This window comes from Reinekea sp. G2M2-21, assembly GCF_015687175.1.
Lineage (GTDB): Bacteria > Pseudomonadota > Gammaproteobacteria > Pseudomonadales > Natronospirillaceae > Reinekea.
In genome coordinates, this window is the sequence record NZ_JADPQG010000011.1 from 57,672 (window position 1) to 115,342 (window position 57,671).

Below are 57,671 nucleotides of genomic sequence, written 5' to 3' on the forward strand. Positions count from 1 at the left end.
GCTACGAAACAGAATCTGGCATTACTGCATTCGGATCCGCTGAACTGGGTTTCGAACAGGCTGCTGAATCTGCTCTGGCACCTTTGAACCTGAAGTCTGCCTTTGTTGGCTTGGGTTATATGGGTACTGAGCTGACTGTTGGTAAGCAAAGCTACGCAAGCGATGAGTTTGGCATCGGCAAAGACAAAGCTTTTGGTGCAGGCAATCAACTGGCGTCAACCAGTGGCGATGAAGTCGTCAAAGTGGCTTACTCCATCGAAGATTCCGTCAAAGTAGTCGCTTCTGTTGATTTGTCTGAAAGCGAAGATGAGTCTGCGATTGATGTGTATGGCGAATACACGGTAATGGATAACATCACAGTTGCCGGTACTGTGCAGTCGCACAAAGCTAACGCTGATGCTGACGCGTTAATGAATGTGGGTGTCAGCGGCCAGTATAAAACCGATGCATACGCAGCCGGTGCTGAGTTCACTTATAACCTGGACTCTGAAGATATGGCTTATGAAGTTGCTGCGAGTTACAACGTGTTAGACAACGTCACGGTTGCAGCGGGTTTAGGTCAAACTATTTATAAGGCCGAAGGCATGGATACACTGACTGCGTACTACGCGAATGCCGAGTACAAAGTTCACGAAAACGCCAGTGCTTACGCAGAAGTTGGCAGCACGTCTGCAGACAATGCAGAGCTGGGTTACACCGTCGGTATGAAAGTTAGTTTTTAAGGTAGTAAGGGCGCTCGAATGAGCGCCTGTTTTTTCCAGATTCTATTGGGGTAGAGCGAACTGTTTCTGCGCCAACCTAAATTCGACAGCATTATGGTGATGTTGTTGAATGTCGGTTTCTGTTTTTGTCAACAGAAGTAGTATGACATTAATCAGATGCCGGCCGTCGTTCCAGTGGCATATGGAATGACATAAGAAGATTATCTTCTTAGATTCCCAAATCCTTTAGCGGCACCAAACGTTACATTAAATTACGCCACAGATTTATTTGTGATGGCCGCTCTTTTTCAGTCGAGTTGACGAAACCCTTCATAGACGTTTTTGAAATGTCCTCGATGCTTTTCTTTGAAATTGTCGAGATGCCAATCGTCTTCGGACAATAGACACTCATGCTCGGGTCGGATTACATAAGCGTACGCTTCTACGATCCTTTGATCGTCAATCACCACGTGCACCGGAGTACGTTGATACAATTCTCCCTCGAAAAGATCCAGACGGGTCATCGCATCTCGGTGGACATTCGAATACATTCTCCCTTCCACAAGAAAGCCCGCTCTTGGTGCAATGGCTGGAAACACTCGCTGATCGACGCGCTTGCGGATATGGTCATGGAGAACGCCAGTGACAGATGCGAAACGGTCGCCCGCGACCTGATCCATAATGACATGGTCCATCAATGTGCCATAGGTGAATAGAAACATGATTTACTCCCAGGTACGGGTGTGGTTAATGGCTTCTTTTTCCCGGAATGCTGTTTCCAGGTCGATATCGTAGCGGTTAGCAATAGAGCAGAGGAAAATGAAGACATCCGCCAATTCACCCGACAGTTGACCGGTCTGCGAGTTAGGGTCCATTTTCAACCCTTGTTGTTTGCGCACTGCTTTAAACAACTCTCCAACTTCCTCTCCCAGCATTAGGCATTTGTCCAGAACGGTTTGCTCATCGAAACCGCGTTCAGCTTCCAGCTCCGTGACGTATTGTTGAAAGTCAGATAGGGTCGGGCGGGTTGTTAAGGTGGGCATCGGCTGGTTCCATTAGTGGTTGCGCTGAATAACATAGTCGGCCAGTTGCCACAGCACGGATTCTTCAGTCAGGTTTAGCGATTGCAACGCCTGAGTCGCCCGTTGATGTTGCTCGTTGGCTTGCTGACGGGCGCCCTCTAGGCCTAACAGACTGACGTAGGTCGATTTTTCCGCGGCGAGATCGCTGCCTTGTGGTTTTCCCAGTACTTCTGTGCTGGACGTGACATCCAGAATATCGTCGGTAATCTGGAAAGCCAGACCAATAGCGTCACCATAGTCATTCAGACCGGTGAAAAGGGCAGCGTCCAAAGTTGCATTACATTGCGCACCTAGCTGCAAAGCGGCTTTGATCAACGCTCCGGTCTTTAGTCGGTGCAGATCGGCGAGCTGCGTCAGTGTGAGGGTTTGATGCTCGGACTCAAGATCAATCATCTGGCCCGCTACCATACCACTGGCGCCAGCAGCGGAGCTGAGAGCAAGGGTCATGGCCCGCGCCTGAGCGTCATTGAGGCCCTGTTCACGGGCAATCAGGTAAAAAGCTTCCGATTGCAGGGCATCCCCGGCGAGAATCGCGGTGGCCTCATTAAACTGTTTGTGGTTTGTCGGCTTCCCGCGACGTAAGTCGTCGTTGTCCATAGCGGGCAGATCATCATGAATCAAGCTATACACATGGATCATTTCCAGCGCCTGAGCCGGGACCAGCCATAACGGCGTGTCATTGCCCGCTACCTGTGCTGCTGCTTTGACGAGTGCCGGGCGCAGCCGCTTGCCGCCATCGAGCAGTGAGTAATGTATAGCATGGCGTAATGTCGCACTGGCCGCCTTGTTAAAGGTTTGCTGAAGGGCGGATTCGAGTTCGGACCGAGTTGTGTTTAAAAAAGAATCAAGTTTCATTCAGTGGCCTGATCAGGCAGGGTTTCCAGGGTAGGCTCCCCGTGTTTATTCAATAAGATCTGCACTTTTTGCTCGGCGGCGGCCAATGATTCCTGGCATTCCCGAGTCAGCTTAATACCTTGTTCAAAGGCTTTCAGCGCGTCATCGAGGCTTAGTTGCCCGGACTCCAGTTGTTCTACGATGCTTTCCAGTGCGCTCAGATTTTCTTCAAACGCCGGTGCTTTCTTAGTCGCCATGTTGGTTCCTCAATTAATGCAGACGCAAAGGTAACGATTTGAAAAATTCTGGTCAATAAATCCTTTTGCTGGCCGATAGTGGATAAAGAGAACGAGTCTCAGTGCTTGGTCAATTAGTGAGCGGAAGAGTAAAGCCACGTTGTCCTCGACATTTGCTGCTAGACTCAAACGAAATAGACCAGTGTTAAAACCTGTGAAGTGAGGTCATTTGTGGATATTGCTACCCTGGTGGGGATTGCCGGCGCCGTAGGCATGATCGTGATGTCGATGCTGTTAGGCGGCAGTCTCGGGATATTTATCAATATTCCATCCGTTTTGATTGTATTTGCCGGCAGTACGTTTGTAGCGTTGTCAAAATTCACGCTGGAACAGTTTTTGGGCGTTGGCAAGGTCGTTGGCAAAGCCTTTTCGTTCTCTATTGTAAGACCCGAAGACTTGATTTCAGAAATCGTTGAATTGGCCGATGGCGCTCGCAAAGGCGGTTTGCTTTCCCTGGAAGGCAAGGAGACCAGCAGTGACTTCTTATCAAAAGGCATCCAGTTGCTAGTGGATGGACATGATCCGGATGTGGTGAAATCGCTGCTCAATAAAGACATGAGAATGACCAGCGACCGACATACAGAAGGGTCGGCATTCTTTAGGGCGCTGGCGGATGTTGCACCGGCGATGGGGATGATTGGTACACTGATTGGATTGGTGGGTATGTTGGCCAATATGGACGACCCGAAAACCATCGGTCCGGCAATGGCTGTTGCCCTATTGACGACTCTCTATGGATCGTTTTTGGCGACAGTGATTGCGATTCCCATTTCAGACAAGCTGGGCGTTCGTGCCAAGCAAGAAGAAATTATCCAGAAGATGTGCATAGATGGGCTGCTCGCCATTCAGGCCGGCCAGAACCCGCGCATTATTGAATCCATGTTAAAGAGCTATTTGCCTTCCAATATGCGAGAAGGTGGCTGAGCGTATGGAAGAAGACGATTGCCCCAAATGTAAACCCGGTCTACCGGCGTGGATGGCAACATTTTCGGATTTAATGGCACTGCTGATGTGCTTTTTCGTGTTGTTGCTGTCTTTCTCGGAAATGGATGCGTTGAAATTCAAACGTCTGGCGGGCTCCATGCGTAATGCCTTTGGCGTGCAAACGGAAATCAATGTGAATGATGTGCCAAAAGGCACCAGCATCATTACCCAAGAATTCAGCCCGTCACGACCAGAACCCACTCCGTTAAATGTGGTCCGGCAGGATACGGTGGACGATTTAAAAGACTCCCTGGAAATCTTGTGTCAGGACACCTTCACTATGCAGGAAGACGCTCAAGGCGACACCGGCCAGTTAACCCGGCAGATCGTTGTGCCCGATGACGCCCTGCAGAAAGAGGTTCAGGAAGAAGCCGAACGCATTGCACAAGCGCTGGCTGATGAAATCGCGGAAGGTATGCTACAGATCGAAACCGTTAATGAAACCATCATTATTCGCGTGAAAGAGCAGAGTTTCGGCGCCGGGACCGACTATGTCGCAGACGACTTTCTACCCGTGTTGGATAAGGTACGCAATTTACTGGTATCGACTCCTGGTGATATCTTTGTGGAAGGCCATACCGATGACCTGCCCATATCAACCCCCCGGTTCCGCAATAACTGGTTGCTCAGTGCTTCCCGTGCTTTGGCCGTGGCTGAATACCTGTTTATTGCACCAGAAATGGATGAAAACCGCTTTACCATTGTCGGCCATGGCTCCAGTAAGCCCATTGCCAGCAACGATACTCCCGAAGGCCGCGCCCAAAACCGACGAGTCGAGATCATCATTAAGAAAGATAATCCGGACTTCGAGGGTATTCCCTCTGACGAAAGACCAGTAGAAACAGTCGACCCTGGCGATCCGAGCCTGTTTGGGTTGGATCCAGAGGAAATTTTTTAACAACGGCCATCTTGAGCGACAAGGTGTCCAGACAGCCGCGATGCCGTCGCTTGACGGCATCGTTCTATCAGCAAAAATTTCCGATGAAAGCAGGCAATAAGCGGATAGCAACTGCTTAAGCATCGCTTAGGCATTGAATGTAGGTTTCAAAATGATCTCGACTTGGCTTAACCGTGCGTTATTAGTCGTTATGGACCAAACCCGCCCGATGATTCGGTCTTGGTTTTAGAAGTATTGACCGTTAATCCAGAGTCACCGACTAAAACGAATGAATTCGCATTTTCCGCTGATTACACTAAGCAGTAGTTGAGAGGCAATAGGAGTTATTCTTATTAATCTGATAGCAGACGTTTTTCAGTCTTCGGATATAGGCCGAAACTTCAGATCAGTGAATGCAATGGGTTCATCACAGTATTGTTCGATCACTAATCATTGGAAACTGATGCGTAGTTCGGCATTTATGCTGAAATTATCCGAAAGTAGTGATCCATATTTCAGATAACGCATTAGTTAGGGCGCGATTTTCGCTGTTTCATACTTATCAAGTTCTCCTTCGACTTTCACTCTAAATATGGCATAGTTTTAAGCTGCTTTAATTAGTTGGTTTACTCAAAGATCATTAACTCTTCTTATTTAATGAAGGAATCGCATGTCATTAATTCAATCGAAAGTTAACGTTGTATTTGATAGCGAAGAGGTGGCTGGGACTGAAGTAACCAGCGGTGATTCCTAAATTTCAACTACATGTCCAGATGTTTATGCGAACCAAAATACTTTTACTTAAATACTTAGTTCTTTCAATGAAACACAACGGAGTAGTGACTTTCATGAGGTCCTTAACTGCAGTCTTGCTGATTTCTATTTCAGTCGCTTATGCCGACATGTCTGCCTGGGTTGTTGATGGTACCCTGAACTCAGTCGTCGCAGATGAAAAACACGGTATTTTTTACGGGGGCAGCTTTACAAGCATAGGGCCAGTATCGGGTCCAATGGCGACAACGAAGGATGGCCAGAGAAGAAGGGTCTTCCCTGAGATTATTGGAACAGTGCTGGATGCGGTATATGACGGTGACCAATATTTGTATATTGGTGGAGATTTCACCTTATCTTACACAAGTGCCGATATATATAACCTTGTCCGCTACGACTGGCTCAAAGGTGATTTCGATTACAATTGGCAGCCAAATCCAAACAAACACGTGACTTCATTAGCAGTCAGTGAGCATGGCCTTTTTGTCGGCGGGTACTACGATCACATTGCCGGTTTAAAAGCCAAGGGCTTTGTTAAGTTTGATACGCACGGCAAGATCGACCGTGTAGTTTATGGTGGGCTTGATCGAGTAAATAAAGTGCTTCTACATAAAGATGACATCTTGGTTGGTAGTTATGGCACTGATAACAACTCAGATGCACTTTTAGCCTATAAGCAGGATACGTTAGGGAGGTCATGGAGCTCTAATATCGAAAGAGCAATTGTTTTTGATATGGCCTTCGTCGAAAACTCACTTTTTTTAATCGGCCCCTCAGAATCACACTATTCATTTCACTTCGCACTTTTTGACCTGGATACAAAAGTACTCAAAGACATTGATTTTAAAATTGAGGATCATAAGAATCTCTATTCAGTCGCGGCCAGTGATTCTCACGTTTACGTAACTGGTTCCTTCAACTCTGTTAATGGCAGGGAACGAAAAGGTGTGGTCCAGCTCGATCTTTCCGGTAAAGTTACCGATTGGACCCCACCTACACTGTCCAAGTTCGATCGCTTATCGGCTACCGTTCTCAATGGTCAACTGTTCCTTACTGGAAACTTTAAAACTAATTACTCAATTCCCGTTGGACCTCTACAACGATGGGATATTAATTCAACCACTAGCTTGCCGATTCCAAAGTTAGAAGGTGACGTCAATTCAATTATTAAGTCCAGTGACCACATCCTTATTGGTGGTAATTTCAGAATTAATGGGTCCACATCTCTTAGTCAAATAGCTTGGATAGATAGCTACGGCGAAGTTGTTAATCGTGGACCGAGCTTTCATGGCAATGTGAGTAGTATCGTCAAAGCAGGCGATCAACTTTGGGTAAGAGGTAGCTTCCTTGGTTTAGAACGATATTGGTGCCCCGGCCTTGTGGTTTTATCTGATGAAGGCAACCCTTTACACTGTCCTACTTTCGATGGCGAAGTCTATGACGTCAGTTCAGAAAATGGGGAAGTTTATGTGGCCGGCAGCTTTACCGAATTCAACGGAATACCGGCGGATGGTTTTGTAAAACTAAATAGTGATTTTGAGGTGGTACAAGCAAGAAAAGCATCTGAGATAAAGAGCGATTGGATAGTTCGAAAAAGTGTTCATCTGAATGGGAACACATACATTGATTCAATCCACTTAACTGGTGAGTCTACTTATTCCCGCTATATCGAATTAGTGCAGTCCGATTTTAGTATACAAACTATTCTCACTCATAATTCGAGCTTAGCGGGCGCATCATTGGACAACAAAAACCTTCTCTTACATTCACCAAATGCCATGTTGGTGTTTGATCCAAACACAAAAGTCAGTAAACAATTGACCATGTCAGAAATGTCAGAGTATTCCAACAATTCTTTAGTACTCCCTTTCGAGGATGGTTATCTGGTAGCAGGGCAAAGAAGAAATAAGTTAAATGACTTATATGGTACATATGCGACAGACTCTGACGAGCGTTCATCAATCGACTCAATAGTTGGGCTTCTAACAGGTAAGGTTAAAGGACTACTAATATCCCATGACGAACTTTGGATTGCAGGATCCGAGTTCAAGAGTAAAACAAGGCCTGTCAATAAAATTATCATGGTTGATATCGTTACAAATACCATTTCGGGTGGCTTTGGTTTAGCGCCTTCAGGGTCCGTTTTGGGAGCCATAATGGTCGAAGATCATCTACTGGTCTTTGGCGATAGCCAGACCTATATTTCACACGCGATATCAGCTCTGGTCCGCACAGATGCCAATGGCATCCCTGATCAAGATTGGGCGCTTAATCGAGACTTATCCGATATTGTTTCAATGATACTTTACGAAGATAGTTTGTTTGTTTGTTCTAAGAAAGAACTCGCCAGAGTCGATCTAGAAATCAAGGAAGTTGTTTGGTCAAAGCCGGTCAGATTTCAGCCCAATGATAAGTGCAAACTTGCTGTTCATAACAATAGTTTGTATTTAGCAAGTAGCAGCGAAGTGCAAGGTTCCAGATCCTATTTGCGAAGACTCAGTTTAGATGGTGAGGTAATTGAGGAAGGCCTTTCAACTGGAAAAGTTGAGGTTCTGTCATTGGATGCAGAGAATAACGAACTTATATTGGCGGGTGAATTCGAGGAGATCATGTCTCAGCCTAGGTTGCATGCTGCAATCATAGATGCTGAAGGGAAATTAACAGACTGGAATTCTAAAAACTTGGATCTTACCCATAAGTCCTTTTATGGTGCCCATAAGTTCGCAGGTTCATATCACTTTACCGGTAGTCTTAATTTTAGGAATAGAGACTTAAGAGAGCACTCTAATCTATTTGCTTTGGATGACTTTGGTGAAATTGTGTCCCGTGGCAATGTCAAACGGTTGGATTCGTCCTTTACTGCGACTGCAGTACATAAAGGCTACCTTTTATTGAGCGGCTATTTTGATGCATTTTCCAAAGAGCATAAGAGCGAGGAATCTGAACAGCCTATGTATGGTTTGGCTGCTTATAGTAATGGACAGTTCATAGAAAACTGGAATCCTGGAGTTCCTTTCCGCTATGCGAACCAGTTAGCTGTTTTGGGCGATAAGCTCTATCTCGCTTGGTCTTCTTTGGGTTATTACCCAAGGTCTTCATATAAAAATCTACAACCACGTAAGAAGTATGCATCATTATCTCCAATTCAACTCGATGGTCCATTCGATAGCAATCCTAACTCAAAGCAGTCTACAGGGAACGAGCTCAAATGAAATCAGTTAAACGAGTAACAAGTGCTTTGCTTATACTGGCTAATATTGCTTTTGCAGAGACGGAGTTTAAAGCTGTGGAGTATCTGCAGTCGGCTATTTATCAAGGGCGGCCTAATTTATTGCACGGTACAATAGGAGATTTGGAAATTTATGCCTCTCTAACCGGAAGCGAGCAGTCGACCTTAGAGGGTATCTATTTTTATCAGAAGTATTACCAGTATAACTCAGCGGAGGATAGGTACTCCAAAAGGCCAATTCGTTTAGAGGGTACTTTAGATGGCGTAACCCTTGAAATGACTGAGTCAGTCAACGGTGAAATTACCGGCATGATGACTGCCAATTATGACCCTTACCTAGATGCTTTTGTTGGGAGTTGGTTCACACCTAACAAGAGTAAAACACTTGAGTTCAAATTAATACCCGGGGGAGTTCTACCGATTCAAAAGAATCCGCTAGTTGAAATCCTTGCGACAGCCGATAGCTATAGCCTTCTAATCGATAAGGAATTTGAAATCCCTTACACTTCGAATGCTCTTTCACCAATGCAAGACTATGGAGACGGAGGAATTTCGTTCGGAAAGCTAAATAAGCTCGTTGGTGCTACGGCCGTTTACCAGTTAAATGAAAATGAGTTTTCAGGAAGGTCAGAGTATCACCAGTCATCTTACTACGTAAAAGGAATCAAACAGCCGATAGTAACAATCGAAGATGGCTACGGTAGCTATTGTGCAGGTAGCACGGGATCAAACTATGATCATACTGCTAGTATTATTGACGATAAGTTAGTGATTAGACGCACAATTACGGATTGGCAAAACTGTGAGCCAGAAGACGGCTACTATCAAGACTCTCATTCAGTGACAGAAACTACATACGTGCTCAATGATGCTTCAAATGTATCGAAAGCGAGTGAACTGAGTCATAGAAACATTTACCGCTCGTTGGCACTACAACCACGGAATAAACCCGAGTTCTATCTTGAGCGACGTGATGATAATATCTTTTGGGGGGGGACCTCAGGCTTGGGAGAAGCTTATGATGTCTTTAGATTTTTTGGGAATGCGGACTCATTTAAGTTTAACTGTTGGCTTAATGGAATCGGCAATGAGATTAATGGTACTCCTTTGAAAGAAAGAATTGACCCTGTTTGGAGGAATCTTTCTCTAACAGAGTCTTGGTCAAAATTTGGGTCTGGTAAGTATCAAGATATATTCGATGTTAAAAAATATAAGTGGATCGCTAGCGTGAATAATTCTGTCACTACCTTGTCATTAAATGGAGAGAACTTAGCAGCTTACGATGCGTCAACCAATAAGTGCTCAAGCCTCTATTTAAAACAGGACGATGCTGAAAAAGGTGTTTATAGACTTCAATAAGTTAGGCTTATTGCAGTTGGTACAGAGACTCTACCAAGCAGCAATTAATTTGCTTCAGATTGGGGACTTAACTTTTGAATTGATAATTGGTGTAACTTAATAGCTAACTTGTTGTTGGCCTCTTATCTTGTGAGTGAAGTTGGTAGTACTACGCAAATGAATGACTGTTAATTTGTTAGTGGAGGTATTGAAGAAATTTCTGCTCCTTCCTGTAACAGTTTTCGTAATTCAGCGGTCCTTAAGACTGCTATCGTGCAGAAGCTGACGGAATCAAAAAATCTGACTAAATTTGGCGTCGTCGTGATAGTAGGCATCGCCCTTATGTCCGCTTTTGAGTTCAATCAAAATTATTCCGTTAGTTCTGAAACAGCCGTTCAGTGTTTTTCGCTGCCATCCATTAAGATTCAGTCAACGATAACTGCATCGTGAAGTCGGACTGACTATGGTCGGTATACCGACCGAATTAAGGTATTGTGTCTATGTCATGATCTGAAATAGAGCGACTGGAGCTGCTATTTCGTCTGTTTATCGACCTCGCGAAATCATTCATGTCGCAAAGGTTGGTCAATCAGGGCGCTTGCGTAAGAGTGCAGGCCATGAAGGCGACCGCGAGTAATCTTTCGCTTAGGGTTGTATATGGCTGATCGGTCGGTTGCGGCGACCGCTAAACTTGTTAAGGGTCGAGCCCGAATCTTTGGCCCGGTATGGTCTTTGAAAGCGAATATTTCCTAGTAGAGCCATGCCACCGCAGGATGCGAATACCACAGAGACAAAGCAACTAAGCTTGTGTAAGTACCATTCGGGGAATGCCCTAAAGAAGTCATTGGATAGCTCGTCTGTTACAGGCTTTCAAATTGACACATATAGCTAGAGCGCGCATTATATCGGGACGACGCGCCATAGCATTCTGATGTAGTATCCCCAAATTGGGTGCGGGAATTATTGGTGAAGAACGCTCTGTAAATTTTTTAACTCATATGGCGACGAATAGGGCCATATCTGGGGTAACGGGAATATGCAGGTTTACAGTACCGTAAATATAGATTCCAATGCAGACAAACTTGCACTGAAAATCAAGTAGTTGGCTTTTAATGGTTATGTTGTAGGCTTTTCGAAGTGATTTTCAGGTTAATTCTGCAACCGAAAACAATAGACCCATTTTTAAGGAGACAATATGGATTTAAGCAGCATTCTCACATTTATCGCCGTGGCAACATTGCTGGTCATATCACCGGGCCCTAATGGCTTTCTTATTGCGAAAACAGTCCCGCTTTCAGGAAAAAAAGCCGGGTTCGCGAATGTAAGTGGGTTTGTTGCTGCCTTTTACCTGCACGGAACACTCTCTATTTTTGGTATTTCTATTTTTCTGGTTCAATCTGCCGTTGCTTTCACCGTTTTGAAAATACTGGGTGCCGCCTATTTAATTTGGATAGGCATCAAATCCATTCGAAGTGCCCTAAACCAGAAAGCGACTGCTACCATTGACGTACCAGAAAATGTTCAGAAAAAGGTTTCAATTCGTAACGCTTTTCTGGAAGGGTTTGCAACGAATGCTCTTAACCCAAAGGTTTCTATGTTTTACCTGGCTGCCTTTCCTCAATTCATATCACTAGACGGAAGTGCTTTAAGTGCCTACGCATTGGTAACGGCACATGCACTGGTGAATTTCCTGTGGTTTTCAGTCATGGTGTTGGCATTAACCCGGGTAAAAAGTGCCGCTAATAACGTGAAGTTTAAAACCTGGCTAAATTCAGTTACGGGTGTCGTGTTCGTTGGTTTTGGGGCTAAGTTGGCTCTGATGAAAAGCAGCTTATAAGCGAACCTACATGCTGCGTAACGTTGGTTGCGCCGCATTACGCCAGGTGTCGACGCGAAGTGCCATTTAAACGGATGATAATACACGCGTAGATCCGCTTATCTAAATTCTGCTAAGCGATCATTTGATTCATACCGTTCAGCACGCACTAGGGGGGCGAATTTTCCAGCCCTGATTCTTCTGTTATCCGCTATCCGATCGTCTGTGACCCCTGACGGCCGAATATATTAATCTTTCTTAGCGTCTCTAACGTTTATTTAAATAGAGCCAATGATTCTGTGCGCAGTTGTTTCAACGTATTGGCAACCCGGGCGACGACTAAGTCGATCTTTTCATTGGCCTGCTTAGAGGTATTGATGCGCTTGAAATCTTTAACCTCACTGGCGTAAAACTTTTTAATGGCTCGTGAATGGCTGGTGATGTGTTCGTCGATTCGGGTTTTAACTTTATCCTGTATGTCTTTTTGTGCCTGTGTTTTGCTTGTGTCGTCTTTTGGTGTGGACACAGCATAGTCGGTGACTTTTTCGCGTGCACTGCTTAAGTCAATACCTTGCAATATACTGCCCTGAATGTTTGCCTGTGCTGCGGTCACTTCCCGGTGAACGGGCCGGTAAAGAGCCACGGTACCCGCCTGATCACGGTTATAGTTCATCACGCTTTTGCCTGCAAACACGGGTTCTTTCAACTTTGTCAGGCGACCTTTTGCGGTGGTTAAAATGCGTTTGGCGGTGGGGGCGTCTTCTGCCTGGTTTGCGTCAGCCGTGGTTTGTGCTTTGGCTTCTAACGCAGCATCCATACCACCGGCAATGGCCTCGTCATTCAGGTTTAAATCTCGTGATTTTTCCGCGAGCGTTGCTTCGACAACGTGGTCGTATTCCAGATAGTTCCCGACGCCTTCCGGCTTCGCGCCATAAATACTATGAGCACCTTCGAGATCGAAAAAGTTGGGGATGCCCTGCTCAGCATTACCCATCATCGGCAGGTTGGAACCTTCACCTTTGGCAGGGCCCTTTTTGACCTTGGGTGGCTTACCGGGTTCAAAACCATAAAGCGCCTTATTCATGGTTCCGATATGCTGCATACCCTTGCGAACTTTTGCGCGAATTTTCTCGGTAGCGGCCTTGTCGCTGTTATAAATGCCGGAGATATTTTTCAGTTCTTCTTGCATTTCAGCGTCTATGCCGGTTCGCAGTTTGGCCACCATGGCTTGTGGTGTGGTTTCGGCTGCGGCGTCTGTGGTGATCTGATCGTGATTGCGGCGTTTGGCATCCTTCGCCGTTTTTTGTCGGTGCGTCGGTCGGTAAATGGTTAACGCAGGGAGTTTTTCACCTTTGGTACCGAGCGCCCGGGTATCAATATCACCGACATACGGTTCGGTCACGGCCTGACCATCACGTTGGCCTTGCTCGATAGTCGGCTTAAGTGTTTTCTGAACATAGGTCTGTACCAGAAATGCCATGCTTTTTTCCGGGATATGGTCATTTTCGTAGTAATTGGAGAGCCGTTGCTTGCCTTTATCGCCTAAGCCTGCGTTGGTAGCCACCTCGTCTATTTTCTTGCTAGTGATTTTCCCGCGCTCACTGTATAGATCGGCATCGCCTTCAATCGCTTCGATACGAGGTTCCTTCGCTCGCAGAATCGCACCATCTTCCGGGTCGTCTTCATAGAATGGGTTTTGCGCGATGGCCGGACCCAGTTTCGCAAGCTTCGCACCGGCATCTTTGGTTTCCTTGTCTGCTTTGTCTCCGGTTTTTTTGGTGCTGGTTTTCTGCTGTTCGGGTTTGACTTTCGCGAGAGCTGTCTCGGCTTGGTCAACTTCCGTCGTCATGACGTTTTTGAGTTCATCGACGCTTTTAGCGTCGTCACCAAACTCTTTCGCTTTTTTCGTTTCGGTTTGCATTTCCTGTTGTACAACATCGGCTTCACGTGGTTTGGTGGCAATGGTGAGACTGAATTTGTTGCCGGTTTTCTTTGGAATCAGTTTGTGTGATGCATTACCAATTTTGAAACCAGCCGCGGGTACTTTGCGCTTTTTGTTGAGCTTGCCCAGTATTTTAGAAAACAGTTTTTTGGCTTTTTTTACCAGGAAGGTCACCATCTTATTCATGGCTTTTTTAACCGGTGCCTGCAGTTTCTTGATGATGGTGCGAATGGTTTTAGTGATACCAGTCACAGGGATGAGCGCAGCGACGAAAGCCAGAAACAGGGGGATCGTTGCCGCAATGGTTTTTTCAATGAAGTCCGCTGCTTGTTTCAGTTGGCCCTTTGCTATTGCGCCGATGGATGAAAAGATGGAGTTTGCCAGGGCAACAATCTGATCCAGCCGTTCCAGAAATGCTTTGATCATGTTGTATATCGCCAGCGCGACTTTAACGATACCGCCAATGGGGTTGGATAAACCGGCGATCCACGATATCGCGCCCATGACGATGGTATTGATCACAAAGTCGCGGATGCCGTCGATCACCGTGGTCTTGAACCCTTCGATCATTTCCAGCACACGCTGCCAAATGCCAACGAAACCTTCTTTGACCAGAATTTTCACCACCTCGACTGACCGTTCGATGAAAGCGACTTTTTTCTCGCCACCTTGCCCCAGTTTTTTTACCAAGGTTTGCCGGAAGTTCGCGTAAGTCAGACCGACGATCTGCAAAGCGATTGAGATAATACCTTTGAAATCCAGTTTGGCGGGCATCTCCAGGTTCATGCCCTGCATAGTGCCGAACAGCCAGGCCATAAGCCCGGCTTTCAAATGTTTCCAGATGTTCGAGCTGAACTGCTTAAAACCTTTGACGACCGCACTGATTAGGTTTTTAGCAAAGGCCAGTGGGTTGTTGAGAATAATGGAGATCGTCTCTTTGGCTTTTTCGATAACGCCCCAAATTTTTTCACCGTAGGGACCCGCCAATGCCAGCGCGCCACGCACGATAAATTCCAAAATTTTGTCTTTGATGTCTTTAATAAAGGTAATGACGTCCTGTACCAACGGTTTGAAAATGCGCTTGGCGGTTTTAATAGGCGAGAATATCGGTTTTTCATCGATGAATTTACCGACCAACCGTTTGACTCGGGTCCAGGTGATGTCCAATGTCGACAGGCGTTTTTTCACCCAGTCGAACGCGCGTTCGAGGACGCGTGTTTCTTGTAGTTTTTGGAACAGAGCGTCGCCGCCGGGCAGTAACCCCAGAAAACCACCGATTAAATTCGTGGCGTTGCGGGTGACGGTTTTATTGGTTATCGGGCTTTTTCCCAGAATCACACAGAGCAAGGTATAGCCGGGCACATTACGGGCGATTTTTTCAGCTTTGTTCGCCACCCAGCCACGTTGAACGGTGGGTTCGGCGAGGCGATCGACCGCATTCTCAGGCTGTTCTTGCTTACGACGTGTCTGTTGCACCACGTGGGTCAGTTCGTGTGCCATCAGCCGTCGGTTATCTACCGATTCGCCTTTTCCCAGCCAAATGTGGTGTTTATAGGTAAACGCACGCGCGCCAATACGTTCCGCAGTTATGCGGTCCTCTGGTGTGTCGTGAATGCGAACATCGGAAAAGGGGACGTTAAAACGAGGCTCCATGAATTGCCGAACGCCATCGGGTAACGCGCGACCGGCACCGGGTTGATTCACCGCCTGTGTCACATCCGTTGGCGCCTGTCCACCTTCCGCTCCAACGGCGACGCCTTCTTGTGACGCTCGTGCAACTTCTTCTTTCGGGTTATCGGGGCGGCCGTTTTCAATTTCTGAAAATTCATCGTTTGCAAGGCCCGCAGTATCAACGTCCTCACCTGCAGAGACTGTTGGTTCCTGTTGTTCTGCAGGTATGGCCGGGTCAGCGTCAAAGGTATCGGTATTGGGTTGGCTGCTTTGGTCAGCGCTCGCAGTGCGATTCGCTTGTGGATCTTCGCTGTTTACGGACACATCCAGACTGGGCGCTGACATGGTGACAACGCGATCGGCGTTACTTTCGGCTTCGTGCTCCAGCGGATCGTTAGCGGCGCCGACCCGCAGTGCCGGTTGAATCAGTTTACGATCCAGTAAGGTTGCGTGCGTTGCGGAGGCTCGGCGCACCGGAACCCGAACCTTGCTGGTTTTAGCGGTTTGCTTACTGGCAACGGCTTTAGATTTCATGACCGGCAGCCCCGGCTAATACTGCGTACATTCGGCATTGGATGCGTTGGTTTCTTCATTTGCCTCATTAGGATTACCCTGCAAGAAGGCTTCAGCGTCTGCCCGCAGCGTGGTTTCCAGCGCGCTTTTCCAGGTTTGAATGTCGGCGGCGTTGTAGGGACAGATTTCGTGAATGTCGTTCCTGGCTTGAATGCGTTGTCGCAGCAATCGCTCTGAAACGCCGACATGGTAGCGTTCGTGGTGAAGAACACCTGCCTCGGTTTTTTGCTTTGGTGTCGTGAAACCGGTGCCTGCTTCGGTGTTAAAGCGATCCGCGCCCGGGTTCGGACCGCACTCTGTCCACCAGTCTCGACCGGTGGCTGGGTCTGAACGGGTAATTTCCGCTCTGTCGATCACCAGCGGAACGGTGGCCAGCACATTGATTTTCCGGGGGCAAAGTTGGTACTTCGCCTGGCTGCCGTTGGCGGTGTTACAGGTATCACAGGTTCGGCGTTCACGATGCCAAACGGACAACTGTCGCATTCGCGCAGAACCCCAGTTCGTCGACCCAAAGGGTGACCCACTGGGTGTGCCGTTTTGAATGAGCGGGGTGATGGTGACGGTCACCTCGGGATTGACCGGATTCGGACAGGTTTCGCAGTTCGCCGCGGGAGCCGCTTGCCGGTGGGCCGTGTGGCCGGAATCCTGTTGTGCAACATGTGCCAGTTCGTGGGCCATGATCTGTGTTCCGCCGCGTTGTTTTTCACCGTTGGCAAAGGCGATATTGTTTCCGTAGGTAAATGCACTGGCGTCAATGTGCTGCGCGGCTTGGTGGGCGCGTTCGCCTTCATGCAAGCGAACAGACGAAAAATCGCGGTCGAAGCGTGGTTCAAAAAAAGCCCGTTCGCTGTGCGATAGTGGTCGGCCAGCCCCGAGTGATTTGATCGACTGCGCGGCAGTTGTGGTGGCCGGTGAGGCTTTGCTGCCGGGTGCAACGGAAGGAGTCCCTTGGGCACTTCGTTGTGCGGTTTCTTCTTTCTTTTCATCATTGCATTGCGCGCACATGCGATGCACCTTGGGTTGACCCAGTGCCTGTGCTGCCATGGCATCGGCGGCTTTTTCGGCTGGGTCATGCGCGCCCCCAATCTGCACGGAACCATCTAATGCGTTCTGTTGTTTGGCGTCCTGTTTCACTGTTGTGGCCGAACGGGAGGCAGAGCGTCGGATGTTGGCACGCCGTTTTACATTCAATCGACGGCGTATTCGGGTTTTAGTGCTCATAGGGACCTCCCGTTTTGGGTTTATTTCACGCCACTGGCGATATGTTCCGCGGCGTCGCGTTTCAGCTGTCTGGCGGTGGCAATACTCAGTTTAGATGTCCGAGCCAGAACACGCAGGTCGGTATCCGAAACGTTCGCCAGAGCCCCCAAATTGGTGATGCCTTTTTTCGCCAGATTGGTGGCGAACAGCTCATTGTCTTTGGTGACGGCCGTCACCGGTACTTCTTTGCGCAGGGATTCAATGAAGCCTGCACGTTCTTTCGCGGTTTCCGTCAAAATAGCTTTCTGTTGCTCTGCCAACGCGGCCAGTTCTTTTTGCGAGCTGCTGAGATCTTTTTGAATCTGTTCGCGCTCCTTGCGTATTTGGTCCAATGAAGCATTCAGCGTGTTGACATCCTGACTGAGTAACTCTTTTTCTTCACGCAGTCGAATCAGATCGGCGCTGACGATGTCCGCATCGATCATGCCGGTATCGGTAGCGGACAATTCGGTGCCCGCGCTTAATTGTGTTGCCGTTTGGTAAAGGAATTTACCCCCGCCGGTTTCGAGTTTAACGTAATCCACGGCGACACCGTCGGAGACGATCAGGGCCACCTTATCGCCCGGCGCTACATCGCCTGCATCCAATACCAGGTTGGCTGCTTCAATACCTGCTGACGCGGCTTTAATTCGGGCGATGGCTTGCGCGTCGCCTATGTCGATGGTTTCCGCGACCTCAATGCCATTGCCTTTGAACGCGACTTTCGCCTGATCGATCCCCAGATCATTGACGTCGACTTTGACCTTGAATTCGCTGGGCGAACGTTTGCCGCTGAACAGGCGCAGACCATCGTCAATTCTCGAAATGTAGTTTTCAGCCTTGAAGTCGATTTTCGGATCAAAATGCCAACGTTTTTCCGGGGCTTTGTAAATGGGACCGTCTGGAAGTTGCCCGATGGCAGGTGGTGGACAGCAAAATTCCGCCATGCGTTGAGAGTAGTTGTCGACCACTTCCTTCATAAAGTAATTCAGCCATCGCCAACTCATGGCTTGTTTGCGGCAGGCGTGCGCACAAACTTCACTGAGGCGGATCTGCCCATTTTCAACACGGCCTCGCAAGCAGGCAATGGGTACCAGATAGGGCGCTTCCCCTGGCGTTGGGCAACTTGGCATCACCGCTTTGCACAGACAACGTCGGATACGTTCTTCATCGCTTTCGTTAATGGCCTGGTAAACCAACGCTTCACGCATCATGAAACGTGCTTCGCGCACTTCACCCGTCGCGCCGTCCGGATTAATGTCTTCGTCGATCTGCTGAATGCGTTTGCGCAGCATTTCGGCGCCTTCAGCGTCATTGGTATGGCTTGCCCATTTCTCGACCAATTCGTCATTGAATTGCCGTGCAACAATCTGTTCGCCCTTATCCAGGCGTTGGTTGGCGGCCAGTTTCGGTTTGCCGGCTCCGTAAATGACTTTGTCGAGAACAGCTTTGTTATTGGCCGGTTGCGCTTTGTAGTGATCAACAAAACCATAGGGCTTATTTTTTTCCATGCAGGCTTGGAATGTTGACAGAAAGGAGGGGTCTTGCGGACCAAGGGCAAACTCCTTGGTCGCCAGGTGCGCGCGGATAATGCCGCCCGCTTCAACGGACAATGCCAGGCAAACTTTTTTCTCACTCAACAGGCTGTCAAATTCATCCAGGTTTGAGAAATGGAAAAACTCGCTGTCCAGTAATTTATTCAGATCAAGATCCGTTTGCTCGACGGAGCCTAAATGACCCATGCGATCCAGAATAGCGCCGCTGGTGTAACGCACGACAGACGAATTCATTTGCCGTAATGAAGGGAAAACACCACAGACAACGCCCCAGTCGTGCAGCAGTCGCAGCATTTTTTCATTGCCAAAATCGACCTTACATAAGTTATTCAGCGCGTCCTGCACGTTATCGGTGCTGTCATATAAATGCGTACAGCCACTCGGGTCAAAGGCAATATCCGCTGCGCTGATGCCGCACAGGTTATCCAACGCCTGCTGTACGTTTTCGGCATCGCCGTACAATTTGGTGCAGTGATTGTCCAACTGAATGTGGCTGGCCGGCAAGTCCGCCAGTGTTGGAAAAGACAGCCGGCGGTTTTCGTCGTCGGACAACGGGACGACTTCGCCATCGGCTATGCGAAACAATGGGCAATAAAAGTGTTCCACGCCAACTGGCGTTTCACTGACGGCGCGAATCGGGGTTTCGGCAAAGCGTCGCGTTTCAATCAACCAATAATCGCCGGCGACGGTGGGAACCGAGGTTAGATCGATATCGGCGGTAAAGGCGTCCGTGGTCAATTGAATCGAGCGTCCGGATACTTCAAGGCTGCCGGACCCCATGGCATCCACTGTCTGTGCTGTGAAATCGACGTCTGCGATACCAGACCAGCGTCGCACATACGGCCAAGTCTCACCGTCTGGTGCCGTCGCGATTTCCGGGTTGGCTAAGCTGGAGCCGCGGGTGCTGCACGCAACACTGCCGGTGTCGTGGTGGACGCCCAGATGTTTTTCGGTGCTGTCTGCATAAAACTCATATACGGCCCCGGCGCGGCTGAAATCTTCACTGTTAACGGTAGCCACCGCAGTGGCTGAGGCATTTTCATCACTCCAGGCAATGCGGATGGTGCCGGGCGATTGCGCGTGGCCAGTGACCTGTAAAATCTCGATACGGAACAAACCATTAGACACGGTCTGTTCGGCCGCAACCACATCAGCGCAGGGGTCGCAATCGTCGCTGATGGTTTCCGGGTCGACGGGTGTCACCGTCAGACGACCTAAGCCCTGTTTGGGGAAGCGACCGGAATCGAGCCCGAGTGTGTCCGCTTCCGCCAATGGCAGGTATTTAATCTGCGTTGTGGTACGTTGACGCAACGATGTTTCAGCGCCGTGCAGGCCTGGGTCTGTGAGTTGTTCATCCTCCAACGGTGTCACCGTGCGGTGCCACACATCGGCGTATAAAAGCCAGTTACCGGTAGTGGGCAGCGTTGGTGCCAGCGGAAAATCCGGTTGCTGAGCGTACAGCGACAGCGGTCCGGATAAGGGCCCCGTACTTTGGGTCATGCCTCGAACACCTTCGGCAAACAGGACGCCTTCGGCAAGTGCGGGCAGGTTCGCTGCAATAACAACCGCGCCCTGTTGGTCGGGCACGCCATTGCCAACACTGAATTCACCTAAACCGTCCGTGCGTTTTTGGGCAATGTTACTTTGCTCACCGAGGTCGGCATCGGTCACCATGCCTCCCTGCACTTGATATACGCCGGAGTATTGTCGTGAAGGTCGGTAACTGTCGCGTGAAAAGTTTCCTTTCATAATGTAACTCTCTTTAAATTGTTTGCGCAGGTAAGCGAGCCAGATGTGGATCGTATTTGATCACGACGTCTTGGCCATAGGGTAGGTAGTCTGCAAGTTTCAGTTGCAGCGCTCGTATTTGGGCGGCATAAAACAGGTGGTGGTAAGCGCCCATTTCACCTTCGTTTTCGCTACCAAAACGAATTTTTTCAGATGACGTCAGGTTTAATACGCCTGCGCCAGGTTCGCCGAAATTGGCCGGTCGCAAGACGCATTCATCGCCATCGCGAAACCATAAACGAATAAAATTTGGATCATCATCGGTATTCGACGGTGACTTGTCGGCACCACAATCCTGTAACGCGGCCAAGTTGGGCACGCGCGAAAAACGGATGCAGGTTTCACCGCCGGAGCAGTTCACATCGATCAACTCGCCGTTAAAAATACAGTCCGATGCCCACAACCGTTCCAACCTTGTTTCCTGTAATACGGTGCAGTATTCCAGCTGCGCAAAACCGACGCCTCCCTGAATGTCGTTGAACAGGCAATCCTTCGCGATGACGGTGGGTTGCGTTGAAGGCACTTCAATTATCAGATTCGCGATGGCGCATCGGTCAAGGCGTAATCGTGTCGAGGGCTCGGTAATGCGGACGGTTCCGGTGAACATTAACCCTTCCAACGCGACGTTCACATCGCCTGGTATGGTGAGGTCACCACTGACGATAATGCGTTCCGGAAACACCAGCTGGTCATTGATTTTCAGTTGGTCGATAACATCGTCCTCCAGCAGGCCAAGTGCCGCAAAAATCTGTTCAGGACCAATGCGTTGTTCGGTCTGTTGGGCGTCATCAATCGCGATGTTGGCGGTGGTCGGTGACAGTGACGAACCATTAATACCTTCCGCGAAAAAACCGTGCGGCGGTTGTACGTGAATCAAGGTACGTTTGGGGTGGGGACCGGTGGCCTGATCCTGGTTGCGCACGTCGGGCGTGCGTGCCGACGTATCGTCATAAGCATTGGGAAAACAGGGTGCACCGGTTCGGTATTTAGGCTTCCAATATCGTTGTGCTGACGCTGTGACGCGACCAAATTCGTCCCGTGTGGGTGAGGTAATCAGATACAGCGGATTGTTGCCACCGGTGTCTGCGACGGCCCGGTTGCTGTAACGGATGTCCGGCGTGCCCATTGGCGTATCGACTCGCGCATTTTGCGTAGAGAAGGGCGGTAGAGACATGCGCGGGGTGGTGAGCGTGCGGCGCCAACCTTCCACCACGACTGCCTCTAACTGGCATATCACATCCGCAATATCATCGACCGTTTGCAGTGTGCCTTTGCTCTTGTACCAGGACACCGTTTCGCTGAGTTCGTCGCGCCGGGCATCTGGGTCTGGAGCACGGAGTTGCGCACCGACCAGTTCCGCCAGATAGGGAATCAGCCAGGTTTGAATCTCACGACCATTGTCGGCGGCCTCGGCGAAGGCATCGGCATAGGCTTGCTCCATCGTGTTTCGAATCAGGTCGAACAGATGTCCAAAGCTGTGCAGGTAGGCTTCCAGGTCACCTAACTCATCTTTGGTTGGAGCCCGGTCCTGGTAACGATATTCTTCAGGCAGTTCCCGGTAGAGTAATTGCCCGGCACGGGATTTAAGTTTGCTCACACTCATGTCAGTGCCTCCACAACGACAACGAAGTCGGTCACGGCGGTGGTCGATTGCGCAGAAATCAATTGATGGTCGAACGGGAAATAAGCCGACGCGGATCCATTGGTACGCGCTGTTTTCAGTAAAACGCTGTCATCAGATACTTGAAAGGATTGAACCGTGGCGGTGTTGACGCCGTCGACCCGTTCCAGTGCGGCGGCGATTTCCGATATGTAAACCGGTTGCCCAAGGCGGCGGTTCTGCAAGTTAAACGTATTGATGAGCGTCGCATGCGCATTAGCCTGTACCTGAGTCCGGTCATACTGTTCGGTGTCAACACGTATGGTTGTTTCCGCCATCAGACGGATGGGTTGATAGTCCGCCAGCTCAACTCGTATGCCCGGTGTTGATCGCGAACGCAGAAAATCCGCCAGATCGGTCTTTAACGAAGCGCCCAGCAGACCACCGCCGGAAGGTACAACCGTTAAGCGAATATCATGGCTGTTGCGAGGGTCGGTAATGGCTTTTGCTTTGGCTTGCCAGATATCGGAACGTCTCACACTGAGCCGCTCGAAATCCTGCAGAGATACGGCGCGACCGTTAGCCGCTAAACGAGCGGGCGCGTTATCACGGATGTCCGCCACGGCTTCGCGCTCGGCACCTCCAGACGCGGCAAAAGGCTGGCTGATCGCATAAACGTATCGATGTTTTTTCATCGGTTTGGTAAAGGCGCGTGCGGGTACCATGCCTTTTAAACCGACGCCGGTTCGGTAGTGGGTCACCACGACGTTGTTCGTACCGGTTGGCAAGCGACGTCGGAAATGGATTTGCAGGCTGCTGTCTTCGTTTAACGACATAGAATAGCTGTCGGTGCCTGCCGCACTCGGATCAATTAAGTCCCGATACGACCAGACCACGCCGTCCACAGCGATTTCCATATCCGGTGCCACGCCGACTTCAGCAAGATTGGACGGCACAAAGCTGACATCGTTGGCTTTAAAATGAAAACTCTGTGCGGGTTTCTCGGCATCTCCTGAACCTAAGGTTTTAGGACTGTTGGTTTCGCCGTGGCTGACTTTAACGGTATTGAAGTTGAGCTTCGTCCAGCCTTTTTGATAACCGGTCAGCTGATCGCTGGGTTCAAAGACCAGTTTCAATCCTGAGCTGACGTTCACGGCTTCCACCAGATTGACCAATACCGCAGTGCCAGTCAGTTCATTTTCGACCAAACAAGGTTTGCCCAGACGAAGCAGTTCGCGCGCGGCATCGGAGAGTTGACCCACAACAAAGTCGTTACCCGCAAAGGCGTTGCCGGGATTCCGGTTATAAAACTTCGGTCGCAATCGGTCCAGCAAGGGGCCATGGAACTCAACTTGATTGGGTTGGAAGCTGTTGTAGTTGTTTGTCACGTTCTGTTCGAATTGAATACTGTATTCATCGTCTCGTTGCGTGATCCCGGCGACACGCAAACCGATCAGCGCATTGGTTTTAGTGTCGCGCATCAAAAAGCGGGCACCGACACTGAGTTTTTTCGGTTGTTTTCCGGCAAAGCTGACGATTTTTGTTCGAACGCCGGAGCCGGTTAAAACGCTGTCGGGTTCGGCGACCACGGTGGCCGATTCTCGTTTTGCACCGGCCGACACGACAAAAAGACTGCCCACCACGTTCAGTACACCGGAAAAATCGATACCTTCAATCAAGTCAGTCAGGTTGTCGTCTTCATCTTTTACGTACTTTATATCGCCGGGTGCGTTGTCCAACGTGCCGTTCGTATTCATGAAAAAAGCTTTCGTCCCCAGTGTGGCGGGCGCCAGTGTGCCGACGCCGGTGTTCGTGACTGGCACCAAGGTTTCCACCGACACCACATCACCATGAGCGACGCTGCTTAACACATTGTCGGTATCCGACAAGGTAAGGTGATTCTCCCTGTTATCGAGTACCAGCAATTCCTTTGCACTGTTGTTGTAATGCAAACGGACCGGTGAATTGATCTGATAGCTGCTGGCGGTGTTTATTTTCAATACCAACTTGCCGGGTATCGATCGGGGCAGTGCTTTGCGAATATCCGATGCGTTGACGTGCATTTGCACCAGGCCTCGCGTCCAGGCGCCAGCCAGGGCCGAAGTTTGTATGGAAACGGTATTGGCGTGTTCGGTTGCGGTCACCGCATTCAAGGTGACTGCTACGATACTGCCTTCGCCGTCGAACCAATCCAAAACGGCAAAACCACCAGGGTTAAGAGAAACGTCGCCGTCGGTTTGCCACAAATCCGTCGTGGTTAAAGGCGTTGGATCCATATCCCAGAGTCGGGCTCGGCAATCATTTAAATCCGCGTGCACTTTGATGGCATTTAAGGTTTCAAAGACGACTGGCGGTCCCCCTTCGGGGGGTGAAAATTTCATCGCCAGACCACGGTCGACTTCAATCGCCTGGTTATCATCGGTGGGGTGAACAAACAGCCCGACCGAGGTCGTGGCCGAAGATGCCGGTGCGGGTTGATAATTCACCATGGCCGCCAGTCTGGCCACATTCTGCCATTGCGTCGCGGTACGGATGTATCCTTCGTTGGTGTAAGCGTTTAAATGACCCAACAGAATATGCGCGCCACGTGAGGCTGCCCGCATGATTTCCCAACCGTAATCGTCGTGAAACTGTTCATACTGTTTCAGCAGGCGGCGATTCTTGCCGCGCGCCGTTTCCGGTTTGTCTGGGAATGCTTGGTACAGGCTCTGCCAGACCAACGCTTGTTGAAAAGCGGTTTCATCAAAGCCCGGGTCTTTTTCGTCGGCGAATCGATTGCGCCAGTTTTCAGGTAACCGGTCTTCAAATTCGGCACCGCGTGCGTATAAACCCATGGCCGCAAGACGCAGCTCTTCGAGCCAGGTAGCGGCGTCGCCATCGATATACTGAAATTGTTTTAAACCGGCTCGGTTCCAACGTGTAACGTCGACCAGTTTGTTGAATCGCAGTTCGCTCATCCGGCTTCCCCTCCATTGACGATCAGTCGGAAATAACCCTCTTCGGGATGACCACGTAAGTTTCGACACAATGCGTAGTGATCGTCTTCGATGGGTATAAATCCCTCGGTGACTCGATCGGGCCATCCACTGCCGACACGCTTGAACCGGTTGAGGCAGGCGACCGCCACACCTTCCACGGCCATCGCTGCTTCAATGATGTCCGATGCAAACAGGTCTTCGCCGAAATCCAGACGTCCGTGTTCAAAGAATCCACCTTCATCAAATGAAAAAACTTCCGCCAGTGCTTGTTTCAGTTCGCTGCGAAAGTACCCGGCTTTTGCTCGCACCGATAACGTAAAGGTAATGGGTGCAGGCTGCGCGGTTTCGAGAAAAACCTCCGAACCAATCATCCGACGTCGTTCAATAAGAATGCGTAACAACTCTCGCGGTGTCGGTTGGCTGGCTTCATCGGGAACCGGTAAATTTTGCTGGTGGTGAAACTGTTCAATGCTCTGCCACAACGTCGTTCCAGCCGCCAGAATGGGTTCGTCCAATTGCAATTCCCCTTCGGGTAACACGGAGACGAGTATTGAGTTCCAGGCGCCACTCCAGATGAGTTTGGCCTGTGCTCGTGCCACCACGGGATGCGCTGCAATCACATCTTCATGATCGGTCAGGGTGACCATGCGTTTTTGTTCCGCGATGAGCCGCGGCCCTTCGGCACGCGCCAATTCCATTTTCTTGGGTTTTAGTTTCCACAAGCGTTCGAGCTGTTGTTCTCGGGTTTCACTGACATCGGGAGCGGTGGGGGGCAGTTCGGCCAGTTCCGCGTCGCTGACCAACGCTGCAGCGTCGTAACCAATCAGTTTTAACAGCCGCCGCAGTGATTGAGGCCGTCTTGCGGTGGCCAGAAAGCGTTCGCTCTGAACCGCATCCAACGCATGGGAGGCTCGATCAAACGCGGCAGAAAGCAGCTCAATGATGACCACTTCCATATCCGCTGGCGCCCAGCGTCGGCGATCCGGAAATCGGTGCGCCAGTTCCTGCATCAAAAACAGACGGAAACTATCGTAGTCGCGGGTTTTCCAGTCAAAATCATCTTTAACACCCGGCAGTGGCAGTGGTAGCGTTGCTATACGTTCACCACAATCGGGACAGCCAGTGTCAAAATGCAAATCGGGGGCAGGTAGTTCAGCCATGTTTGTTTACCTGAGTTCCATATAACACGGTTACATTTGGAAGGTCAGGCTTTCCTCCTTCTGTAAAGCGGCAATGGTGTACGTGATGGAAACCAACAGAATTTCCGGTTGGTCTTTATGTGCACCCACCTCAACTTTCAGTGTTTTCGGGTCGACCTCTCCCGCGAGTGTTTCAGCCAATGAACCAAACAACCGGCCACGGGCAAGTTCCCACAGAGGCGCGGCGTTGGGTTCAAACACCAACTGGCGTGCACCAAAGCCAAATTCCGGTCGGAATACCCGTTCGCCCGGGCTGGTGAACAGGACTTGTTCGACCTGTTCTCGAATATGTTTCATGCGGGCAGAGGTTTCCGGTCCATTGCGGGTTACCCGAAATGGAAACGCCAGATATTCCACACGCGGTAAACGGGCTTCGCTGGGTTGTGTCATGAGGCCACCGTTTTGGTTGTCAGTGCGATTGGGGTGAGAGGCACCATTGGCGGACCCGAAGGCGCACCAGGGGCCGTGCAGGGATGCACATGTGAGTTAAATAACGATAAAAACGTTGAGCCTTTCAGTAAGGGTTCACCACCCGCGCCGCCGATGGTCACCGATTGCCCCTCAATATTAATGGTGGTTCCTTTAACGGCTACGCCCGAAGACGAGGTGGCAATTTCATTGCCATTGCCATCGGTACAGGTGACTCCCGATGCGCTGAGTGTGAGCGTATTGCCGTTGGCATCGGCAATGGTGATTTCACTCGCGGCAGAGTCGAGATTTATCACGGCCCCACTGCTGTCAGTTAGGCTGATGGACCCTTCCTGATTCAGTTCCAACACCGCATCGGTGGCGGAATGTAAGGCGATTTTTGTGGCGTCGTCCGTATCGTCAAACAACAGCGTATGGCCCGACTCCGTCTTCAATACTTTGGTGGCCTGATTGGTGTGTTCGCTGGGCACTTCATTCGGCGTGCGCCAGAACGTACCTGTCCAGATAGGTGCAGATGCGTCGCCTTCAATAAACTCAACCAACACCGCGCTGTCGACGGGAGGAATGGCCACCCAGCCGAAATCCGCGCCACCACCATATGGAAACGCAGGCTCCGCCCACTGTGATTCACCGTCACCCAACACCGAGGGCACCGTCACGCGAATTCGTCCACGGTTTTCCGGGTCGTCAACCGACGTAACGTGTCCACGGTATTTGCCCCAATATTTGGTGGCTTGCCGGCGGGCAACGTCTTCGAGTAATTGAAATTCAGTCATGTGATCTCCTTCGGATCGATACACATTCAGCCATTCAGAACAAACTGCTCAGTGCCGACGCTGCACTGCTTAACGCACCGGTGGGTGAGTCTGTCTCGCCAGTCGCATTGCGCATCAATTCAAATGTCTCGGTGTAACCTTCGCTGCTGAACTGATGCGCCACTTTGTCGACGTAGTACAGTCCGCCGTAGCGGGTGCCTGCACCATCCACACTAACCAGTCCACCGGGTTGCAGAACATGGCCGTAGATGGATCCGTCTAACTCACCGGTACCACGAATTTTGAAAGCATGTTCATTGACCAACGCTTGGGCACGAGCCGTTCGCTCTTCGCTGGTTTCGTCACCTTCCGCTCCGACACGCCAAACCGATGGCGTGCCGAGATTAGAACCCTCCTGCGCAGCGGACGTCGAACCGAGTACCGGTTCGTTGGGTGTCACGCTGACCACTTCCGGCGTGGCGCCTTCTTCTCGTGGCGCCAGATCGGCACGCACTTCGTCCGGCGAGTCCGCATTGTCTTCTAAGTTGAATGTCCGGCAATTGGTCGCGCGGCCTGCGTAAATCAGAATCGGTGATTGTGCTGTGCCGTCCAGACGCTTGGGACCAAAGTAAACTTCACCTTCGCGAAAGATCATCTCGTACCCGTTGGCGGTTGCACGCTCGCGCAAAAACTGAATGGGGGTGGCTTCCTGTGACAACGAGCGACTGGACTGACCGGTTGCCGAGAGTGGGTCAGGTCGGATACCGGCTGGACGTACCAGCTCGGTTAATATGGCCAGATCCGTCATGGGTTGCTGTTCACCCCAGACGCGTCGCATTTGTTCGCGATTAAGTGCGGCGCTTTCGTCCTGAATGTCGAGTGTGAGTTTTGATTCTGCCGGGTTGCCTGGGTACTCCGGCGTGAGTTTAACAATGTACCCAGTCAGGATAACTTCCTGATAAGTGCCGAAGTCGGCACTTATCCGAATCGGTAACCAACGCGAAAACAGACCGCTGTCTGCGGCGATCCATTTGCCGTCGCTGCCGCGCCGGTCTTCGATGATGATGGTTCCCGCAGCCGCTTCAGTGCGCGCCGTTTGAATAGAAACTTCCGCCACCAGTGGCGCGATGGTATCGATACTCTCGTAATTATTTCCGACTTCAATCAAGCACGAAGCTGGGTTACGGAATGTCGGGCTGAGCAATGCCCCCAAAGACGCCAGCGAGGTCATGAGCCGTTGCCTTTATTCAGGTTTTCACGTTGCGGAATGATGATGACATGGCCGGCGCGTTCTTTGCCGTTTTCCGCCTGCGTGCCTTCATCGATAAGCGTGCCGTGTTCGTCGTAAGTCGGGTCTGTGGTGGTCCACAATAAGTCTTCCGGAAACAGAACGTCACTGTTGGCTTCCATAATCCAGCGCCAATCCCGTGACTCGGCATAGTATTCGTGAGCGAGACTGTCCAGTCGTTGACGAATTTCCACCGAGTGCTCAAGTAAGGGGATGGGTTTGCGCAGCGCACGTGCGCGCAAGCCACGAAAATGTTTGGTTGATTGATCACTGGCTTCAAACAGCGGTGTGAATTCGTATGCCGATCCTTTAAAAAAAGCCATAGTGCCTCCTAAAAACCGGACACGGCGTTTAAGGCTGTCATTGCGGTTTGACGTACCTTGTCGGCCATGGTGAATGGGTTGTTACTTTCGATGACCTGCATGGTTAAGTTAATTTCTGCCCGGTAGGGCATGAGGTTGGGAAGGTGTAACACTTCGCGTTGACTGACACCGGTTAAAAAAACCGGGAGCAGTTGCAGGCCCCAGGCAAATATCAGTACCGATGCTGTTTCTTGTCTTTCAAAAGCGCGCGCGCCGGTTATTCCCAAACTCGACAATGTCTTCACGCCGAAGGGACCCTGTGCTTTAGGTTCGACCATCGAACGCAACGTATCAATTTGCGGTTGAACGCCGAACTGACTTGCAATCGGGTCACCTTTTTCCATTTTGTCGGTGGCGTCCAGCAGGATGTCGATCGAGAAGCCTTCTGCTGCCATCTCAACTCCCTGAGCGACACGGCTGGTTTCCAGTGGCGACAAAAAGTCATAACCGGTGCGGTTGCCAGGTGCGTCGCCGGTTTTGATCGTGACGGTACGCGAACGCGAAATCGATTGCGGGTTAAAATCAAATACCAACGCCAGTGGCGGTACTGTTAAACCATATTCAAACAACACGCCTTTGGTTGCGACAGCCATTACCCATTTCCTTTTGTTTGCGCGGCAACCTGAACCGCGGCTTGTTGGGCCAACGAGGCACTGCTTTGCCCTTGGTCAGTTAACGCTATGTTGAGTGATTGATCGGCATCGGGATGCTGTGATGTCAACTGCAGCGCGATGGCTTGCGCAATTTTTTTGGCATCCAAATGCGCGCTGTGTTTGAAACGGGCCGGAAGCGTCAGGGTTAACCGTTTAATGTGCATGTGGGTCTTCCTCCAGAAAAGTAGCGAGCGTGCCGATCTCACTTTTACGGATCTGGCGATTTTCTTTGCTCAGTTCAGCCCAGACTGCACGCGCAATGTGTTCTGGCTTAATGGCGGATTGCGCTTCTGCGGCCAGGACCGTTGCGTAGTGAGCTGCGTTTTGAATGGAGCCACCCGACAAACGCGCGGCGTCGGCGATGTCCTGTAAATTTAATGAAGCATCTCTTGGTGCCTTGGGCGGTAACAGTAGGTTCCACAGTTGCGTTCTGGCATGACGGTCAGGTGACGGAAAGTCAACGACCATTTGAAACCGGCGCAGAAATGCCGGGTCAATATTCGCCCGCAGGTTTGTGGTGAGAATCACGGGACCGATGTGACGTTCAAAGCGGGACAGCATATGGCTCACTTCGAGATTGGCGTAGCGGTCCCGAGCGTCGGTCACCTCTCCGCGTTTGCCGAGTAATCCGTCCGCTTCATCGATCTGCAAAATGGCGCGCCGACCGTCGAGGCTGTCGAGCAGTTTGTTGAGGTTTTCTTCGGTTTCACCCACGTATTTCGACATGATGCGACCCAGGTCGAGCGTGTATAAAGCCCAAGGTTCGCCGGTTTTCTCGCTCAGTTCTGCGGCAATGACGGAGGCGGCGAAACTTTTACCCGTGCCAGATGAACCAGAGAACAGTGCCAGAGGACCTCCATTATGCCGACCGCCCCAGCGGATGATCTGATCCCGGCGCATCAGCCAGGCGGTTAAGTCTTTCAGTGAACGTAATGTGCTATCCGGCAGGACCAGATCGCTCCACTGACCCCGGCGGGTTTCCAGGTTGGCTCCTTGCGGCGGTGCCATTTCACTGGTGCGTGCCAGCAGCAAACGTTGCGCGTCGGTGGTGGCGCGAATGATCTGGTAGGGACCTTCACCGGTTACCCGAATCAAACCGGACACCACTAATGGCGAGGTCGCTTCCAGCCGTGTGTACATGGCATGAACTTCATGACCCTCGTCGAGCATCAACAGTTCCTGCGCCGTGGCCAGCGTTGGGTAGGGTGAGGGCACCTGCGGCTGCAGCGATTGGATACGAGGACCGAGCGCGGGGCGCGCATCCGGGGCGAGCGCCAAAGCCAGAAGGTCCAGGTCCAGTTGTAAAAAACGGTTAACCAGCGATGGGTGTAGCCCTGGGGTCAGACCCGACCAGGCGCCATTATTACGCAACTCACCAACGGTGCTGCCCATCTGGGCAAAATGGTCGGAGAAGGCGTCGTCAACTTCAACGCCGGTCCGCAATGCTTCTGCCAACGTGATCATGAGTCCGATACGCGTCCATTCACTGTCCAGTGGATGTCCGTTTGGAGTCGTTTGCTCGAATGTTTCAGCCGCCGTCGTCATCGGTCACCTCAACTTACATTCAGACGGATGACGTTGCCAAACGCCGCATCGGGATAGGCGGCAAGATGGGTTGCCGGTTGAATGCGTATAACGCCGCTGACTGCATTTGCCGGAACGGTTAACGCTACCGTGGTTTGCGCGTTTGCGTCGTCAAAGGACGTCGCCACAATCAGTTTGATTTCAGGGGGCTGTGTGCTTTCACTGTCGTCGTCCAGTTGCCACAACACCGCAAGCGCAGCGTGTTCATCAACCGGCCCGACAATGGCCAGTGTGACTTGAGTGCTGGCGTTGTTGATCTCCAGACTGTTGGTCAGTTGATCGCCGTTAACGCCCATTTGCATAGGGATCCAATTCACCGGTGGGGTGTTGCTGGTGGGTTGCGCGACGCTGGCATTGCTGATCGGGACAAAGGGTTCGTTTACGCCGTTCATTGTAGGGTGCGCATCGATAATGAGCGTGTCCGGTGGCTCGGCTTCTACGCGCAGGGTCAGCGGTTCAATGGGGATTAACGCAAACTCATAGACCGCAGATAAACGATACGCCAATTCGCCGCCTTGTGTGGTCCAGATATGATTGATCTCTTCCATGGGCGGGGCCAGCATAATCGCTTCAAGGCGATAATCCGTTTTCGGATCGGGAATGGCCGGCCCTGGCAGCGGAGCACCGCCTACGGGAATAATCGGATGGCTGTTTAATACCCGAATCGCATGGCCGAGGATGCGTAAATCGGTATCGTCGTCCGCGGTTTCGGTCGGAAAAGCGGTCATCAGTGCGTGCACCCGAATAAAATGGGTTGCATCCTGGCCAACATCCGCCTGAAAACCCGAGGGCGATACACGATAGGTGAACAGATTTAAGCAATGCGCTGTTGCACCGGCTCCTTTGGCGATGTCGGCCGCCTTTTGTGGATTGGTCACGGTGATGTTGACCTCTTCACTGAACTGGCTGTCGAGAAAATCGGCGATGCCCTGAATAGCAACGGATAATGAAGAGGCTGGAACGGCCATGTTAAAGCCTCCTTAAATAGCGCGTGCGAATACTTCGGTTGCTTTGGTTAGTGTTTCTTGGTTGACCGAAACCCGCCGTTGAGCCGGGTTCTTGAATCAGCACATCAATCTGATCAATCTGGACGGTAGGCGTGGATTGGCTGAACGCAGACTGCGGTGGCAACCCGAACCCGGAGGGTCCTTCGTCAGCAAAATCTGAGTGTTGAAACGTGTCCGTCGCGTGGGTATCTGTGGCACTATTGTGCGTTAGCGGCGCGGAAGGCGTCGGCGATGGCGACGCCTCTCGATGCAACGCCGTTAGGTTTGGTTGTGTCGGTTCTTCAGACAGTTCTTCCGGTTGTTCTGAGTTCTCGGCGGTCAGTGAATTCGGGTCGACACTGCGGCGTGGTTGAGCGGTTTCTTCTTCAGTCGGATCCTGCGCAGCTTCAACGGCACGCCGCAGTGGTTGCGCCTCTTCTTCGTTGTGTTCCAACGTTTCCCGACGCAAAGGGGCGGCTTCTTCCGGTTGTTCTTCTTGCGCTTCTTCTGCGCGTCGTAAGGTTTGCGCGGTTTCTTCAGATTCTTCTTCGTTACCGGCGCGCCGAACAGCCGTGGCTGAATTTGTGCGCTTAGCTTGTGCAGCTTCCTCTTCCTCGGGTTGTTCCGCTGCTTCTTCTGCCTGTCGCCGTAAAGGTTGTGCGTTTTCTTCTTCGGTTTGTTCTTCTGTGGCGGGTTCTGCTCCCATCCGGTGAATCGCCTGAGCACCCATTTCCGGTTGCTCTTCCGTGTTTTCCTCTTGGCGCCTCAGCGGCTGAGTGGCCTGTTCTTGTTGTTCTTCCACTGGTGCGTGCGCGGCACGGCGAACAAACCCTTTCGGCATGACGCTGTAACGGACGTTTTGTGATCTGGCCTGAATGCGCGTTAAATAGCTCATTGGTAAACCCCTCTGGGTGTTGAGCGCCGAATGAGTTGTGCGTATTGCTTCCGTCGGCGTTGCGGCAACGCCAGAATGTCGTGCTCTTGCCAATGGTAGTGATGGGCGAGGCTGTGTACTTCCTGAATTAATTCGTGCCAGGTTGGGAAGGCAAACGCTAATGGGTCGATCCGAATATCATGTTCAGCTTTGCATTCCGGACAGGTACTGCGCACGGCATCGGCAATATCGGGTGCCTGGGCTTCCAGAGCGTCGTCAATACGCTGCAAATCATGATCGGTGTATTGCGTGGCTTCGCTGTCTGCCGCGATGGATAACCCACACAAACGCGCGAATTCGCGTCGCGGGTCTGTACCCCGTTCTTGTGCAATCCTTTCTTCAAAGAGACCGTTCGGCGCTTCAAAATGTCGCCAGCCCAAGCTGGTCTCAACTTTAAAAATCGGAAAGTCGGCGTGCGGTGTGGAGTGGGGAAGATCGCCAAATGAGACGTTCAAATCAAACACCGCCTGACAAGATGGGCAACGCGCTTCAAACCAGTCACCACGATAAAACTGCGATGCGGATCTATGCAGCAACCATTCGCGGCCCGCACTGGACAGTCGGCGAAAGGACTCCTCGCTGACCGGTTCGTTGTCCAAATGTGAAATGGTCGCGGCCAAAATCGCCGTTACTTTTCGCGGGCGCGAAACGCGGCTTTCCACCGCTTCCGACACCGCCATTTCGGCATGCCCGGTTAGCACCGAAAACTGCGGGTTCGGAAACGCACTGCGCAGTGAAACAGGGTCTCTGCTCATCGTGCAACCTTAGCTCTCACTCGGTTCGCCAACGGCTTCGTCACGGATAAAACCTTCATGCTGCAAGGTGATGGTCTGAATACCAACGGTATTCATGTTGTTGGCATCGAATTCCGGCAAGGCTTGAAATTCCGATACCCAGGCGCGCTTCAATTGGTAACTGATCGCTGGATTTCCCTGCAGGTTGAGCACATTGATGACAATGTCTTTGCGATAGTTCTTCAGGCTCATGCCTGCGTCACCATCTTTGACATTGTTCACAGCATTTGCCCACTGCTCAAAAATAGGATCGTGGGTGAGGCCCTGCTCCAGCGCGACCGCTTCGAAACTGGAACCACCGGGCATGACCCGTTGCATGGATGGGTCACCGGCACTGCGCCATTTAACGGCTTCAGTGGTGCGCTTCAATGCGCCCATTTTGGTCAGACCGGCAACCGTCTGACCGTCGATGACAATCTGGAATTTGAATGTACGATATGGATCGTAGCGATGTGCGTTGGCAGGAAAGGTTGGCGCTGGCATGAATCTTTCTCCTTAGTGAAAGCGGCTTAAGCCGCTTTACCGACTATCTGTTTAATTTGAACAACGACAAACTCGGCTGGTTTCAGTGCTGCAAAACCAACCACGACACGAACAATGCCGGCGTCGATATCGGCCTGGGTCATGGTGCTGCCCAAACCACACTGCACGTAGTAAGCGTCGGAAGCTTTCTCACCCTGAAACGCGCCTGCTCGGTATAACGTATCCATAAACGCAGTTACGTTGGCACGCAGAGCGGACCACAATTTGTGATTGTTGGGTTCAAAAACAACGGCCTGCAACGCACCGTATAAACTTTCTCCGATCATGCTTTGTGTGCGCCGAACCGACACGTAGCGGAATTCCGGTTTGGTTTTGGTTGCCCGGGTGCGAGCACCCCAGATAACCGTTGGGCCGACAATGCTGCGCAGGCAGTTCACCCCAAACTCATTGAGGTTGTCTTGCAGGTCTGCGCCGATGTCGAGGGTTGGCCCCACGGCGCCACGTACTGATGCTTCCAGACCCGCAGGGGCTTTCCAGACGCCGCGCTTGCCGTCTGTCCGTGCCCACAAACCAGCGGCAAATGAACCAGCCGGTACACGGAATGTTTTGGGCAGGTTTGCGGCTGTATCCGGGTCGTAAAACGGGTTGGCCACTTCCATCCAGGGGTAGTACAACGCGGTGTATGGCGACGTCGGTGCGCCAAGCGCTTTAATATCCGCAGGGGATTGCAACCTTGCTGAACCGACAGGATCTGGTGGGTCAATTAACACCATGCGATTTTGCATGAACTCGGAATGCGTTATGGCTTGTTCGAGTGCGGCGTTGTCGCCGCCGGATATCCAGTGTTTGCCTGGCAGTAACAGAATGGATACATCGCGATAGTCACGTAAGTGGATTAACGCGTTGGTGTAGTCGGCATTCGCTGGCGCACCGTGATCGACACCACCCGCAAGTGAAATACTCAGTGGCGTGGTAAGGACACTCCAGGCTTGCGGATAATTCACGACGGTCGCGGCATCAAAACCCAGATCCGTCTGCACACTGCCACCGGAAACTTCCACCTCGTTTGTGGTGGCCGGTGACGCGCTTTTACCGGGTAACAAGAGGATTTTCTTATCACGCGTGACCGCCGCAACAAAACCGGCTCGTGCGGCTACCGTGGCAGCACCACGGGCTTGGGTTTGAATTTCTGCGGCCAATTCCGCCAATGTGGTGGCTGTGCCGTTGAACGTGACGGTAATGGGGTTGCCCGCAACGGTATCGCCGGAAAAATCCAGATTGATGGTATCGCCGTTAGCGATAGTCGTTGGGTCGAGTGCAGATAAATCACTGCTAAGTGCACCAATAATGGCGCCACCGCCGGCAGACGCCACTGTCGCGTGGGCAACACTGACGAGCTCCGAGGCATTGTCGATGCTGCTGGCCAGAAACTGCCCGCTGGTCGGGTCCAGAGTCATGTCGCTGAAAGATTCCAGTACCGGGTCAAACCCGCCACTGCCATCCGGGACACCAATGGTCACATCGTATGTCGTTAACAGTGGGTTGGCGTCGGACACCGCCTGTTCAATCAGCACGGTTAGGCCATCTGCCCAGACACCGGCGGAACGAGCTGTAAAATAGAAACCCATCGACGCGTTGTTCGGGTCTACAAACGCGGCTGAACTCTCAGACCCGTTACCGTCGCCAATCGGCACGATATAAGCTTTGGTACCGCCGTTGGCAAAGAAAGACTGTACGGAGTGACCAAAATAATCTGGGGTGGAACCTTGGTTGCGCAGTCCGCCTGCAGAGCCGTCTAACTCACCAAAATATTTGGCAAACTGAGCCTGACTGCTGATAAAAACAGGTTTGCCGTCGGTTTCCTTGTCTGCCGTCACCAGTTCGCCACGTTTCACCGGACCAATAAACGCCGCGACGGACGTTGAGGCCGCTTCAATCGACAACAGTCCCGATGGAACATGTTCAATATAGACACCCGGATGTTTATACATGCCTCTTTCTCCTGAATTTTGTTTTTCGAACGAGGCCGGTAGTCGCTTTAAGGAGTGTCACAGGCCCGTGTGTAAATGACACTAAGACACCGAGGTTTTCAGGGCATGCTCGAACACTGACCTAACACTGAGAATGTCGTCACTGAGTCATCTCTTTGCAGTCACTGTGACGTCACCGCTGTCCTTTACGGCACCGTTAAATAGTTGATATTCATGGGTTTATAAGTTTCCTGGTTTTGCGGTACTTCTCTGCAGACAGCGGTAAACCACAAAAATTTATTTTCACAATTCGATCGGAACCTGTGATGACTGAGTTGGTTTACAGCAAAACGTTTTATGGAAGAGGGGCGAATTTTATTGCCGATATGTTGTGCGATTTTTATATGTAACGAGTAGGTCAAATAGAGATTTTGGGCATGCGAAGGGCAGACGTGTTTCGGCCAAAATAGGACTTTTAGTTAGGCCCAACTTGGCTTTATTTCGTTCTTTTCTTTTTGAACAGGTTTTAGCGGTGCTATTTAGTATATCGCCAGAGCAGAAGCCTTTTGAGTGTCCAACTGCAGTAACAGCCCACAAACACCCGGCTGGAAAACATCCCCCATTTTGGAGAGTTGCAACTGCGCTTTCAGTTTGGCGTTTCCGGCAACGTAGTCGCGAATAGCCCGGGTTTCAATCATGGGTTGGATGCCGAGTTCCTGCTTAATCATCTTTTCAAAAGCGGCGTATTTTTGCAGCGCTTTTACCCTCTGCCCGCACAATAAATACAGGCATAGCATCTCCTGAAACGTGTATTCCTGAAACGGATCGAGTTGCAGAATTTTATTGCCCACTTCGATCGCTTTTTCATATTCGTGTCCGGCTTCCAGATGATGCATGGTCATCGATAAACCACGTAACCGAAGGTTTTCCAAACGCTCCCGCTCAACTAACGCCCATTCGTCTTCAAGTCCGTCAAGCGGATCATCGTCGCAAGGCAACAAGGTCTTTAGGCTTTGGCTGAGGAAGTTTAATGAATGTTGTTGAGAGGATTCCAATGTCGTGACAATTTTTTCAATTTCAATAAAGTCTGCGTGAACGGTTTCCGCTTCCATGCCCAGCAGACGGACGCACTCGGAGGTCGCATCCAATCGCAATGGGGCACAGCATTGCAGTGCTTTTTTAATACGCCAAATTGCCGAGTTAAGTGATGACCGGCGCCGTTCAGTGTCGCTGCCGGGCCAAAACATTTCCATCAGTTTTTCACGTCGATTGAGTTTTCGATGATGGCAGATGAGGAACTGTAATAATGATTGAGTGGTGCCGGAAATATTCAAATGAACGGGTTGTGCGTTAATGCGAAAATCGAGCGCGCCGAAGACGGAGATTTCTGTGACCGGGGTAGCCATGTCAACAATCCTTATTGAACGTGTGTTACCTCCCAATCCTACTTCGAATAACAAGAGCGGGTACTGCTGTTTGTTGTTGTGTTGTTGGTTCTAGGGTTGAATGTATAGTTCATCAGCGCAGGTTTGTAAACGCTTCTCATGAAGATCACTTAACTGAATTTTTTAAATTGAGAACTGGCAGGCAATTGCCGGGCTCAATTAGCCTAACCGGTGAGTCAAGGTTAATTCATGAAAAGTTCGGGGATGTCGGCCCATTCTGCGTCCGCATCTTCATTAATACGAATCAGCGTCTGTTCGAATTGGTGCCACATGTGTTCGTTGATCATTTCAAATGAGTGACCCCAAAAATAAAACACACCAATCTCTTTGGACTGTTCGTAAAGTTGCCAGAAATGTGGCGACAGGAAATGACAGGTAGAACGAAACTCTAGCGGGTCATCGGGTGGAAAGTTTTGCACCGCGTTACCTTCGGCCCGCGCGTACAGATGACCGGACTTTAACACGGCATCTAGCACTCGATTGTCATAACGGCCAAACGGGTGCACAAAACCATATACCGGCTGGTTGAATACGTCCTGCAGTTGTTTGCGCCCATCGCTGACTTCATGTTCGATGGTTTGTTCGTCCAGTTCCGTCAGGTAAGGGTGGGTCAAGGTATGGTTGGCGATGGTAAAGCCGGTGTAGACCGACGTCAGTTCTGTACGGGCCAAACGCAAAACGTCGTGACCCTCATGATTCCAGCCGTTGCCGCGCTGCAAACTATGCAATCCCAGGTTGAGGTTAAAACTGGCTTTAGCGCCATGCTGGCGCAGCAATTCACAAAGTCGAATATCGGACGTGACACCGTCATCCCAACATTGAAGAATTTTCATAGGTTACCCTCTGCTTTGCGAACGACGGTGCGCAGAATAGAGCGACAGTGAATAACGGACAACGAGTGACATGAATTCCTGTCTTTCGCTGACAAGGGTAGTCTGAAACCAGCGCAGACTCAAAAACGGCGCAGCATTAAGCAGTACCGGGCTAACCTGGGGTTTTTGGTGTCTCGTAGTCGAAGGAATGATGGACTCGTGAAAACGGGCTGGCCTGCAGCCCGTTAATTTGGGGTGGGATTACGCGTCGTCCGAATCGTCATTGGTGTTTTGGGCAGCGTTTTCAGCGCCGCTCACATCGCCATTTGAGGCGGCTACCAGCTGTTCTCGCAGGCTTTCAAGCTCAGCTCTGACTTGGGTTTCTTCTTCGTCCAATTTAATGCGTTTGGCATCTTCTTTGGCCTGTTCGGCACACAACTTGGCCGCTTCATCCCACTGTGATGCGTTGATCAGTTCAATAGCGGCTGTCTTTTGCTCTTCCGGGTCAGACAACTCATTTTGTTTATCAATGATTTTGTCCAGCTGATTATTGAGTTTGAGCATTTGCTTAGAAATATCAGCGGCCATTTTTGCAATCACCTCATAATTGAAGTCCATGAGTACCTCGGTCGTTAGGAGTGGCTGGGAATAGAGTGTGCCGGAGCACGAAATTTATGCTGGATGAATGTACAGTGTCTTGATGCAGTTGGCAAGTTGCCTGAACAACCTTTAATAGATCAGCGTGGTTTTGTCGTTAAATATCCGCCTGTTGCTTGAATAATGGCCGGATCATCGGTTGTCGATACCCAAGCAACAATGGCCGCACCATGGTCAGTTTCCAGTGTACTCAGGTCAGGTAAGCGAAACTGCCATGTGGATTGCCCGGTGTGCTGCTGTACCTGTAATACAACAAAATCATGACGCAGCGTTTTACCCCGATTTTCGCCATTGCGTACTGAAGATTCTAAACCCATCCCCAATATGGCGACGTGGCCACGAAGTGACTGCTCACTTGCAAAGTTCAGGGTGGCAACTCCTTGGTCGATGTCCAGACTTAATACGCCTGGCTCATGTTCGTTTGGCTGCCATTGTCGTTTGCCAGCAAACCACGCTTTCCATTCTCGGCTGTTAATGAGAATGCCGGGCGTGTAGGCCTGTGACAGATGTTTGGTTTTTACGTAAGCGTACTGCCTGTCGGAATAGTCTGTACGGGCGAATCGATCCTGCCAGCCCAGCCAGTTCCAATAGTCCACATGAAACGCGATGGGAATTACCTTCGTGAACAAATCGGGGTGATTAACAAGTTCGCCTAACCAAGCGTCAGCGGGTGGACAGCTACTGCAACCTTCCGATGTGAACAGTTCGATCACATCGGTCTGTCGGGTGCCACTGCGAAAGGACAGGTCAACTGACTCAGCCATTGCTTGCGCGGCCATGGCTGAAATGGTGAGAATAACCCGTCCGAGAAAGCGTTTCATGCAGTAACCCCGGTGATCGTTAATGAAGATCTTCAGACGGGGTCAGTGACGAAAAGTTCCGCAGGCTGTGATGGCAATTGCGTGGCGGGTTGGTTACTCCGCTTGCTTCTGGAGCCAGTAAATTTTGAAACAGGCTTTGTCCTGCAACGAAGGCAATTGCGCCAGTTTTTCCCGGGTGCTGTTCGGTAATCGATGCGCGTGCGGGGTCATGCCGAGTAAATCCAAGATCGCCTGGTTGGTCGAAAGGTTCAGGTCGATCTCCAGCCGATGATCGTCGATCAGCGTAAAACGATCATCGAAGTATTGTTGGTGCTTTTGCGTGTCGTAAGGACGCACGCTGTCGTAGATGTTTTCCCGCAACGCCATTAAGTGATCTTGATCGGGCGTTGCCATGCCGATTATCCCGCCTGGTTTTAACACGCGATGAAAGGCATCAGCATCAACACGAGAAAAAATGCTGATAATGGCGTCGAAGCTGTGTTCGAGATAGGGTGGTCTGCTGCTGGAGGCGACACACCAGTAGATGCCTTTATGTTGGCACGCGGCTGCAATAGCGGGCTTGGATATATCCAGACCATAGAAGGTAGCGGTGGGGTTCTGCCGTTGGCACAGTGCCGTGTAATAACCTTCTCCACAACCCGCGTCCCAAATCTGACTGCTAGTCGGTAGTGATGCTTGTAAGCGCGATGCAATAGTTTCGGCCAACGGCTGGTAAAAGCCCGCTTCTAAAAACCGGCGCCGACGAATGACCATCTCAGGGTCGTCACCCGGTGCTTTGCTGCGCTTATTTTGAGCCAACAACAGGTTGATATAGCCTTTCTTGTGTTCGTCAAAACTGTGGTTCTGGCTGCATCGCCAGCTTTTTTGGTTAAGCGTCAGTGGCTGTTGGCAGACAGGACAAGCGTAGCAGGGCGTGGTCATGGTGGGTCCAATAATAATCCGGACGCTATTGTCGCATAAAAAAACAGGCGCTTGAAAACCTGATGCGCAGTTTAACCGACAGGTTTGGCGCTTAGCGCAACGCGAATACGGGCCGGTTCGTCGTATTTTAACTCATTGGGATATCGCTGATATCCGTAGAGTTCTTCGATTGTCGCGTCGAGCAGATCCAAGTATTGTTGATCGACGGGGTTTATATTACGTCCGCGTTTGAAACTCATAATGGCTGCGGTGGCGTGCTTCACCACCATAAACGCCGTCTGTCCCCGTTCTTTCAGGATTAGGGCGAGACGTCTTTTTTCCCAATCAGTTAAGCCATCAATAAACATAAAGCACAGGTCCAGAATCTATAAAATAAGTAAATGGGTTGTCAGCACCGGGGAGCATAGTCTTCCGAACGCTGGTTTGCGACTTAGATCGCATTTCGAATGATGTTCGAAGTGATATTTTGGGACTCGTATCTAAAAAATGTCAATAGAATGCCAACAAGATGGCGGCATTTAACACCGTTTTGTCCTTCTTTTCCGGAATATGACGATTTTATGTCCAAAAAATGAACAGTGAAGAGGGCGAAAGGGTGTAAGGTACGGCTATATCGTTGATTCAATTCTAAATAAGGCAGGGTCCTCTTGCATGACACAAGCTATTTTTTTCGACCTAGATCAAACACTGTTGGATCGAGCGCGCACATTTCAATCTTATCTTGCGCACCTTTATACGGACGTGGTCGCGCCGCTCAATGTCCCGGCGGAGTCGTTTTATACTGAAATTCATCGTTGGGATGACAATGGCTATCGGGACAAGCTCGAAACGTTCGCGTTAACCATCGAGCATCTGTCATTGTCGGTAACCGCCGAGCAATTATTTGCGCATTTTCGCAAGAACTATGGCCATGATGCGGTACTGTTCGATGGTGTAGCGGAGGTGTTAGGTCTACTGAAGCGAAACTACCCATTGGCACTGATCACCAATGGACGTACGAAGGGTCAACAGAAAAAATTGGACATCACGGGCATAGGGCATTTCTTTGATCATGTATTGATCTCCGAAGCCGAAGGCATAAAAAAGCCAGAACCTGAGCTTTACCTGCGCGCGTGCCAGAAAATGAACGTGGCACCCGGTGACGTCATTTTTGTTGGTGACCATCCGACTAACGATATAGCAGCCCCTAAGAAGCTCGGAATGCGAGCAATTTGGGTGCGCAACGAGGTATACGCCCCCCCAATTGACCACGACGGCATCATTCAGTCGGTTGCGGAACTACCGACCCTATTGTGATTTTTGGCTTCGATCCAGCGGCTCATGTATTCGGTAGCTCGATGTTGATTTTGCCAAAGTACTCGCCCCCAAAAATTCTGAGCTCTATGTTGCTCTAAATGGGCGAAAGTGTTGCTGTATTGTTGCCAGAAATGGGTGACGCAAACGGCTTTGTTGAAACCTGTATCCAATAACGTAAAACCGTTTTGCTGCAGTGTCTGCCAATAACCCGAATCGTTGTATGCCTGTGCTGCGATCTCAGCCACTTGTTGCGTTTTGTCGGTTAACGGATAGCCGAGTTGCGAAGCGTCTGCCATCGATTCGGCGCCAACGGCTGTGGTAACCGTGGGGGTGCCGGTTAACCAGCCCTCGAAGATCTTGCCTTTTTGTCCCGCGCCAAAGCGCAGTGGCGCCAGATTCACCCGGTATTGCGCCAAGGTCGTCAAGGCGTCCACAGCCCGCCCTTTGATAAAAAAACGTTGCTTGGGGTTATGCAGTTGATTCATTGCGTGATCGGCATAGGCGCCGTAAACATGCAGTTCACAATCGTTGGGTAACAACGATTTCAGCTGTGGCCAGATTTCCTGCTTCAACCATCGTGTGGCGTCTCGATTGGGTTCGTGTTTAAACCCGCCTATCATGACAACATGCTTGCGCTGATCAAAGCTAGGTCCTGGCTGAATATCATCCGCGGCTGCAAAGAATGGCAGATACACCAACTGACCTGCGCTGAGCCCAAATTGTTGCTGAAGTAAGCTGATTTCAATCTCAGAAATCATCAGGGTCAGGTCGCAGCGCACCATGGCGCTGAGTTCCCTGATTGCCAGTTCGGAATACAGATCGACCGGTTGCAGTTGCTTGAAAGCAACCTCACGGGCTTGCCGTAACGCGTGAAAATCGCTGGTATCTAGCAACGTCATGGCCTCCGGGCACTGGCTTTTTACCCGCCAACCAAACTGTTCTTCGGTGACAAACCGATCAAAAATGACTTCCGTTGGTGAAAGTGCGGTAATCCAGCTATCGAAGCTGGCGTCATTCAGCAGAACTTTATGACAGTGAATCCCCAGCTTGGACAAGTCGGCCTGAAAGGGCGTGTTTTCAGCCGCACTGGCCACATGAACCTGATAGCCCTGATCGAGAAAAATGGACAGCAGATCAAGGGTTCGGCGGCCGGCTGCTGTTGAATTGGGTTCCGGCCAGTTTTTGGCCAATAAAAGCAGTTTTTTAGGCATAAAAGGTTACAAAAAGGTACAAAAAGCTCACATCTATTTCGCCGATGTTGCATACATTTAAAGGTGACAAGCCACAGTTGGCGAGTGACTGTCGCCATATTCAAGATAGTGTAACGGAGGTTGTTATGAAACGCCTTTACTATATTACGGATCAAATAAACTACGCGGAACATATCTCAGAAGAACTGACTAAAAATGGGATCGATTCGCATCACATCCATGTGCTCAGTAAAAACGAATCCGGTGTCGTTACTCACCACCTGAATGGACCAAACCTGTTTGAGCGGGTCGACTTTATTCGTGGGGCGCTGAACGGCCTGGTGGTCGGTATGCTGATAGGGATCGTATCGTTGTTTATTGGGCGATTCGTCATGGATTTCGGCTTCTCGGGTATCGCCCAGGTTGCCATGTTATGCCTGATGATGCTGTTCGGCAGCTGGGTTGGTGGGCTGGTTGGATTCTCCCGTGAAAATGCGCATATTCGCCGATTTCACGCGCAGATTGAGAAAGGCCGCCATCTGATGATGATTGATGTAAACGCGAAAGAAGAGCGTCTGGTGCATCGGATTATTGAGCATTTGAATGAAGCCCAATACGGGGGTGAAGACGAACACGTTCTGGTTTAAACCACGGCACTATCCCGGGGTGAAAACCTGAATGAAAGGTCTGTTTTTCTTGCCGGTTTGCGGACGTCAAAAATTCATATTCGACCAGTTGACGGGAGAATATTAACTCAATTAAAGTAATCAGCAGCTGGAAAGTAAGGCTTATTTACGTCCGTTCGAAGTCACATGCTCCGTCCTGTTGTTTATAAGTAATTGCACAATTCTGGTTAAAACGCCCGCAAGGGCAAAATATTACTTGTAAAGATCGATAGGAAAGCACTATGTCTGACTCAGTAACTGGTACCGTTAAGTGGTTCAACGAAACCAAAGGTTTTGGTTTTATCGAACAGGAAAACGGTCCTGACGTTTTCGCTCACTTCAGCGCGATTTCAGGTTCTGGTTTCAAAACCTTAGCGGAAGGTGAAAAAGTACGTTTCACCATCACTCAAGGTCAGAAAGGACCTCAAGCTGAGAACATCGAGAAAATTTAATTTTCAGGTGTTAATGATGAAAGGCGCATCTGGCGCCTTTTTTGTTGCCTGTGAAAAGTGATACTGATAATGGGATAGGCTCGCGTAAGTCGCAACGCACTGAAACTTGGCACAATCACTGCGTTAAAGTAGTTACTACAAAAATGAATGCACCGTTTGGTTTCAATGTTGTTATTGAGGCTTTGTTTTGGTGCGTATGGTGTGTCTTGTTGCACCAAGGTCGAACAATTTTTCGGTAACCAACATGACGCAAAGTACAACGCCGCCCTCCAATGTACAAAAAATTCTGAAGGTTCGGCGCAACTACAATCAGTGGGTTGCAGACCAGACTCTCGAAGACTACGCCTTGCGTTTTACGGCCCGAAAGGGACGGCATATGAGCATCGGCATGGTGGGCCGAACCGCACTCGGGGCGACTGCGTTCTTAGCGCTCGAAGGCATCGCTGCTTCAGTCACCTTGACCTATGGTTTTGTGAATACGGTGGCGGCCATAGTGGTTGTTTGTCTTTTATTTTTCGTAACCGGTATCCCGATTACCTATTACGCCGCACGCAATGGATTAGACATTGATCTACTGACGCGAGGCGCCGGTTTCGGCTATCTTGGTTCAACCATTACCTCACTGATCTATGCCTCTTTTACGTTCATCTTCTTTGCGATTGAAGCTGCCATTTTAAGCTCTGCATTGCACCTGCTATTTGGCATCCCTTTGGCGGTGGCTTATGTTATATGTGCGGTGGCGGTGATACCGATTGTGATGAGAGGCATCACCGCAATCAGCAAGTTTCAACTCGGCACCCAAACACTGTGGTTGGCATTACAGATTGCTGCATTGGCGGTGGTGTTTATTAATGAATGGCAACACTTTCAGGAATGGGTCGCCTTTACACCAACGGGGTTGCCGCAGGCCGAGCATTTTAACTGGGTATTGTTTGGTGCTGCAGCGTCGGTATTGTTTGCTTTAGTCGCGCAAATTGGTGAACAGGTCGATTACCTGCGTTTCTTACCGGAAAAAAACCAAGACAATCGTCGTCAATGGTGGTTCTGGATGCTATTGGCGGGACCGGGCTGGGTTACCGTGGGCATGATTAAAATGTTGCTGGGTTCGTTTCTGGCCTATGTAGCAGTCTCACAGGGGATTGGCGCACTGGAAGCGGCGGATCCGACTCATATGTATCAGCGTGCCTTTGGTTATTTTGTGCAGTCCGATCGCTTTGCGCTTATCCTGGCGGCTCTCATGGTGATCATTTCTCAAATGAAGATTAACGTGACCAATGCATACGCCGGTTCAATCGCTTGGTCGAATTTCTTCTCTCGCTTGACGCATTCGCATCCAGGGCGCGTCGTGTGGTTAGTGTTTAATGTCGCTTTGGCCTTGTTGTTGATGGAACTGGGTATTCATAAGGCGTTGGAGTCTGTGCTGGGCGTTTTTGCTATCGTCGCCGTCAGTTGGTTATGTACGCTGTCGGCCGACTTGCTGATCAACAAGCCGTTAGGTTTGAGCCCCAAACATATCGAGTTCAAACGTGGCCATTTATACGATATAAACCCTGTCGGTGCCGTCTCAATGTTATGCGCTACTGCGGTCGGTCTGGCTGCCTATTTGGGAGTGTTTGGTGATGGACTTAAGACACTGGGTCATTTTCTAAGTATTGCGACATGTTTTGTGGTGACACCTTTGGTGGCTTGGTTAACCGGTGGAAAATATTACTTAGCTCGTGAAGGCAGTATTATCGGCAGCAGTCAGCAATCCCGTTTTGAACAGTCCGCCTGCAGTATCTGTCAGAACGAATTTGAAACAGAAGATCTGCTTTTTTGTCCTGCGTATCAACACACTATCTGTTCACTCTGTTGCTCGCTGGATGCGCGATGCCTGGACCAATGCAAACCTAAAGCCATCGATAATTCGCCTTGGTTGCGGAAACTAAGAGATGCGATTCCCGATCAGGTTGCCCGGCAGATCTTTGGGCGTCCGGGTCAGTTTGTCGGTTGGTTTACATTGGTTAACGCGTTTATTGGTGCGTTGTTGGCGTTGGTTTACCGGCAAATGACATTGCAGGGGGCTCAGAACCTTGATGTATTTGCCAATGGTTTAATGACGCTTTTTTTTACGCTGATGATTGTCTCAGGTGTCGTGACTTGGTTGTTTCTGTTGTCGTATGAAAGCCGCGTCGTCGCGCAACAGGAGTCGAATCGGCAGACGCAGAAATTAATCGACGAAATTGACGCGCATAAGGTGACGGATAGCCAACTGCAGCAAGCCAAAGAACTTGCTGAACGGGCGAATGCAGCCAAAAGTCGATACCTGTCCGGTATCAGCCATGAATTGCGGACACCGTTGCAGTCTATTCTCGGTTATGCGCAATTGTTAAGTGAACGACAGGACACGCCGGTCAGCCATCATTCTGGTTTAAAAACCATTCAGCGCAGTGGTCAGTATCTGGCGGACTTGATAGAAGGTTTGCTGGATGTATCCAAAATTGAAGCCGGACGCCTCGACTTGCATATCACGCAATTTGCCTTCCCTGATTTGATTCAGCAGCTGGCGCATATGTTCGAGATGCAAGCTGAAAACAAGGGAATTGCGCTGCATTTGCACGTACATAATGCCTTGCCCGCGAGGGTCAGTGCCGATGAAAAACGGCTGCGACAGGTGTTGATCAACTTACTCAGCAACGCCATTAAATACACCCAGCAGGGGTCGGTTGAGTTTCATGTATCCTACCGTAATCAGGTTGCCGAATTCGAAGTGGTGGATACCGGTACTGGTATTCCGGAAAGCGAACATGGCCGGATATTTTCTCCTTTTGAACGTGTGCAAAACGGTGATACACCCAATGTTCCGGGTACTGGACTCGGCTTAACCATTGTAAAGCTGTTGGTGGAAATCATGGGGGGCGACGTGCAATTGTCGTCGGTCCCCGGGCAGGGCAGCCGTTTTAAAGTGATGTTAATGTTACCGTGGGTTGAAAAGAAAACGGCCACCGCTGAGCAGAAGCAAATTCCGATTGGGTATCTTGGTGATCGAAAATCCATTTTTGTCGTGGATGATGACCCGGTTGTTCGTGGGATGTTGGCTGAGTTGTTGTCGCCGTTGGGCTTTACGTTGATCGAGGCGAGCAGCGCTGTTCAGTGTTTAGAGTTGATCGACAAAACCACATTGCCGGATCTGTTTTTACTGGATGTTAATATGCCGGGTATGTCAGGGCTGCAATTGGCTGAGACGTTACGCCATCGAAAAATCTTGAATCCGGTGATCATGTTGTCTGCCAATGCCCAAATCCCCGATGCGGAAGCGCAAAATCGCTACGGATACAACGAGTATCTGGTAAAGCCAGTAAATAACCAAACATTGCTTACCCACATAGAGCAGTTGCTGCAGTTGCGTTGGCAAACCAGGTCTCCGGAAATGAAGCGAGTAGATATGAGTATTACAAAACGTTCAACGATACCGCTGGCAGATGGCCCGCTGGTTAATGAACTGACTACTGCGTTGGATATTGGTTATAAACGGGGCGTTGTCAACGCGTTGTCCCAAATGAAAACCGCCAGTCTGTTGAATCAACAGGACTATGACTTTCTGTTAGAAAAAGCCGAGCAAATGCAGTTTGTTCAGGTGAGCAATGCCATCGAGGTAATGGATTCATGACTCAATATGAAGATCAGGCGTTGATTCTGGCCGTAGACGATTCCCCCGATGCGCTGTCGATGGTGCATGATGCACTAGAAGCCGCAGGTATGGATGTCTTGGTCGCCTTGGAAGGGAAGCAAGCGTTGAGCATCGCACAACGAATGAAGCCGGATATTATCTTATTGGATGCCATGATGCCGGTAATGGATGGTTTTGAAACTTGCCGGCGTTTGAAAGAGAATCCCAGACTCAGTGATATACCGGTAATATTTATGACTGGCTTGGGCGAAAGCGAGGATGTCGTCCGTGGACTGGAATGTGGTGGTGTCGATTACCTCACCAAACCGATTCGGCCTGACGAGTTGCTTGCACGTATCCGTGTGCATTTGACCAATGCGCGGATAACCCGTTCTGCGCATTCCGCATTGGATAAAGCAGGTCAGATTTTGCTCTCGGTTAACAGCTTTGGTGAACAGAATTGGGCCACACCTCAAGCCTTTACTTTATTGGCGAAAGCTAGGTTGAATCAGATTGAGCTGTATGCCGATGTCGCGTTGCAGTTGAGACGTTGGTTACGTCGCGAACCCGATGTCGGGCATAGTTTGACGTTAACCGATTTAAGTTACCCGTTGCTGGTAAAAATAGTGTCCCGTCAGGGGCAGGAGTGGATCTTAAAGTTGATCGATGGTGAGCGCGCCAGTGGCTCGGCCATATTGCGAGAACAGTTGGGCTTGACCGAACGCGAATCGGAAGTTATCTATTGGATTGCCAACGGCAAAACCAACCGTGAAGCGGCCGAAATTCTGACTATGAGTCCACGTACCGTCAATAAACATCTGGAACAGATTTACGCGAAATTACAGGTCGATAATCGCACTAGTGCGGCGGGCATTGCGTTGAAAGTTTTGGCACTGAGTGAAAGCTTTGCCTGAACAGGCAAAGCTTTCACTCAGTAGCAGTACACATCAAGCGCGTTTGTTCAACGAACGGCTAATGGCGTACTTGCCAGAGTGTCATTCTGCTTTGAACAGTCCTAACCTTGAAATGTCACCATATCGCTCAAAATGTCGATATATCCCGCAGCTACGATGACATCCAGATCAATGAACTTTGGTAACATTTTGCGACTGCACTTCGCTGATCGAGTTTGTGAGTCATTCACCGTCATATATTGCCCGATTGCCCTTAAGTCTTTGCATAACTGAGGCTTGGCGGACAGTCAAACAAACTGTTTAAGCGAATTTCCCTCAGTTCTCGACCAATGATGAATTTTCCGCGCTTAGGGTTCGTTTCCAAACTTGAGAATGTTACGGGCATAAAAAAAGCAAAGCCGAAGCTTTGCTTTCTTGGAAACTGTCGATGCTCAATTACAGAGCTACGATGTTCTCAGCTTGTGGGCCTTTTTGACCTTGAGTTACGTTGAACTCAACTTTTTGGCCTTCAGCCAAAGTCTTGAAACCGCCGCCTTCAATTGCGCTGAAGTGTGCGAAAACGTCTGGGCCATTTTCTTGCTCGATGAAGCCAAAGCCTTTAGTTTCGTTGAACCACTTAACTGTGCCAGTTGTCTTAGACATGATATATATCCTGAATTAAAAAATTTGTTTTTGACCTTAAGGTCGTTGTAGCGGAAAAAATTGACCAGATCTTAAAAACTTCAGGACGAATACTTAAACAGCAAGTAACGAAGTGGAGCAGTAAAACTTGAGACTTTCTTTCTAGCTGGTGCGTATTGTATGGAAATTAATCACAGGCGCAACGGTAATTTTAAAATAATCCCAAAATAACGCGCTTTTTCAGGAAAATAAATTTGCCCGAAAGGTCGGTTTTTCTCTGGGGGCCGCGCCCTATCTGGCGGACAGCCCCGCATTGGAAAAAGTGATATTTTGAATGCCGTTCCAGAAAAAGGGGTGAATTTCTTTCTTTTTCCGGATAGGTATGAATATCCGGGCCAATTATGAGTTAGTCGACCAGACGACCAAGACCCCCTAAAACACTGCCTTCACCTTGGCTTCGACCTCCGTGACTGGGCGCGTGCTCCAGTACCCGATCCGCCAGTCTGGAAAACGGAAGGCTCTGCAACCAGACAGTGCCAGTGCCACGCAGCGTGGCTAAAAACAAACCCTCCCCACCGAAAAACATACTTTTTAAGCCTTTGACCATTTCTATGTCGTAATCGATATCGCCGCTGAAGCCGACCAAACAACCCGTGTCGACGCGTAAGGTTTCGCCCTTTAGTTCTTTCTTAACCACGGTGCCACCAGCGTGCATAAAGGCCATACCGTCGCCACGAAGCCGTTCCAGGATGAAGCCTTCACCGCCAAAGAAACCGGTTCCCAATTTGCGTTGAAAGGCAATGTCGATATTCGTGCCGAAGGCTGCACAGAGGAAAGAATCCTTCTGGCAGATCACTTCTTCGCCGTAATTGGCAAGGTTGAGCGGAATAATGGAGCCAGGAAATGGCGCGGCAAATGACACCCGTTTTTTGCCAGTACCCTGATGGGTAAAATGCGTCATGAACAGGGACTCTCCGCTGATCATGCGTTTGCCGGCGCTGAACAGCTTGCCCATAAACCCTTGGTCGGGTTGTGAGCCGTCCCCCATCTTGGTTTCAAAGCTGATACCGTCTTCCATGTAGTTCATGGCTCCGGCTTCTGCGACAACCGTTTCGCCCGGATCCAATTCAATTTCAACCATTTGCATGTCATGGCCGATTATTTCGTAGTCAACTTCGTGGCATCTCATAGATAAGCTCCTTTTAAAAAAAAATGAGCATACGATCTGCAAAACGACCGCTTAAGTGTCATAAGTCACCCGGTGACATGGCAGGGCGGTCCAATGTGTATTGTCATTTTAAAAATTCGCAAATATCAGAAATTGACCTAAATTTAACCGCATTCGAGTCGCTATAGTCGGTAATGGTCAATTTCTGAGGCTTTCTGAAATGAGTTTTCTTTCCAGTGTTAAAGGCAAGTTGCTGTTGGTTGTATTGGGTGCGCTGCTGTTGCTGTCACTGGCGTCGGTATACACAACATCGCGCCTGATATTCAATTTAAAGCAATATGACGAAGTCATTCATATCACCTTGAGCGCGCAAAAACTGGCTTTGGAAGCGAATGTTGAATTCAAACGACAGGTGCAGGAGTGGAAGAATACCCTGATTCGCGGCGCTAACCCGGATCAAATGGCGAAGTATTGGAAGTCATTTAACGACAAACATGCGTCTACGCAAGCTATCGTTAAAGAACTGGTTACCCTGCTAAATGATCAGCCAGAGTTGAAAAAAGTTGCCAATCAATTTCTGAGCGATCATGCCAAGATGCAAAGCGCCTATGCGCAAGGGCGTGAAAAGTTTATCTCCTCAAAATTCGATATCGCAGTCGGTGATGCTTCTGTCAGTGGCATAGATCGCGCGCCGTCTGCGGCATTGGATGAGTTGGTCGCGAAATTGGGTGAGATTACTTCTAGCGAGACTGCGGTATTGGAATCGTCAGCTGAGAATAATGTTCGGCTTAGCTACCTCATAACCTTAGTCATATTAACTGCGGTAGCGTTCATGGTGTACGTCCTGATCAATCGTATAGTGTGTATACCACTGGCCAATGTGCGAAATGCCCTTTCTGCTGTCGCCAAGGGTGATTTGACCGTCACTAGTGATTATTATCGTAACGATGAAATCGGAGAACTTGCCGATTCTTCGCGCCATTTGCAAGCATTCCTGCATGACAACGTGGATACTATGAAGCATACGGCGGCGTCACTGACACAGGCCGCTGAACATATGTCGTCGATGTCTGATCAACTGGGTTCGCAGGCGCATGAGCAAATGAACGCTACCGATCAGGTGTCTACGGCTGTTCAGGAACTGTCTCACAGCGCTGACGAGGTTGCCCAGAATACCACTCAGACGTCAGAAATTACGCAACAAACGGCGGACAAAACCAGTGAAAGTACCAAAACAGCCAATATTGCACAGCAACGGGCTGTCTCACTGGTTGCCGATTTGAACGTCAGTGCGGAAGTGATTAAAGAGCTGGCGGAAAACGCCGCGAATGTCAGTAGTGTGTTGGATGTGATTCGGGGTATCGCAGAACAAACCAATTTGTTGGCTTTGAATGCGGCCATTGAGGCAGCCCGCGCGGGTGAACAGGGTCGTGGTTTTGCCGTGGTCGCCGATGAAGTACGTACTCTGGCGCAACGGACTCAAGATTCAACCGCCGAAATTGAAAAAATTCTCGACAGTGTGAAAACCGGGGCCGATAAGGCGGTTGTGTCTATGGACACCGGGCAGTCACGCTCTAAAGAAGTAGAAACTGAGATTACCCACTCTACCGCACTGTTGTCGGAAATTTCGTCAATGGTCGAGCAGATTAACGGCATGAATGTTCAGATTGCCACTGCCGCCAACGAGCAAACGCAGGTCACGGGCAATATCTCTGAACTGATTCAGAATATTCACGGGCTGTCCGAAAATACGACTGAGCGGGTCAGTGAATCATTGCAAGTCTCTAACGAATTGAAAGCACTGGTGCAACAGTTCGAGAAACAGATTTCCCGTTTTACCTTGTAAGCCATAACAGTCGCGATTGTTAAATCGAAACTGTTTCTATGTCCGATCTTGATCGGACTTTTTTTTGTCTATTGTATTCGCCTTAGACAGGATTATGATGACGACTCAGAGCATTGCGATTGTTAAAAGGGGCACATATGACATATACGGGCCATTGCCTGTGCGGCCAGGTGAGCATTGAAATTAACGGTGATGTCACACAGAGAATTCACTGTTATTGTTCCATGTGTCAACGTGCTCACGGGTCTGACCATAGCGAGTGGGGGATTTCCCTGCAGAAAGACGTCGCTGTGACCGGTGGTGAATACATCGCGAGCTATGAATCCTCCCCCGGCGTGATGCGCCGTTTTTGTCGGCAGTGTGGTTCAAATATACAATTCCACGACGCATCTGAGTTCAGTAAAGCGCATTTTGCGTTTGCCTGGGCGTTGCTAACCGAGAAGCCCGAAGCATTACCTCTGGTTGAATATTTTAAACCCGCTTAAATGGCAACGCTGATGCATTCTCCAGATCAGAAACGAGCTCATTGTGCTGAGTGTGGCTATCCGCAACTTACCTGTGTTTGTGCTGCCGTTATGCCAGTTTATAGTAGTATTCAGATCGACATTCTCCAACACCCCAGTGAAACCAAGGCCGCAAAGAATACGGCGAGACTGGTGCAACTGTGTCATTCCAACACTCACATTTGGGTCGGAGAGAAGCCAGACGATTTTGCACCGTTGCAGCAGTCGTTGGCACAGGGGCATGAACGAGTTGCTGTGCTTTATCCGGCTGCAGATGCGATCAGTCTGGAGTCCTACAGAATTCATGCTGAGTCCGCTGCGAACAGACTTTTATTGATAGATGGTACCTGGAAGAAAGCCTATAAAATCTGGCAGTGCAACGCCTGGTTGCGCCGATACCCTGCTGTTGTTCTGAACGGTTATGAATCCCGGTACGACATTCGCAAAGCGCCCCGCGACGGCTGTCTGTCAACCTTGGAAGCGGTGGCACTCAGTCTTCAGAAGTTAGATCCGAATGTTGATACCAAGCCCCTTTATGACGTCTTTGATGCCATGCAAAGTAATTTTCAGCGCTTTCGTAAAGCCAAGGAATGAATAGGTCCTAACTGCAAAGACTAATGTTATGTTTCGATCCGTACATACCTGAAAGAGAGATTCGATGACAACTCGTTTACTTATACTGTTGGTCTTTATTGCAAATGGTGCTTCCGCGCAGGTGGATTATCGCGCCTATATTATTGGTCAATGGCAATGCCAGAGTGCGGTTACGACCTTGTATGGCAACACGTTAGCTTTGGGAGATGTGTTGTTTACGGACGCCGGTGCGCTCACCGGGGACGGTGCTATGTTGCTTAGTCACCCGAATTTAGCGACGGAAATTCCCATGACCACCCATGTGGCTGCGCAATGGCAATTGGTCGGAAACCAGATGCAGTTGACGGCCTTGTCGGGCGATATCCGTTCACCCTATCCGTTGTTGGATGGGATCGCTCAATCGTTTAAACAGGACATACTTCGTCAGACCAATGTGACCGCCCGTTTGGTGAAAATCGGCAAGCGTTTAATGCTGCTGAAAGCTGTCGACAATACAGAAATCCAATGTGTCCGGCCTTCGTCAACTCAGTAGCGCTTTGATCACCGGATAAGAAATGACAGTACGATCTCTAAACAGCATGTCTGCCCGCCCTGGTTGCGGGCTGATCACGCCGTCTTGCAATACGGTAGCGCTGACCCCTTGTTCCTGAGCACCGTTGTAACTGAACACAACGCATTGATCAGCCGCCTGACCACAAAGAATCAGAAAGCTGACTTTCAACGCTTTCAGTTGTGACGCCAGCGTAGTTTGGTGAAAGGCATTGGCGAATGATTTTGTGACCAGAAGATCGCCTGGTTCTCGTTTGATGAGCGACAAAGTGCATACGCCGCACCGTTTCCGTCACCGACCTCAGTGACGTCCTGTATATGAGTCACAGGTTGGCCCGCATTGCGCATCATAGCGCTGATGATATTAATGGTATCGCAACAAGGTTGTATGACGGATGCATCCTGATACTCTTCCATAAAAGCGACTTGCCTATCGATAATCAGTAACGCTGCTTTTCATAGGGCTTGCCTTTTTTAAGTCACCTTTGATGAATTTAAACCACCTCAGTCCTAACAGATCAAAGGATGAGCGAGGCGCGTGTTGCCGAGACTCAAAACACAACAATACTCAGTCATCGATCTTAACGCCTCAGAGGGAGGGCCGGAAATGGCAAATTTCTTTGTTAAGTCCTTTGTCAAAATAACGAATATTGCCCGCAGAACTTGCCTAGAAATTTGCGAATTTCTGCTGCCGCTGAGGTAGATGGCAACTATTCAGCAGTGACTTAAGTTAAACATAAAGAGGTGTGGTAAACCTGGACAGCGCCCAATAAAAAACACCCACCACCCAAAACGCAAAACATAAGCCCAGCGAGTTGATGAAGACAGCGGTATAACCATATTGGCTGACATCAATAAAGAAGTACGGATACGTGCCAACAATGGGGCCACGGATCAGCCAATACACTAAGAATAATGCGGGCACGACCAATACCGCCAGGGTTCGCTGCAGGTTGTAATGTTTTCCGCGAACACAGAACCACCAGAATAACGCGTACAGGATGGGTGTAACCGTGTGCAGAAGTTCATCGCTGAATAGATCGATGCCCTGCGGATTCCACGTGTCTGCCAACAACCAGTGGTAAACCAGCCCGGTAATTGAAATATATACCGCGATAGCCGTTTGTACCGACATGCGACTGAACCAAAGACCGATCTTGGTTTGCGCATAAAATAATTGACTCACCGCCAGAGCGCTCACTGCGAGATTGCTGATGATGGTGAAGTAGCTGAGTGTTGCAATCAGATCGCTGATCCAGAAGCCCAGGTCATGCCCGATGACGCCGGGAAAGTAAGACGTAACAAAGCCACCGAATGAGCTGGCCAGTAAAAGCGTGTAAAAAATTGTGTGTTTTTTTGTCATAGTTTTGCAGGTTCTTTGTGGGTGGGTTGCTCGTGTTCGATTGCGTTCTTTAACGTCACGGTTTTACGCAGACCAAGAATGGCAAAACTGGTTAACATGCCAGACATCGCTGCGCCGACAACGCCACAGGTTAAAATATCCTGCCCGGTCAGGTAAAGGTTTTTAATAGGAGTTTTCGCCCTAAGCCAGCGTTGTTGGAAGCGATCCACTGTGTGGTTGAGTCCATAAATTTCGCCTTGTCGATACTCACAGAAAAACTGCGTCGACAGTGGCGTGGCGATTTCGACATAATCAATATAAGGCTCAATGTGTGGCAGTTTTTCAAGTAATACCTTCATCAATTTTTGTTGCCAGTGTGCTTTCAGTTCCTCGTAATCATCGCCTCTTTGCCCCCAGGTTTGATCTTGCCATTGCGCAAACCATTCGTGCTTGGCTGCTGCGACTATTTCGATGGTGGCTTTGTTTGGGTAGCGATCGTCCCATGTAGGGTCTTTGGCGGACGGAAACGAAATATACACCAAGGGCGGGGTTTCATCTGCACCCGCCATAAATGCTGCCACATTGTCGTCGTGATGCTCATTCGGGTAAATCCAGAAGTTGCTCTTCGGCAGTTCCAGCTCCGCCGCTGATTTGTTCAGACCAACGTAAACACTGAAATGCCCCATCGATGCCGTCACTTGCTCTTGTTGTTCTGGTTTGGCAATGGCTACAGCCAAATTGTTTGGCAGTAATGTGTGTAGGGTGAGATCAGTACCAACGGCACTGATGATCTTTTTGGCAAATATTCTGTGACCGTCACTCATTTCGACACCCACGGCTTTGCCTTTGTCGATGAGTATATTGTTGACCCTCGCGTAGGTGAATACGTCACCACCGCGTTGTTGAATAGTGGGCAAGATGGTCTCAGCGATTTTACTCGCCCCACCTTCAGGATAATAACCACCATTCAGATAGTGTCGGGCTATGAGTGCGTGAATCAGAAAACTGCTTTGGCCAGGAGGTAGCCCACAATCTCCCCATTGCGTCGTCAGTACGGCCTGCAGTTTCTTATTGCCGGTTAAACGGTTTAAGACGTCCCCCGTGGTGGCAAACATGTCCGCTGGTAATTGATGTGCCTGCCATTTCCGGACCAGGGGCTGCAACCACGATGGCGCGAATTTACTTAAAGAAAACAGAGGCATCGCACGTGAGATCTGACGAATCAGTTTGAAGTAGGTATCGATGGCCGTTTGTTCGGTCGGGAACGCTTTTTTCAGCGCATCAGTTAATGCGGCCTGACCTTTGGGGAATTCAAATCGTATATCGTCGCCTAAGAAAACAGTGTCGTACACCTCGCCCATATCCGCCCAGTGCAGCTTCCCACCGGTCAAAAATTGAAACAATTTGCGCCCCAGGTTTTTCGGATTTCCCATGTCACCGATGTAATGGACACCAACATCCCACTCGTAGCCATGGCGACCATAGGCATGGGTAAACCCGCCAGCCGTATAGTG

Annotated in this window: 49 protein-coding genes (2 of these 49 cut by a window edge); 15 read left to right on the top strand and 34 right to left on the bottom strand. The window is 50.1% G+C overall.

Features of this window, described 5'->3' with window-relative positions:
• A protein-coding gene (locus IYN85_RS24275) for a porin (protein ID WP_196161569.1) crosses the window boundary here: on the top strand, positions 1 to 722 show its 3' portion. The gene continues 172 nt to the left of window position 1, outside the view; only the last 722 of its 894 coding nucleotides appear in the window; the start codon falls outside the window, past its left edge; it ends in the stop codon at positions 720 to 722.
• Positions 723 to 1,009: 287 nt separating this feature from the next.
• Here IYN85_RS24275 and IYN85_RS24280 read toward each other — a convergent pair whose 3' ends face one another.
• Genes IYN85_RS24280 through IYN85_RS24295 form a run of 4 tightly spaced genes read right to left on the bottom strand, consistent with a single transcriptional unit; the run spans position 1,010 to position 2,874 of the window.
• Complete coding sequence (locus tag IYN85_RS24280; RefSeq protein WP_196161570.1) at positions 1,010 to 1,423, bottom strand: gamma-glutamylcyclotransferase family protein; 414 nt, start codon at positions 1,421 to 1,423, stop codon at positions 1,010 to 1,012.
• A 3-nt stretch (positions 1,424 to 1,426) separates the two neighbouring features.
• Positions 1,427 to 1,744 (bottom strand): MazG nucleotide pyrophosphohydrolase domain-containing protein, encoded by a 318-nt coding sequence (locus tag IYN85_RS24285; protein WP_196161571.1) that lies wholly within the window; start codon positions 1,742 to 1,744, stop codon positions 1,427 to 1,429.
• 12 nt (positions 1,745 to 1,756) lie between these two features.
• The gene (locus IYN85_RS24290) at positions 1,757 to 2,638 is read right to left on the bottom strand and encodes a polyprenyl synthetase family protein (protein ID WP_196161572.1); all 882 of its coding nucleotides are present in this window, start codon (positions 2,636 to 2,638) and stop codon (positions 1,757 to 1,759) included.
• Complete coding sequence (locus tag IYN85_RS24295; RefSeq protein WP_196161573.1) at positions 2,635 to 2,874, bottom strand: exodeoxyribonuclease VII small subunit; 240 nt, start codon at positions 2,872 to 2,874, stop codon at positions 2,635 to 2,637. The genes IYN85_RS24290 and IYN85_RS24295 overlap by 4 nt, the downstream gene beginning before the upstream one ends.
• Before the next feature lie 210 nt (positions 2,875 to 3,084).
• On the opposite strand from IYN85_RS24295, the gene pomA reads away from it, so the two are divergent.
• The 5 genes from pomA to IYN85_RS24320 all read left to right on the top strand — a co-directional run bounded on the left by pomA (position 3,085) and on the right by IYN85_RS24320 (position 11,949).
• Complete coding sequence (gene pomA / locus IYN85_RS24300) at positions 3,085 to 3,837, top strand: flagellar motor protein PomA (RefSeq protein ID WP_196161574.1); 753 nt, start codon at positions 3,085 to 3,087, stop codon at positions 3,835 to 3,837.
• Between the two features lie 4 nt (positions 3,838 to 3,841).
• Positions 3,842 to 4,795, top strand: coding sequence for a flagellar motor protein MotB (locus IYN85_RS24305; RefSeq protein ID WP_196161575.1), 954 nt, complete (start codon positions 3,842 to 3,844; stop codon positions 4,793 to 4,795).
• Between the two features lie 827 nt (positions 4,796 to 5,622).
• Positions 5,623 to 8,757 carry a hypothetical protein gene (locus IYN85_RS24310; RefSeq protein ID WP_196161576.1) on the top strand — a complete coding sequence of 1,045 codons (3,135 nt, stop codon included), beginning with the start codon at positions 5,623 to 5,625 and terminating at the stop codon, positions 8,755 to 8,757.
• Positions 8,754 to 10,133, top strand: coding sequence for a hypothetical protein (locus tag IYN85_RS24315; RefSeq protein ID WP_196161577.1), 1,380 nt, complete (start codon positions 8,754 to 8,756; stop codon positions 10,131 to 10,133). Before IYN85_RS24310 ends, IYN85_RS24315 begins: the two co-directional genes overlap by 4 nt.
• Positions 10,134 to 11,307: 1,174 nt before the next feature.
• A complete protein-coding gene (locus tag IYN85_RS24320; RefSeq protein ID WP_196161578.1) occupies positions 11,308 to 11,949 on the top strand; it encodes a LysE family translocator in 642 nt (213 codons plus the stop codon).
• A 253-nt stretch (positions 11,950 to 12,202) separates the two neighbouring features.
• Here IYN85_RS24320 and IYN85_RS24325 read toward each other — a convergent pair whose 3' ends face one another.
• From IYN85_RS24325 to IYN85_RS24440, 24 genes are all read right to left on the bottom strand, one after another.
• Positions 12,203 to 16,075 (bottom strand): DUF4157 domain-containing protein, encoded by a 3,873-nt coding sequence (locus tag IYN85_RS24325; RefSeq protein WP_196161579.1) that lies wholly within the window; start codon positions 16,073 to 16,075, stop codon positions 12,203 to 12,205.
• 15 nt (positions 16,076 to 16,090) lie between these two features.
• On the bottom strand, positions 16,091 to 17,335 hold the full coding sequence (locus IYN85_RS24330) for a DUF4157 domain-containing protein (RefSeq protein ID WP_196161580.1): 1,245 nt from the start codon (positions 17,333 to 17,335) through the stop codon (positions 16,091 to 16,093).
• Between the two features lie 20 nt (positions 17,336 to 17,355).
• Entirely contained in the window at positions 17,356 to 20,658 is a 3,303-nt protein-coding gene (locus tag IYN85_RS24335; protein ID WP_196161581.1) for a DUF6519 domain-containing protein, read from the bottom strand.
• Positions 20,659 to 20,671: 13 nt separating this feature from the next.
• Positions 20,672 to 22,300, bottom strand: a complete 1,629-nt coding sequence (locus IYN85_RS24340; RefSeq protein ID WP_196161582.1) for a hypothetical protein — start codon at positions 22,298 to 22,300, stop codon at positions 20,672 to 20,674.
• Complete coding sequence (locus IYN85_RS24345; protein ID WP_196161583.1) at positions 22,297 to 25,254, bottom strand: hypothetical protein; 2,958 nt, start codon at positions 25,252 to 25,254, stop codon at positions 22,297 to 22,299. Before IYN85_RS24345 ends, IYN85_RS24340 begins: the two co-directional genes overlap by 4 nt.
• Positions 25,251 to 26,435, bottom strand: a complete 1,185-nt coding sequence (locus IYN85_RS24350) for a hypothetical protein (protein WP_196161584.1) — start codon at positions 26,433 to 26,435, stop codon at positions 25,251 to 25,253. The genes IYN85_RS24345 and IYN85_RS24350 overlap by 4 nt, the downstream gene beginning before the upstream one ends.
• Before the next feature lie 30 nt (positions 26,436 to 26,465).
• Complete coding sequence (locus tag IYN85_RS24355) at positions 26,466 to 26,864, bottom strand: GPW/gp25 family protein (RefSeq protein WP_196161585.1); 399 nt, start codon at positions 26,862 to 26,864, stop codon at positions 26,466 to 26,468.
• Positions 26,861 to 27,679: a phage baseplate assembly protein V gene (locus tag IYN85_RS24360; protein ID WP_196161586.1), complete on the bottom strand. Its 819-nt coding sequence runs from the start codon at positions 27,677 to 27,679 to the stop codon at positions 26,861 to 26,863. Before IYN85_RS24360 ends, IYN85_RS24355 begins: the two co-directional genes overlap by 4 nt.
• 34 nt (positions 27,680 to 27,713) lie before the next feature.
• Complete coding sequence (locus IYN85_RS24365; protein ID WP_230390959.1) at positions 27,714 to 28,889, bottom strand: phage late control D family protein; 1,176 nt, start codon at positions 28,887 to 28,889, stop codon at positions 27,714 to 27,716.
• A complete protein-coding gene (locus IYN85_RS24370) occupies positions 28,886 to 29,269 on the bottom strand; it encodes a hypothetical protein (protein ID WP_196161587.1) in 384 nt (127 codons plus the stop codon). The genes IYN85_RS24365 and IYN85_RS24370 overlap by 4 nt, the downstream gene beginning before the upstream one ends.
• An 8-nt stretch (positions 29,270 to 29,277) precedes the next feature.
• Positions 29,278 to 29,901 carry a hypothetical protein gene (locus IYN85_RS24375; protein WP_196161588.1) on the bottom strand — a complete coding sequence of 208 codons (624 nt, stop codon included), beginning with the start codon at positions 29,899 to 29,901 and terminating at the stop codon, positions 29,278 to 29,280.
• Positions 29,901 to 30,125, bottom strand: coding sequence for a hypothetical protein (locus IYN85_RS24380; protein ID WP_196161589.1), 225 nt, complete (start codon positions 30,123 to 30,125; stop codon positions 29,901 to 29,903). The genes IYN85_RS24375 and IYN85_RS24380 overlap by 1 nt, the downstream gene beginning before the upstream one ends.
• Complete coding sequence (locus tag IYN85_RS24385; protein ID WP_196161590.1) at positions 30,115 to 31,506, bottom strand: ATP-binding protein; 1,392 nt, start codon at positions 31,504 to 31,506, stop codon at positions 30,115 to 30,117. The genes IYN85_RS24380 and IYN85_RS24385 overlap by 11 nt, the downstream gene beginning before the upstream one ends.
• Before the next feature lie 8 nt (positions 31,507 to 31,514).
• On the bottom strand, positions 31,515 to 32,513 hold the full coding sequence (locus tag IYN85_RS24390; protein WP_196161591.1) for a Pvc16 family protein: 999 nt from the start codon (positions 32,511 to 32,513) through the stop codon (positions 31,515 to 31,517).
• 1 nt (position 32,514) lies between these two features.
• Positions 32,515 to 33,426, bottom strand: a complete 912-nt coding sequence (locus IYN85_RS24395; protein ID WP_196161592.1) for a hypothetical protein — start codon at positions 33,424 to 33,426, stop codon at positions 32,515 to 32,517.
• On the bottom strand, positions 33,423 to 34,220 hold the full coding sequence (locus IYN85_RS24400) for a hypothetical protein (RefSeq protein ID WP_196161593.1): 798 nt from the start codon (positions 34,218 to 34,220) through the stop codon (positions 33,423 to 33,425). The genes IYN85_RS24395 and IYN85_RS24400 overlap by 4 nt, the downstream gene beginning before the upstream one ends.
• Positions 34,221 to 34,229: 9 nt before the next feature.
• Positions 34,230 to 34,742, bottom strand: a complete 513-nt coding sequence (locus tag IYN85_RS24405; protein WP_196161594.1) for a phage tail protein — start codon at positions 34,740 to 34,742, stop codon at positions 34,230 to 34,232.
• Positions 34,743 to 34,768: 26 nt separating this feature from the next.
• On the bottom strand, positions 34,769 to 36,733 hold the full coding sequence (locus tag IYN85_RS24410) for a phage tail sheath C-terminal domain-containing protein (protein WP_196161595.1): 1,965 nt from the start codon (positions 36,731 to 36,733) through the stop codon (positions 34,769 to 34,771).
• A 518-nt stretch (positions 36,734 to 37,251) separates the two neighbouring features.
• Positions 37,252 to 38,118 (bottom strand): BTAD domain-containing putative transcriptional regulator, encoded by an 867-nt coding sequence (locus tag IYN85_RS24415; protein WP_196161596.1) that lies wholly within the window; start codon positions 38,116 to 38,118, stop codon positions 37,252 to 37,254.
• A 221-nt stretch (positions 38,119 to 38,339) separates the two neighbouring features.
• Positions 38,340 to 38,990 (bottom strand): polysaccharide deacetylase family protein, encoded by a 651-nt coding sequence (locus IYN85_RS24420; protein ID WP_196161597.1) that lies wholly within the window; start codon positions 38,988 to 38,990, stop codon positions 38,340 to 38,342.
• A 240-nt stretch (positions 38,991 to 39,230) separates the two neighbouring features.
• Positions 39,231 to 39,557 (bottom strand): hypothetical protein, encoded by a 327-nt coding sequence (locus tag IYN85_RS24425; protein WP_196161598.1) that lies wholly within the window; start codon positions 39,555 to 39,557, stop codon positions 39,231 to 39,233.
• A 149-nt stretch (positions 39,558 to 39,706) separates the two neighbouring features.
• A complete protein-coding gene (locus tag IYN85_RS24430; RefSeq protein ID WP_196161599.1) occupies positions 39,707 to 40,447 on the bottom strand; it encodes a DUF1223 domain-containing protein in 741 nt (246 codons plus the stop codon).
• A 93-nt stretch (positions 40,448 to 40,540) separates the two neighbouring features.
• A complete protein-coding gene (locus tag IYN85_RS24435) occupies positions 40,541 to 41,368 on the bottom strand; it encodes a putative RNA methyltransferase (RefSeq protein WP_196161600.1) in 828 nt (275 codons plus the stop codon).
• Positions 41,369 to 41,439: 71 nt separating this feature from the next.
• Complete coding sequence (locus IYN85_RS24440) at positions 41,440 to 41,715, bottom strand: hypothetical protein (RefSeq protein ID WP_196161601.1); 276 nt, start codon at positions 41,713 to 41,715, stop codon at positions 41,440 to 41,442.
• Between the two features lie 304 nt (positions 41,716 to 42,019).
• Here IYN85_RS24440 and IYN85_RS24445 point away from each other — a divergent pair, with 304 nt between their 5' ends.
• On the top strand, positions 42,020 to 42,664 hold the full coding sequence (locus IYN85_RS24445; RefSeq protein ID WP_196161602.1) for an HAD family hydrolase: 645 nt from the start codon (positions 42,020 to 42,022) through the stop codon (positions 42,662 to 42,664).
• Here the strand turns inward: IYN85_RS24445 and IYN85_RS24450 are convergent.
• Positions 42,631 to 43,875 (bottom strand): glycosyltransferase, encoded by a 1,245-nt coding sequence (locus IYN85_RS24450; protein WP_196161603.1) that lies wholly within the window; start codon positions 43,873 to 43,875, stop codon positions 42,631 to 42,633. The genes IYN85_RS24445 and IYN85_RS24450 overlap by 34 nt on opposite strands.
• Positions 43,876 to 44,000: 125 nt before the next feature.
• Here IYN85_RS24450 and IYN85_RS24455 point away from each other — a divergent pair, with 125 nt between their 5' ends.
• From IYN85_RS24455 to IYN85_RS24470, 4 genes are all read left to right on the top strand, one after another.
• Positions 44,001 to 44,501 carry a YrzE family protein gene (locus IYN85_RS24455; RefSeq protein ID WP_196161604.1) on the top strand — a complete coding sequence of 167 codons (501 nt, stop codon included), beginning with the start codon at positions 44,001 to 44,003 and terminating at the stop codon, positions 44,499 to 44,501.
• Between the two features lie 260 nt (positions 44,502 to 44,761).
• A complete protein-coding gene (locus tag IYN85_RS24460; RefSeq protein ID WP_196161605.1) occupies positions 44,762 to 44,971 on the top strand; it encodes a cold-shock protein in 210 nt (69 codons plus the stop codon).
• 244 nt (positions 44,972 to 45,215) lie between these two features.
• Positions 45,216 to 48,620, top strand: a complete 3,405-nt coding sequence (locus tag IYN85_RS24465) for an ATP-binding protein (RefSeq protein WP_196161606.1) — start codon at positions 45,216 to 45,218, stop codon at positions 48,618 to 48,620.
• Positions 48,617 to 49,534 (top strand): response regulator transcription factor, encoded by a 918-nt coding sequence (locus tag IYN85_RS24470; RefSeq protein WP_196161607.1) that lies wholly within the window; start codon positions 48,617 to 48,619, stop codon positions 49,532 to 49,534. Before IYN85_RS24465 ends, IYN85_RS24470 begins: the two co-directional genes overlap by 4 nt.
• Before the next feature lie 435 nt (positions 49,535 to 49,969).
• On the opposite strand, the gene IYN85_RS24475 is transcribed toward IYN85_RS24470, so the two are convergent.
• Positions 49,970 to 50,176: a cold-shock protein gene (locus IYN85_RS24475; RefSeq protein ID WP_196161608.1), complete on the bottom strand. Its 207-nt coding sequence runs from the start codon at positions 50,174 to 50,176 to the stop codon at positions 49,970 to 49,972.
• Between the two features lie 385 nt (positions 50,177 to 50,561).
• Entirely contained in the window at positions 50,562 to 51,344 is a 783-nt protein-coding gene (locus IYN85_RS24480; protein ID WP_196161609.1) for a TIGR00266 family protein, read from the bottom strand.
• A 199-nt stretch (positions 51,345 to 51,543) separates the two neighbouring features.
• On the opposite strand from IYN85_RS24480, the gene IYN85_RS24485 reads away from it, so the two are divergent.
• The 4 genes from IYN85_RS24485 to IYN85_RS24500 all read left to right on the top strand — a co-directional run bounded on the left by IYN85_RS24485 (position 51,544) and on the right by IYN85_RS24500 (position 54,798).
• Positions 51,544 to 53,169: a methyl-accepting chemotaxis protein gene (locus tag IYN85_RS24485; protein ID WP_196161610.1), complete on the top strand. Its 1,626-nt coding sequence runs from the start codon at positions 51,544 to 51,546 to the stop codon at positions 53,167 to 53,169.
• 137 nt (positions 53,170 to 53,306) lie between these two features.
• Positions 53,307 to 53,654, top strand: coding sequence for a GFA family protein (locus tag IYN85_RS24490; RefSeq protein ID WP_196161611.1), 348 nt, complete (start codon positions 53,307 to 53,309; stop codon positions 53,652 to 53,654).
• Positions 53,655 to 53,666: 12 nt separating this feature from the next.
• On the top strand, positions 53,667 to 54,266 hold the full coding sequence (locus tag IYN85_RS24495; protein ID WP_196161612.1) for a tRNA-uridine aminocarboxypropyltransferase: 600 nt from the start codon (positions 53,667 to 53,669) through the stop codon (positions 54,264 to 54,266).
• 64 nt (positions 54,267 to 54,330) lie between these two features.
• On the top strand, positions 54,331 to 54,798 hold the full coding sequence (locus IYN85_RS24500; protein ID WP_196161613.1) for a hypothetical protein: 468 nt from the start codon (positions 54,331 to 54,333) through the stop codon (positions 54,796 to 54,798).
• Here the strand turns inward: IYN85_RS24500 and IYN85_RS24505 are convergent.
• The 3 genes from IYN85_RS24505 to IYN85_RS24515 all read right to left on the bottom strand — a co-directional run.
• A complete protein-coding gene (locus IYN85_RS24505) occupies positions 54,787 to 55,083 on the bottom strand; it encodes a cysteine hydrolase family protein (RefSeq protein WP_196161614.1) in 297 nt (98 codons plus the stop codon). The two genes, IYN85_RS24500 and IYN85_RS24505, sit on opposite strands and share 12 nt — an antisense overlap.
• A 462-nt stretch (positions 55,084 to 55,545) precedes the next feature.
• Positions 55,546 to 56,178: a Pr6Pr family membrane protein gene (locus tag IYN85_RS24510; RefSeq protein WP_196161615.1), complete on the bottom strand. Its 633-nt coding sequence runs from the start codon at positions 56,176 to 56,178 to the stop codon at positions 55,546 to 55,548.
• A protein-coding gene (locus tag IYN85_RS24515) for an NAD(P)/FAD-dependent oxidoreductase (RefSeq protein ID WP_230390960.1) crosses the window boundary here: on the bottom strand, positions 56,175 to 57,671 show its 3' portion. 198 nt of this gene lie beyond the right edge of the window; 1,497 of the gene's 1,695 nt are visible here — the last part of the coding sequence; its start codon lies beyond the right edge, outside the window — the gene reads right to left on this strand; its stop codon occupies positions 56,175 to 56,177. Before IYN85_RS24515 ends, IYN85_RS24510 begins: the two co-directional genes overlap by 4 nt.

Bases quoted from the DNA above. Each gene is read 5' to 3' on its own strand.
- IYN85_RS24455 (WP_196161604.1), top strand. From the start codon at position 44,001: ATGAAACGCCTTTACTATATTACGGATCAAATAAACTACGCGGAACAT.
- IYN85_RS24400 (WP_196161593.1), bottom strand. From the start codon at position 34,220: ATGAGCAGAGACCCTGTTTCACTGCGCAGTGCGTTTCCGAACCCGCAG.
- IYN85_RS24340 (WP_196161582.1), bottom strand. From the start codon at position 22,300: ATGAGTGTGAGCAAACTTAAATCCCGTGCCGGGCAATTACTCTACCGG.
- IYN85_RS24405 (WP_196161594.1), bottom strand. From the start codon at position 34,742: ATGCCAGCGCCAACCTTTCCTGCCAACGCACATCGCTACGATCCATAT.
- IYN85_RS24440 (WP_196161601.1), bottom strand. From the start codon at position 41,715: ATGTTTATTGATGGCTTAACTGATTGGGAAAAAAGACGTCTCGCCCTA.
- IYN85_RS24305 (WP_196161575.1), top strand. From the start codon at position 3,842: ATGGAAGAAGACGATTGCCCCAAATGTAAACCCGGTCTACCGGCGTGG.
- IYN85_RS24325 (WP_196161579.1), bottom strand. From the start codon at position 16,075: ATGAAATCTAAAGCCGTTGCCAGTAAGCAAACCGCTAAAACCAGCAAG.
- IYN85_RS24335 (WP_196161581.1), bottom strand. From the start codon at position 20,658: ATGAAAGGAAACTTTTCACGCGACAGTTACCGACCTTCACGACAATAC.
- IYN85_RS24480 (WP_196161609.1), bottom strand. From the start codon at position 51,344: ATGAGATGCCACGAAGTTGACTACGAAATAATCGGCCATGACATGCAA.
- IYN85_RS24510 (WP_196161615.1), bottom strand. From the start codon at position 56,178: ATGACAAAAAAACACACAATTTTTTACACGCTTTTACTGGCCAGCTCA.
- IYN85_RS24435 (WP_196161600.1), bottom strand. From the start codon at position 41,368: ATGACCACGCCCTGCTACGCTTGTCCTGTCTGCCAACAGCCACTGACG.
- IYN85_RS24465 (WP_196161606.1), top strand. From the start codon at position 45,216: ATGACGCAAAGTACAACGCCGCCCTCCAATGTACAAAAAATTCTGAAG.
- IYN85_RS24420 (WP_196161597.1), bottom strand. From the start codon at position 38,990: ATGAAAATTCTTCAATGTTGGGATGACGGTGTCACGTCCGATATTCGA.
- IYN85_RS24470 (WP_196161607.1), top strand. From the start codon at position 48,617: ATGACTCAATATGAAGATCAGGCGTTGATTCTGGCCGTAGACGATTCC.
- IYN85_RS24490 (WP_196161611.1), top strand. From the start codon at position 53,307: ATGACATATACGGGCCATTGCCTGTGCGGCCAGGTGAGCATTGAAATT.
- IYN85_RS24280 (WP_196161570.1), bottom strand. From the start codon at position 1,423: ATGTTTCTATTCACCTATGGCACATTGATGGACCATGTCATTATGGAT.
- IYN85_RS24345 (WP_196161583.1), bottom strand. From the start codon at position 25,254: ATGAGCGAACTGCGATTCAACAAACTGGTCGACGTTACACGTTGGAAC.
- IYN85_RS24390 (WP_196161591.1), bottom strand. From the start codon at position 32,513: ATGGCCGTTCCAGCCTCTTCATTATCCGTTGCTATTCAGGGCATCGCC.
- IYN85_RS24385 (WP_196161590.1), bottom strand. From the start codon at position 31,506: ATGACGACGGCGGCTGAAACATTCGAGCAAACGACTCCAAACGGACAT.
- IYN85_RS24290 (WP_196161572.1), bottom strand. From the start codon at position 2,638: ATGAAACTTGATTCTTTTTTAAACACAACTCGGTCCGAACTCGAATCC.
- IYN85_RS24450 (WP_196161603.1), bottom strand. From the start codon at position 43,875: ATGCCTAAAAAACTGCTTTTATTGGCCAAAAACTGGCCGGAACCCAAT.
- IYN85_RS24355 (WP_196161585.1), bottom strand. From the start codon at position 26,864: ATGACACAACCCAGCGAAGCCCGTTTACCGCGTGTGGAATATCTGGCG.
- IYN85_RS24460 (WP_196161605.1), top strand. From the start codon at position 44,762: ATGTCTGACTCAGTAACTGGTACCGTTAAGTGGTTCAACGAAACCAAA.
- IYN85_RS24395 (WP_196161592.1), bottom strand. From the start codon at position 33,426: ATGAGCTATTTAACGCGCATTCAGGCCAGATCACAAAACGTCCGTTAC.
- IYN85_RS24310 (WP_196161576.1), top strand. From the start codon at position 5,623: ATGAGGTCCTTAACTGCAGTCTTGCTGATTTCTATTTCAGTCGCTTAT.
- IYN85_RS24375 (WP_196161588.1), bottom strand. From the start codon at position 29,901: ATGGCTGTCGCAACCAAAGGCGTGTTGTTTGAATATGGTTTAACAGTA.
- IYN85_RS24315 (WP_196161577.1), top strand. From the start codon at position 8,754: ATGAAATCAGTTAAACGAGTAACAAGTGCTTTGCTTATACTGGCTAAT.
- IYN85_RS24350 (WP_196161584.1), bottom strand. From the start codon at position 26,435: ATGGCTGAACTACCTGCCCCCGATTTGCATTTTGACACTGGCTGTCCC.
- IYN85_RS24445 (WP_196161602.1), top strand. From the start codon at position 42,020: ATGACACAAGCTATTTTTTTCGACCTAGATCAAACACTGTTGGATCGA.
- IYN85_RS24500 (WP_196161613.1), top strand. From the start codon at position 54,331: ATGACAACTCGTTTACTTATACTGTTGGTCTTTATTGCAAATGGTGCT.
- IYN85_RS24410 (WP_196161595.1), bottom strand. From the start codon at position 36,733: ATGTATAAACATCCGGGTGTCTATATTGAACATGTTCCATCGGGACTG.
- IYN85_RS24415 (WP_196161596.1), bottom strand. From the start codon at position 38,118: ATGGCTACCCCGGTCACAGAAATCTCCGTCTTCGGCGCGCTCGATTTT.
- IYN85_RS24425 (WP_196161598.1), bottom strand. From the start codon at position 39,557: ATGGCCGCTGATATTTCTAAGCAAATGCTCAAACTCAATAATCAGCTG.
- IYN85_RS24360 (WP_196161586.1), bottom strand. From the start codon at position 27,679: ATGACTGAATTTCAATTACTCGAAGACGTTGCCCGCCGGCAAGCCACC.
- IYN85_RS24475 (WP_196161608.1), bottom strand. From the start codon at position 50,176: ATGTCTAAGACAACTGGCACAGTTAAGTGGTTCAACGAAACTAAAGGC.
- IYN85_RS24330 (WP_196161580.1), bottom strand. From the start codon at position 17,335: ATGAGCACTAAAACCCGAATACGCCGTCGATTGAATGTAAAACGGCGT.
- IYN85_RS24295 (WP_196161573.1), bottom strand. From the start codon at position 2,874: ATGGCGACTAAGAAAGCACCGGCGTTTGAAGAAAATCTGAGCGCACTG.
- IYN85_RS24495 (WP_196161612.1), top strand. From the start codon at position 53,667: ATGCATTCTCCAGATCAGAAACGAGCTCATTGTGCTGAGTGTGGCTAT.
- IYN85_RS24320 (WP_196161578.1), top strand. From the start codon at position 11,308: ATGGATTTAAGCAGCATTCTCACATTTATCGCCGTGGCAACATTGCTG.
- IYN85_RS24285 (WP_196161571.1), bottom strand. From the start codon at position 1,744: ATGCCCACCTTAACAACCCGCCCGACCCTATCTGACTTTCAACAATAC.
- IYN85_RS24430 (WP_196161599.1), bottom strand. From the start codon at position 40,447: ATGAAACGCTTTCTCGGACGGGTTATTCTCACCATTTCAGCCATGGCC.
- IYN85_RS24370 (WP_196161587.1), bottom strand. From the start codon at position 29,269: ATGGCTTTTTTTAAAGGATCGGCATACGAATTCACACCGCTGTTTGAA.
- IYN85_RS24485 (WP_196161610.1), top strand. From the start codon at position 51,544: ATGAGTTTTCTTTCCAGTGTTAAAGGCAAGTTGCTGTTGGTTGTATTG.
- IYN85_RS24365 (WP_230390959.1), bottom strand. From the start codon at position 28,889: ATGACCTCGCTGGCGTCTTTGGGGGCATTGCTCAGCCCGACATTCCGT.
- IYN85_RS24380 (WP_196161589.1), bottom strand. From the start codon at position 30,125: ATGCACATTAAACGGTTAACCCTGACGCTTCCGGCCCGTTTCAAACAC.